The organism is Aquipseudomonas alcaligenes NBRC 14159, from assembly GCF_000467105.1.
In the GTDB taxonomy this organism is placed as follows: domain Bacteria; phylum Pseudomonadota; class Gammaproteobacteria; order Pseudomonadales; family Pseudomonadaceae; genus Aquipseudomonas; species Aquipseudomonas alcaligenes.
Genome location: NZ_BATI01000028.1, coordinates 1 through 56,087 on the forward strand (window position 1 = coordinate 1; position 56,087 = coordinate 56,087).

Below are 56,087 nucleotides of genomic sequence, written 5' to 3' on the forward strand. Positions count from 1 at the left end.
TTTCCTTAATGGCTCGATATGTTGCCTGGCAGAGCAGGGCATTGCTCCGTACTTTTATCTGTGTGACGACAGCAGCTTCGTGCGTAATCGCCCAAAACTTCTACTGCAGGCCGTCAGCTTGGCGCAGAATCTGGCGCTGAGCCCGCGGGTGATCGAGAGTCTTCTGGCGCAGGTACCCGGCGCTCTGGGTGGGCGCTCTGTATATCGTTTCGAGCGGGTTAATCGCCCTCCTGTAGATGGGAAGGCAATGAGTGATCGTCAGTTCGCTCGCATGGCTCGCCGGGATGCTGACTTAGAGTGTGATTTTTCCTGGTTTCGCCAAAAGCCCAATCGCATAGGCTTTAGTCGCAATCTTGAAAAAGGTTATTTCAGCAGCCGAACTATTCCCTACGCAGGCATCCAGCTGGCTTATCACTTGGGGTTCAATCAGGTCTTTCTGGTTGGTGTGGACTTGGACTCAAGTCTTGGCCGTTTCTATGAGCAGGGTAGTGAGGCGGTAAAGAGTCGCCTTGATGGTGACTACGAGGACTATATCCTGCCCTGCTTCCAGCTAATGGCTGGGCGGGTGATCAATCCCGATTTCCGAGTCTTCAATCTGTCGGCAAAAAGCCGTTTACCAGCTCATGTGGTACCAAAGTTGGATCTGGATCAGCTGGACGCGCTGCTCGCCGCCTCGTAGTGGCTAATCAGCTCGCTCCAGGGGAAGCCCTGCACCTTGCGCCGCTCCAGATAGCGCTGTAGGTGGCGGAAGTTGCGGCGCACCAGCATGCGTCCCAGCGGCCGGCCCTTGAAGCGCAGGTCGAGGAAGTCGATCAGGCCGAAGTCGCCGTCCGGGGTCAGCAGGATGTTGCCCAGGTGCAGCGAGCGGAAGTAGATGCCCAAGCGGTGCAGCTTGAGGATGTAGGCGGCCAGTTGCGGCAGGCGCCGGTCGAATTCGTCCCGCTGGTCGCGGAACAGCTTGTCCAGCGGGAGGCCGGCCAGTGGCGCGTACAGGCAGGCGCTGACGGCGTCGTGGCGGTCGATCCAGGCGCATTCGCGGATATCCGGCGTGGCGATGCCGAGGGCCTGCAGGCGTTCGGCGCGTTCGGCGAAGCGCCGGGCATCCGGGCGCAGGCGCGCCAGCAGCGGGTTGCGCCGGCTGCGGAAGATCTTCAGTAGGCTGCCGTCGGGCAGGCGAACCACCTTGGGACCATGGCTGTCTTTTTCCAGCAGTTCACCCTGGCTCAACCAATCTTGTAATTCGTTCGCTGTTACAATCCGCATCTTGTCTCTCTAGCCAGTCGTACGAGGCCCGCCGAATGGCCAATTCTACCCAGCAATCCAGCCTGAAGGTTTATCTGCGGTTGCTGAAATACGTTGTCCCCTACTGGGGGCTGTTCGCCATCAGCATCTTCGGTTTCTTGATTTTCGCTTCGACCCAGCCGATGCTCGGTTACATGCTGAAATTCTTCGTCGACGGCCTGAACAACCCCAATGCCGGCCTGTTTTCCGAGGTGCCCTGGCTGCTCGAGCATGCGCCCTGGCTGGCCAGCCTGCCGTTGCTACAGGCCGTGCCGTTGCTGATCGTGGTGATCGCGTTGTGGCAGGGCATCGGCTCTTTCCTCGGCAACTACTACCTGGCGCAGGTGTCCATGGGGCTGGTGCAGGATCTGCGTACCGCGCTGTTCAACAACCTGCTGACCCTGCCCAATCGCTACTTCGACAACCACAACTCCGGGCACCTGATCTCGCGCATCACCTACAACGTAACCATGGTCACCGGTGCCGCCACCGATGCGATCAAGGTCGTGGTGCGCGAAGGCATGACGGTGCTGTTCCTGTTCGCCAGCCTGCTGTGGATGAACTGGAAGCTGACCCTGGTGATGCTCGCAATCCTGCCGGTCATCGGGGTCATGGTCAGCAGCGCCAGCAAGAAATTCCGCAAGCAGAGCAAGAAGATCCAGGTGGCCATGGGCGACGTCACCCATGTCGCCTCGGAAACTATTCAGGGTTACCGGGTGGTACGCAGCTTCGGTGGCGAGGACTACGAGCGCCAGCGTTTCTTCGAGGCCGCCGAGGACAACAAGAACAAGCAGCTGCGCATGGTCAAGACCAGCGCCGTGTATACCCCCAGCCTGCAGCTGGTGATCTACAGCGCCATGGCCGTGCTGATGTTCCTGGTCCTGCTGCTGCGCGGCGATGCCTCCACGGGTGACCTGGTGGCCTACATCACCCTGGCCGGTCTGCTGCCCAAGCCGATTCGCCAGCTCTCCGAAGTCAGCTCCACCATCCAGAAGGGCGTGGCCGGTGCCGAGAGCATTTTCGAGCAGCTGGACGAGGCGCCCGAGGTCGATCACGGCACCCAGGAGCGCGAGCGCGTCAGCGGCCGCCTGGAAGTGCGCAACCTGAGCTTCCAGTATCCCGGCACCGAGAAATCGGTGCTCAACGACATCTCCTTCGTCGCCGAGCCGGGGCAGATGGTGGCGCTGGTCGGCCGCTCGGGCAGCGGCAAGTCGACCCTGGCCAGCCTGATTCCACGCTTCTACCACCACGAGCAGGGACAGATCCTGATCGATGGTCTGGATGTCGAGGAATACAGTCTGCGCAACCTGCGTCAGCACATCGCCCTGGTCACCCAGCATGTCACCCTGTTCAACGACAGCGTGACCAACAACATCGCCTACGGCGACCTCGCCGGCGCGCCGATCGAGCAGGTGCGCCAGGCGGCCGAGGCAGCCTACGCGGCCGAGTTCATCGACAAGCTGCCGCAGGGCTTCGACACCCTGGTCGGCGAGAACGGCGTGCTGCTCTCGGGCGGCCAGCGCCAGCGCCTGGCCATTGCCCGCGCGCTGCTGAAGAACGCGCCACTGCTGATCCTCGACGAGGCCACCTCGGCGCTGGATACCGAGTCCGAGCGGCATATCCAGGCCGCTCTCGACGAAGTGATGAAGGGCCGCACCACCCTGGTGATCGCCCACCGCCTGAGCACCATCGAGAAGGCCGACCTGATCCTGGTGATGGACCAGGGGCAGATCGTCGAGCGCGGCAACCATGCCGAACTGCTGGCGCAGAACGGCTACTACGCACGCCTGCATGCCAAGCAGTTCGAAGAGGGCGACGAGCAGCCGCAGGTGCTGGAGCAGGACGCCTGATGCTCAGTCACCTGCGCTTCTGGCGCGAACGCGGCTGGACCCCCATCGATGCGGCCGACTACGCCGATGCCTGGGCCAATTTCGGCGGCAGCGTCGCCACCCACCCCGAGGTGGTGGCACGCCTGGCCGATCTTGCCGGCATCCCGGTGCGCTATCTGGGCTGGGTGGCCGATGGTCAGTTGCAGGGCGCCATGCCGACCTGGGGCCGGCATATCGCGCTGTCCAAGGATGTGCTGAAGAAACAGGGCAAACGCGGCCTGTTCGATCTGGGCAACGCCGAGATCATCCTGCCCCTGGCGCATGGCATACGGCTGCCGGTACAGCATCGCATGCGCTATGTCTCGCCGCTGAATGCCGAGCAGATCAGTACCCTGCGCGAGCAGCCCGAGGGCCTGGCCCTGGCCCGCGAGCCCGAGGAGTACAGCAAGAAGTTTCGCTACAACCAGCGCCGCGAGCAGCGCCTGCTGGAAGAAGCGGGTGGTGCCATCCGGCCGATGCTGGAGCTGGACGCTGCCGAGCAGGCGCGCATCTATGCCGAGCTGTTCCAGCGCCGCTGGGGCTTCGCCGCCACCGGCGCGGCGCATCTGGCCGAGGTGTTCGAGCGCCTGCGCGAGTTCATGACCGGTTCGCTGATCTACCTGAACGACGAGCCGGTAGCCATCCAGGTGCTGTACCGGGTCGAGGCGCCGCGCTGGGTCAGCCTGGAGTACATCAATGGCGGGGTCGACCCGCAGCAGCGCGAGTTCAGCCCCGGCAGCGTGCTCAGCTTCGTCAATACGCAGAATGCCTGGGCCGAGGCACGCGCCATCGGCAAGCCGCTACGCTATTCCTTCGGCCGTGCGGACCGCGAGTACAAGGACCGCTGGTGCAACCGGATTCCCGTCTACCAGGTGTGACTATGCAGGCTCGCAAGCAGCAACTGCTCAAACGTCATCGACGCAACAAGCGCATCGCCCTGCTGCTGACGCTGCTGGTATTGCTCGCGCTGGGCATCTTCGTCGCCTGGTGGTGGGTGCCTTTGCTCCTGGTGCTGGGCTGGATCGGCCACGAGGCCTGGTTCGCCGACCACCTGTTCTACTCGCCGAGTGACGACTACCGCTACGACTTTCCCAAGGGCACGCCGTGCCTGCCCACCAGCCTGGTCGATGGTCAGCTGCGCTGCGAGGGGGATCCGGGCGCGGCCGATACCCTGATTCTCGAGTGGGACGTCTCGGCCACCTGGCTGGGGCGCTTTCTCGATCCGCACATCTACCTGGGCGATGACCGCCAGGACATGGAGCGTCGGGTCGACGGCCGGCGCTACTTCAACCTGTCCGGGCAGGGCGAGGCTCTGCGTGCCGGAACCCTGCGCATCCGCGGGCGTTTCTGCCGCCTGGTCGGCGCCGGGCGCCTGTTCGCTTTGAGCAACCCCGATTATGCCGAGCGCCGGCTAATGGTCATCGCGCCGCATGCCGATGACGCCGAGCTGGCGGCCTTCGGCCTGTACAGCCGCTGCTCCGAGGCCAGCATCGTCACCCTGACCCAGGGCGAGATCGAGGCCGAGCATTACCAGCGCCTGGGCCTCAGCCTGCCCGAAGCGGCGCGCCTCAAGGGCCGTCTGCGCACCTGGGACAGCCTGGCCGTGCCGCTCTGGGGCGGCGTGCCGCAGGAGCGTTGCGTGCAGCTCGGCTACTACTGCCTGCAGCTGCCCGCCATGGCCGAGGCGCCGGACCAGCCGTTCGCCTCGCGCGAGTCGGGCGACTGCGACGTGCGCGCTGCGCGCCGGTTCAACCGGGTGGCGTTGCCGGCCGATACCGATGGCGTGCCGAACTGGCACAACCTGGTCGCCGACCTCGCCGCGCTGCTCGAACATTTCCGCCCCGAGGTGCTGGTCACTCCGCATCCCGAGCTGGACCCGCACAGCGATCACGTCGCCGCCACCCGTGCGCTGCTCGAGGCCGTTCAGCAGAGCGCCTGGCAGCCGCAGACCCTGCTGCTCTACGCCAACCACCTGCACGACAACGACCGCTGGCCGATGGGCCCGGCGGACTGCGGCATCGCCCTGCCGCCGGCCATGGTGGCACTGCCGGCCGATGGCCTGTGGAGCCCGTCGCTGCCTGCCGGAACGCGGCTCGACAAGGCCATGGCGCTGGCCATGCAGCACGATCTGCAGGCGCCGCTGCCGACCAAGAAGCGTCTGCGCCGGCTGCTCCAGCACCTGCTCGCCGGACGCCGCTGGCCGGCCAGTGGCGAGGACGAGTTCTTCCGCAAGGCCGTGCGCCGCCACGAACTGTTCTGGGTGCGTGCGCTGGGCGAGTAAGGCCCGCGACCCCCGCCATGCTATGATCCGCCCCGATTTTGCTGCCCTGGAGCACCCATGAAGCTGTCCATGCCCCGTTACGATCAAGCCCCCGTTCTGGTGGTGGGCGATGTCATGCTCGACCGTTACTGGCATGGCGGCACCTCGCGCATCTCGCCCGAGGCTCCGGTGCCGGTGGTCAAGGTCGAGCAGATCGAGGATCGCCCGGGTGGTGCCGCCAACGTCGCGCTGAACATCGCCGCGCTCGGCGCGCCGGCCCTGCTGGTCGGTGTGACCGGTCGTGACGAGGCGGCCCACAGCCTGGCCGACAGCCTGCACGCGGCCGGGGTGCAGGCGCACTTCCAGCGCATCGACGAGCAGCCGACCATCGTCAAGCTGCGCGTGATGAGCCGCCATCAGCAACTGCTGCGCATGGACTTCGAGGAGCCGTTCAACACCGACGCCGAGGCCTTGGCCGAAGACGTCGACGGCCTGCTCGCCGGGGTCAAGGTGCTGGTGCTGTCCGACTACGGCAAGGGCGCCCTGAAGAACCATCAGGCGCTGATCCAGCTGGCCAGGGCCCGCGGCATTCCGGTGCTGGCCGACCCCAAGGGCAAGGACTTCTCCATCTACCGTGGCGCCAGCCTGATCACCCCCAACCTCAGTGAATTCGAGGCCATCGTCGGGCATTGCCAGGACGAGGCCGAACTGGTGGCCAAAGGCGCCCGGCTGATGAACGAGCTGGAGCTGGGCGCGCTGCTGGTGACCCGTGGCGAGCATGGCATGACCCTGCTGCGCCCCGACCACCCGGCACTGCACCTGCCGGCCCGCGCCCGTGAAGTGTTCGACGTGACCGGCGCCGGCGACACGGTGATCTCCACCCTGGCCGCCTCTATCGCCGCCGGCGAGGAGTTGCCACAGGCCGTGGCGCTGGCCAACCTGGCGGCCGGCATCGTGGTCGGCAAGCTCGGCACCGCTGCTATCAGCGCCCCCGAACTGCGCCGTGCGGTGCAGCGCGAAGAGGGTTCCGAGCGTGGCGTGGTCAGCGTCGAGCAGTTGCTCCTGGCGCTGGAAGATGCCCGCGCCCATGGCGAGAAGATCGTCTTCACCAACGGCTGCTTCGACATCCTCCACGCCGGCCACGTGACCTACCTGGAGCAGGCCCGTGCCCAGGGCGATCGCCTGGTGCTGGCGGTCAACGATGACGCTTCGGTGACGCGCCTCAAGGGCCCGGGGCGACCGATCAACGCGGTGGACCGACGCATGGCAGTGCTCGCCGGCCTCGGTGCGGTGGACTGGGTGGTGAGCTTCGCCGAAGACACCCCGGAGAACCTGCTGCGCCAGGTCAAGCCGGACGTGCTGGTCAAGGGTGGCGACTACGGCATCGACCAGGTGGTCGGCGCCGAGATCGTCCGTGCCTATGGCGGCGAGGTGCGCGTGCTGGGCCTGGTGGAGAACAGCTCGACCACCGCCATCGTCGAGAAGATCCGCAGCAAGTGATGCCTGGCGGCCGCCTGCCGGCGGCCGCTGTTCTTCAGCCGGCCAGGCGGCCCGGCTCTCTCTCGGCGCGGCTCAGCTGCGCCAGCCAGTCGCGCCAGCGGATGCGTTCGTCACGCACCAGCCAGCCATCCTGTGCGGCGAAGCCTTCCGACAGCCACAGGCCGCGGGTGCTGGCTGCTACAAGCTCGCCCCGGCGCAGGGTGCACAGTTCGCCCGTGGGCAGGCCGTTGTTCAGTGGCAGCAGGTAGATGTCTGGGCGGCGGCGCTCCAGGCGCGCCACCAGTTCACCGTCTTCCAGGCGTTCGTCGACATGGAACAGGCTGGGTTGGCGGCAGTCCTTCGGCAGCTCCAGGCGCAGGTCGTAGACCAGCTGCAGCGAGGCGGTGGGCAGGTGCACATAGGCGCGCGGACGCTCCATCAGCATCAGGTTGCCGCACTGCACCGGCCGCGCCGCGCCGGACAGCGGGCTGAGGCGGAAGTGGCTGTCCTCGTGGTAGCGCAGCGGATAGGGGGTCGGCAGCCAGGTGTCGGCATAGCGCCCGCCCAGCCAGCTGCCGCCGTTCTCGATCAGGCATTCTTCGGCGACTTCCTGGATCGCAGTGAGCAGGGGCAGGTTCAGTTCATGGGCCGGTACGTAGCCGGAAATCAGCTTGAGCACGGTGTCGCCGCGATCCGGGCGCTGCTGGCGCACCAGCAGCCAGTGGTCGCGGCCCTGCCAGGCCATGGTCAGACGCACCGATACGCCCAGGTTGGCCAGCTCCAGGGCAAAGCGCTGGCTGTCGGCGGCCTCTACCGGGCGGCGTCGCTCGAGCATCTGCGCGAAGTTCAGCGGCAGGCCTAGGCCACGGTAGTTCAGCCCGTCCGCCGTGGCTTCCACGTACAGCGGCAGGGTCTTGAAGGTGCCTGGGGTCTTGCGGGCCAGCAGTCTCGACATAGCGGCTCCTCAGTCGGCAGCGGTGGGGCTGCATCAGATGGACAGGGTGCGGCGACGTTCAGCCGGCGCCCGGAGCCCTGCAGTTTAGCCGCGGATCACTGCCGCCGCGGTGGCCGCGTTTGCCGCCAGATGTTGCGGGTTGATGGTGCCGACGATGGCGGCGGTGACGCCGGGATGGCCGAATACCAGCTCGAAGCTGGCGCGCACCGGATCTTCGCCAGCCAGCACCGCGTGTCCGCTGGCCAGGGCTTTCTTGATCAGAATGCCCTTGCCGTGGGTTGCGGCATGGTCGAGCACCGCCTGCTCGCCACGTTCGGCCAGGTTGTAGGTGACCATCGCGCAGTCGCCGCGCTCCAGCGCCAGCAGACCGCCCTCGACGGTCTTGCCGGACAGGCCGAAGGCGCGGAGCTTGCCCTCGCGTTTGAGCTCGGCCAGGGTCTCGTAGACGCCGCTGTCGCGCAGGATGGCGACATCGTTGCCGTCCGAGTGCACCAGGACCAGGTCGATGCGGTCGGTTTCCAGGCGCTGCAGGCTGCGCTCGACCGATAGGCGCGTGTGCGCCGGCGAGAAATCGAAGCGCGACTGGCCGCTGTCGAACTCTTCGCCGACCTTGCTGACGATCACCCAGTCCTCGCGCTGGCCGCGCAGCAGCGGGCCCAGGCGCTGCTCGCTGACGCCATAGGCCGGCGCCGTGTCGATCAGGTTGATGCCGAGTGCGCGGGCCTGGTCGAGCAGGGCGCGGGCGGCGGCATCATCGGGGATGATGAAGCCGTTGGGGTACTTCACGCCCTGATCGCGGCCCAGCTTGACGGTGCCCAGGCCCAGCGGCGAGACGATCAGGCCGGTGTTGCCCAGCGGGCGGTGCAGGTCGTGCAGGCTCATGGCAGCAGTTCCTCCCACACCGGCTGCGCCTGTGGCGGGCGTGGCAGCTCGGGCAGGTGCGCGTGCGTGCCTGGCTGGATGCCATCGCGCTCGAGGGCGGCGATAACCCGGTCGGCGAAGTCCGGCGACAGCGCCAGCTTGGTCGGCCAGCCGACCAGCAGGCTGCCCTGCTCGGCCAGGAAGGCGTTGTCCGGGCGCACCAGGCCGGACTGCGCCGGCTCGGCGCGGTCCACGCGCAGGGTGGCCCAGCGTGCATCGGAGAGGTCGATCCAGGGCAGCAGCTGCTGTACTTCCTTCTGTGCCGCGGCAATCTGCGCCGCCTCGCTGCGCGCCACGCCGTCGGCCTCGGCGATGTCGCCGCCGAGGTACCAGACCCACTGGCCGTCGGCCGCCGGGTGGCTGGTTACGGTGATGCGCGGCTTGGGCCCGCCGCCCAGGCAGTGGGCGTAGAGCGGTTTGAGGCCGCGGCCCTTGACCAGCACCATGTGCAGCGGTCGCAGCTGCTGGCGCGGTTGCTCGACGCCGAGATCGGCCAGCAGGTCGGCGTTGCCGCGGCCGGCGCTGAGCACCACGCGCCTGGCGCGAATATCGCGACCGTCGACGCACAGGCCGACCAGTTCGCCATCCTCGCGCAGTGGCGTGATCGTCTGGCCGGCCAGCAGGCTGTCACCGGCCAGCGTGGTCAGGCGGCTGATCAGGCTGGGCACATCGAGTACCAGTTCCGCCAGGCGGTAGACCTTGCCCTTGAACTTCGGGTGTTGCAGGGCCGGCGGCAATTGTTCGCCCTTGACCTGGTCGACCCGGCCGCGCACCGCCTTGCTGGCGAAGAAGCTGGTGAGGTTGCCGGCCAGGCTGCCCGGCGACCACAGGTAGTGGGCCTCGGACAACAGGCGCACGCCCGACAGGTCCAGCTCGCCACTGCCCTCGATCGCCTCGCGCCAGCGCCGCGGCATGTCGGCGATGGCCTCCGAGGCGCCGGTCAGCGCGCCATGCAGGGCGTACTTGGCGCCGCCGTGGATGATGCCCTGGGACTTCAGGCTCTGCCCGCCGCCGAGGCTGGCGTTTTCCACCAGCAGGGTGGCATAGCCGAGCCGACGCAGGCGGGCATTGAGCCAGAGGCCGGCGATACCGCCGCCGACGATCAGGATATCGGTGCTGAGGGAGTGGGACATGCCGGGGCTCGCAATGGATCAGGCGCGCAGTATAACCCCGCTTGCCCTCCGGTCAGTGCCCGCTGCTGCCGGAGAACAGTTGAATCACCAGGACCCCGGCGATGATCAGGCCGATGCCGAGCAGGGCCGCCAGGTCGAGCTTCTGGTCGTACAGCAGCAGGCTGGCAATGCTGATCAGCACGATGCCCAGGCCCGACCAGATGGCGTAGGTGACGCCCACCGGGATGCTCTTCATCACCAGGCTGAGCATCCAGAAGGCGATGCCGTAGCCGATGACCACCAGGGTCAGCGGCAGTGGCTTGCTAAAGCCGTCCACGGCCTTCAGGGCGGTGGTGGCGATCACTTCGGCGACGATGGCGATGGCCAGATACAGATAACCGCTCATGCGCGTGCTCCGTAAAGGTGGGTGCGCATTGTCGCATGGGGGCGGCGTAGGTAGATCGGCAGCGTCCTGCTAAGCTGCGCGCCCATGAATAGAACCCTCTATACCCTTATTCTGCACCTGGCCCTGCCGATCATTTTCCTGCGTCTGCTGTGGCGTGCCTGGCGCGCGCCGGCTTACGGGCGGCGCATCGGCGAGCGCTTCGCGGTCGGCCTGCCGGCCTTTCGCCAGGGCGGGATCTGGATCCACGCGGTGTCGCTGGGCGAGAGCATCGCCGCGGCGCCACTGATCCGCGAGCTGCTGGAGCGTCATCCCGAGTTGCCGATTACCGTCACCTGCATGACGCCGACCGGCTCCGAGCGCATCCAGGCGCTGTTTGGTGCGCGCATTCAGCACTGCTATCTGCCCTACGACCTGCCCTGGGCCTGCGCGCGCTTCCTTGATCGGCTGCAGCCGAAGCTGGCGGTGATCATGGAAACCGAGCTGTGGCCCAACCACATTCATGCCTGCCACCGACGCGGTATTCCCGTGGCGCTGGCCAACGCGCGCCTGTCCGAGCGCTCGGCGCGCGGTTATGCGCGCTTCGCCAAGTTGACCGCGCCGATGCTGGGTGAGCTGGATCTGATCGCCGCACAGACCGAGGTCGAGGCCGAACGCTTCCGCCAGCTGGGCGCCCGACAGACGTGCGTCGAGGTGACCGGCTCGATCAAGTTCGATCTCAGCATCGATGCCGAGTTGCCGCAGCGTGCCGCCGAGTTGCGTGCCGCCTGGGACGCGCAGGAGCGGCCGGTGTGGATCGCCGCCAGTACCCATGCTGGTGAGGACGAGGTGATGCTGGCGGTCCACCGCCAGCTGCTGGCCGAGCGGCCTGATGCGCTGCTGATCCTGGTGCCTCGCCATCCGGAGCGTTTCACCCAGGTCTTCGAGCTGTGCCGGCGCGAAGGGTTTGCCTGCGTGCGCCGCTCCACGGGCGAGACGGTCGACGAGGCGGTGCAGGTGCTGGTCGGGGATACGCTGGGCGAGCTGCTGTTCCTCTACGCCCTGGCCGATCTGGCCCTGGTCGGTGGCAGCCTGGTGGCCAATGGCGGGCACAACCTGCTGGAGCCGGCGGCGCTGGGCAAACCGTTGCTGGCGGGACCGCACCTGTTCAACTTCCTGGAAATCGCCGCCCAGCTGCGCGAGGCCGGTGACCTGCTGGAAGTGGTGGATGCCGGCCAGCTGCATGCGGCTCTTAGTCTGCTGTTCGCCGACCCTGCCGAGGCGCGGCGCCGGGCCGAGGCCGGGCTGGGCGTGCTGCGCGCCAATCAGGGCGCGCTGGCGCGCCTGCTCGCCGGTCTGCAGGAGCTGCTCAAGCGGGCATAGAGCGCGCGCAGGGTGATGCCGGTCAGGGCCAGGCCCAGACAGGGCAGCCACACCCAGCGCGCTTCCGAGGCCAGCACGTCGAGGCCGCGCTGGCTGAAGAAGTTGTGCACGAAGGGTGAGACCTCGATCGGCCGCCAGGGCAGGAAGAAACGCTGCTCGCTCCAGGGCCACAACCAGGCGACGCCCAGGCCGCCGTCGGTGGCGGCGTCCAGCAGGCTGTGCGAGGCGCACGCCAGGGCGATCCAGGCAAAGGCCTTGAACGGGCCACACTTGAGCAGGCGGCAGCACAGCGCGCCCAATACTCCGCTCAGGCCGGCAAACAGCAGCGAATGACTGAAGCCGCGGTGGCCGAAGGCGTCGGCATAGGCGATGCCGAACTTGAAGGCCAGCACGTCGGCATCGGGCAACAGGCTGAACAGCAGGCCGGCCAGCAGCAGGCGCGGCGGGATCAGGCGCGGCCCGAGTGCCAACCCGAGAGCCAGGACCGGCAGCGGGTGGCTGATCAGTGTGGTCACGAGTGTTCGTGCATGCGCGCCAGCTGGCGCTCCAGCAGCGAGGGGTAGGGCTCCAGCAGACGCTCGACACAGCTGGCGCCTTCCGGGCTGGCGATAGCGCGGATGCGCGCGCGCTGGCGCAGCAGCGGGTCGTCGGCGACGCTGCGCTGCACCAGCAGCAGGTTGCGGCTGTGCTGGGCCAGGGCCAGGGCGTCCTGGGCCGCCTCGCTCAGCAGCAGTTCGGCCTGGCTCGGGCTGATCGCCTCGTCGCTGCGGGTCAGGCCTAGCTGCAGTTGCAGGGTAATACCGCTGTCGGCCACCTCGATCTGCAGGGCATGGCCGAGGGCGCGCATCAGTTCGCCGCAGCACAGGGCGTGAGTCAGGTAGTCGTCGCCGCTGTGCTCGCTGCTGAACAGCATCAGGCTGCTGCCGTCGCTGAGGGTGAACAGCTTGCCCTGGTACAGAGCGGCGGCTCGCTCCAGGCAATCGCGGTAGCGCTGCAACAGTTCCATCAGACGCGCGCGCGGCAGGTGGCGCAGCTGCTCCTGGGCGCCGAGCTGGATTGCCAGCACTGCGCTGCTGGTGCGCTGTTCGGGCTGCGGCGGCGCATAGGCCGCCGGCGCGGGTGCCGGTTCGAAGTCGGGCTCGGCGGCCGCGGTCTGCTGCATGTCGCGCAGGTCGGCGAAGGGATCGTCCTCGTCATGTTGGGCGACGGTCGCAGGGCGCGGAGCGAGTTCTTCGTCGTAGTCGACGTCGGCGTGCAGGTCCGGCATGTCGAAGTCCTGTTCGCGCTCGGCCTGTTCGTCGCCGAAGTGCTCTTCGTCATCCAGCTCGGTGTAGTCGTGCGGCTCGGGTTCCGGCTTTTCCGGTACCAGGCGCGCCTGCAGCTGACGGGCGAGATCGCCGATCTCGTCCTGGCGACCGGCGCCGGGGGCGGGATCGTCCGGGTCACGCAGCCATACACGCAGCTGCAGCAACGGCGTGGAGATGTGGCGGCCCAGGCGCAGGCTGAGCGACAGGGCCAGGGCCAGCAGGATCAGGCTGAGCAGGCCCATGCTCTGCAGGCTGATGGTCATCGGCTGCTGGAACTGCCGCATGTCCAGGCTGATGCGCAGCTGCCCGGCGATCACCTCCTGAAAGGTGATGGGCGTGGAGTAGAGGCCTTCGGTCTCGCCAAGAATGCTTTGGGTCGGGCGCGAACCGGCCTCGGCGAGGATGCGGTTGTCCACGCTGTAGATGGCGGCATGGGCCACCAGCGGGTTCTTCGCCAGGTTGCTGAGCAGCACGTTGAGGCTGAGGATGTCGTTGGACACCAGCAGTTCGGTGGCCGAGGCGGCGGTCTGCACGGTCAGGCTCTGGCCCAGGGCATCGGCCTGCTGCTGCATGGCCTGCTTGAACTGCATGCCCATCACCCAGGCGTAGATCACCAGTGCCAGGGCGACCAGCAGCAGGCTGTGGCTGGCGATGCGCAGGGCGAGCGGCACGCGGCGCTGGCGCAGGGCATTGAACAGCAACAGGAAGAAATTGTCGGGTTTGACCTGAACGGGCCGGTTCACAGAGCGCGGCTCTTCTCGAATGAAATTGCCGCGCAGTATAACCACCACCCCCAGGCGGGCAAAGCGCCGCCCGTGCCCTGCGCCAGGCAAACCGGGTTAGAATGTGCGCCTTTTCGCTGACCTCTTTGCAAGCTGGAGTGTGCGCCTTGCGCGAAATCGTCCTGATCAATATCACCGGGGAAGATCGCCCCGGTCTGACCGCGGCCATCACCGGCGTGCTGGCACAGGGCGGGGTGAATATCCTCGATATCGGCCAGGCGGTGATCCACGACACCCTGTCGTTCGGCATTCTGGTCGAGATCCCGGATACCGAGCAGGCCTCGTCGGTGCTCAAGGACGTGCTGTTCACCGCCTACAAGCTGGACCAGCAGGTGCGTTTCACCCCCGTGTCGGAAGATGACTACCAGCAGTGGGTCGGTGGTCAGGGCAAGCCGCGCTACATCGTCACCCTGCTGACGCGCAAGGTCACGGCCGAACAGCTGCAGCGGGTCAGCTCGATTACCGCCAAGTACGGGCTCAATATCGATCACATCGACCGCCTGTCTGGGCGCATGCCGCTGGACATGCCGGCCGATCAGGGCAAGGGCTGCATCGAGTTTTCCGTGCGCGGCGAGCCGGCCGATGCCGCCGCGCTGCGCGCCGAGTTCCTCAGTGTGGCGCAGGAGCTGAACGTCGACATCGCCTTCCAGCGCGACTCGGTGTTCCGTCGCAATCGGCGTCTGGCGGTGTTCGACATGGACTCCACGCTGATCGAGGCCGAGGTCATCGACGAACTGGCCAAGGCTCACGGTGTCGGCGACCAGGTGTCCGAGATTACCGAGCGCGCCATGCGTGGCGAGCTGGACTTCCGCGCCAGCTTCAAGGAGCGCCTGGCGCTGCTGCAGGGGCTGTCCGAGGATGTGCTGGAGGAAATCGGCGCCTCGCTGCGCCTGACCGAAGGCGCCGAGGTGCTGTTCGCCGAACTCAAGCGCCTGGGTTACAAGACCGCCATCCTGTCCGGCGGCTTCACCTACTTCGCCAAGCAGCTGCAGGCCAAGCTGGGCATCGACTACGTGTTCGCCAACGAGCTGCAGGTCGTCGAGGGCAAGGTTACCGGCGTGGCCGTCGAGCCGATCGTCGACGCCCAGCGCAAGGCCGACCTGCTGCGTGAGCTGGCGGCCAAGGAAGGGCTGCGCCTGGAGCAGACCATCGCCGTGGGCGATGGTGCCAACGACCTGCCGATGCTCGGCCTGGCCGGTCTCGGCGTGGCTTTCCGCGCCAAGCCGCTGGTCAAGCAGTCGGCCAAGCAGGCGATTTCCACCCTGGGCCTGGACGGCATTCTCTACCTGCTCGGCTTCCGCGACCGCGACGGCCAGGATTAACTGCTGGCGCAATGAAAAAGCCCCGCATGCGCGGGGCTTTTTTGTGCAGCACTGTCACTCGTCGCCGGCAGAGAAGTCGTAGTCCATCGACTGGCTGGGGCCCTGCAGGTAGTGGCCCTGGATGTAGTTGACCCCGGCCTGCCAGAGGGTGGCCAGCACGCTGGCGCTCTCGACGAAGGGCACGATGGTCAGCTTGGCCTGGGCGTGCAGGCTGGCCAGCAGGGTTTTCAGCGCCTCCTGGTTCTCCGCATTGGTCAGGTCTTGGGAGAAGGAGCCGTCGACTTTCACGAAGTCCACATTGAGGTGCTTGAGCGTGTTGAAGGGGTTCAGCGCGCAGCCGAACTGGCTCAGGGCAACCTTGCAGTGCAGCTCCGCCAGGCCTTGGGTCAGGGCCTTGGCCTGCTTGAGGTAGGTCACGGCGTCGGTCTCGCCGATCTGGAACACCAGCGAGTCGGATGGCAGGCGCGCGGCCTTGAGGGCAACGCTGAGCCACGGCAGCAGGGTCTGGTCCTGCAGGCTGTTGGCCGACAGGTGCACGAACAGGCGAGTGTTGTGGCCCTTGCTGCGGTGTTCGGCGAGCAGCTTGATCGAGTTGAGGATCACCCAGCGATCGATCTTCTCGGCCAGTCCGGCGTTCTTGGCTGCGCCGAGGAAGTCGCCCGGCGGTACTTCCTCGCCTTGCTGATTGAGCAGGCGCAGTAGCACTTCGTAGTGCTCGTCGCTGTCGCCGCGCAAGCTGATGATCGGCTGGAACAGCAGGCGGAAGCTGTTGTTTTCCAGCGCGTGCTGGACCATAGCTACCAGATTGCCGCGGTTGGCAGCGGCGGCCAGTTCGTCGGCCGGGTTGTAGACCTTGATCGCGTTGCCTTCCAGCTCATCAGCGCAGCGATGGGCGCGGTCGATGACTTCCTGGGCCTTGCTGGTCTGCTCGCTGAGCCCGGCGATGCCCACCGACAGGGTAGTCTGCACGGTGCGTCCGGCGACATCGAACAGGTGGCCTTCGATCTTTTTCAGCAGCGGCTTGAGTTGTTCCTGCAACTGCTGGGGCGTGACATCCGCGAGCAGGGCGGTGAACACGTCGTCACCGAAGCGCGCCAGTTGCGCCGTCTCGCCGAAGTGGGCGCGCAGCAGGTTGGCCAGGTCGGTGAGCAGGATATCGATGCCGGCCAGGCCGACTTCGCCGATGGCCTCGCTGTAGCGATCGATGCAGATGTAGGCCAGGCTCGAAACCTGACCATCGTTGATCGCGCGCTGGGCGGCGCCGTCCATCAGTTCGATGAAGTGCGAGCGGTTGAATAGGCCGGTGACCAGGTCCTGGCTGCTGATTTCGCGCAGCTTTTCTTCCAGCTCGGCGTTGTCCGTTTCCGCGCGGATCACCACCTGGATGCACGGCTCGCCGTCGTAGGTGGCCGGCGAGAAGCTCATGCGCGACTGGAAGCGCTGGCCGTCGGCGCGGATCCCGCCGCACGCCAGTTCGGCATTGCCTTCGGCGCTGGAGTAGTTCTTCAGGAAGTCCTTGAAGGCGGCCTGATCCTCGCTGGCGATCAGGTCGATCATCGGCATACCTTCCAGCTCGTCGCCGTCCTCGTAGTCGAACAGCTTGAGGTAGGCGCGGTTGGCATAGATGTGCATGCCGTCGTGGACGTAGGTGATGGCGTCCACCGAGCTGTCGAGCAGCAGCTGGCAGCGCTTCTCCGCCTCGCGCAGCGCCACTTCGGCGGCGCGGTGGGCACGGCGTTCCTCGAGGTTGGCCAGTTCGCGGTTGGCCACCAGGATCAGGCGCTCGTCCTCGCCTTGCGGCAGGGCATCCTGGGCGCCGAGCATCAGGGCTTCGGTGATGGCGTCGGATTCGTTGCCGGCGACCAGCTGGATGACCGGGATGTCCTTGGCCTGGCGGCGAATGGCGGTGATCGCTTCGCTGGGCTCGAGGTGCTCGCTGGAGGGGGCGCTGATCAGCAGGTCCCAGCTTTGCTGCAGGGCCTCGGCCAGGTTGTCGCTGGAAGTGATGCGGTGAACGCGCGTGGCGCGGCCAGCATTACGGAACAGGCTGACCAGACGCTCGGCCTCGTTCTGCGAATCCTCGAGGATCAGCAGCCGTATGGTTTTTTTTTCGATGGCCATGGGGTTTTGCTTGGAAGGCGCCGAAGAACGGGCGCAAAAAGGCGACGGATGGTCTGTTCGGGCAATCTACAGCGACTTCCAGAGTGAGTCAAAGTCTTCGTCCCCACTCTTGCCAGGGTCTTTCGCGGCTGTGACGGAGGTCCCGCTGGACGTGTTAGCTTCACCCAGGACACGGTATTCGAACTGGCTGAAGCTGGCGGTGCTGGTCTGCTTGCGACTGAGTATGGCACGAGTCTCGTCACCGCTCAGGTTGATCACCACCTTGTGGCTTTCCTGGAACGGCAGGCGCGGCGTGATCAGGGTCGCCGGGCGGGAAATCACGCGGATTTCCGGCAGCAGCAGGGCGCGCAGGTACTGGCTGTTCTGCTCGCTCTTGCGCACCAGCTGCACGCCACAGGGCTGGGCATGCGGCGCGATCAGTTCGATGCCCATCTGCGTGCCGCCGCCGCGGACCTGGCGAATCCAGCGCACCACGGCGACGCTCCAGCCCTGCCCGGGGGTGTCCTGGACGCCCAGCAGCTCGCCGGCCTGCAGCTGGCTGGGAACTTCGCGCGGCCAGTTCAGGCAGTAGCCTCCCGGACTGTGGTTGATGATCGGCAGTTCATAGCTGGGGTAGCTCTCGCCAGCCTCCTCGGCCGCCTGACTGGCGCCTTTGGCCGGTTTGAACTGGATCTCCTCCATCTGCAGCCCCAGCTCCCAATGGCTTTCGCGCTGGGCGTCGAAGGCGCTGGCCCAGACGTCGGGGCCGCCGCTGCCGACGTTGCTGGTCTTGAACTGGGCGCTGCGTGGAGCCGCCTCGTGCTTGAGCAGGTCGGTGAAACTGCGCTGCCCGGCGAGATTGAAATGCAGGGCCGACATGCCGATGCACAGTGTCAGGCTGCCGCGACCGGGGTTGCGCTGGAAGGTGCGTTCGGCGATGTCGCCCCAGGCCGAGGCCAGGTGCTGCAGCAGTTCGCCGGGCATGCCTTCGGGAACCGACAGGCGCGAGGCTTCCGCGCTGTCGGGAGGCAGCAGCAGGTGCTCCTTGATTGCGTCGACCAGCGCGTGCGGATCGAGGCCGAGCAGGTTGTTCAGTTCGGTGGCGCCGAACAACGACTTGTAGCGCGGAGGACCATCCAGTTGCGGGGCAATGGCGAACAGGCTGGTCGGTGCGTCGGCGCGTTGCAGCGAAGCCAGCTGGCTCCAGCTTTCCAGCGCCTCGGCCAGGCGCGCGATACCGCTCTGGCGCATCTGGTTGCAGCGGGCGCAGCCCAGCAGCAGGGCGGCGAGATAGATCTGCTCGATGCTCTGGCTGGTGCCGTTGTGGGCCAGGCTGTCGCGCACCTGGGCGCGCTGCAGGCCGTGCTGGCGGGCGATGCGGTGCAGCTGGTGGAGTTCCAGCCAAAGCCCCTCTGGCACCGGGCAGTACAGCTGGGTAGCGCGCACCAGCGGGCCGTACAGGCAATGGCTGGCGCGCTGCAGGGCCACGGCGAGCAATTGCGCCCGTTCCTTGGCGAAGCGCGGCAGCTCTTCGGTGACGATCAGCTTGTAGCCCATGGCCAGGTGGTTCTGCAGGGCCTGGCAGAGGTTGGCGACCTTGCGCGGGCGCTCGTCGAGCACGATGGACTGGTTGAGGAAGTGTCGCGCCAGGTGGCTGCACACGAAATGCACTTCCGGGCGCAGCAGTTCGAGCAGCTGCAGGCGATTGTCGCAAGGGGTGATCAGCTGGTTCAGCTCGGTCAGGCACTGGTAGAGCTGGCGGGCCGTTTCGCCGATGTTGGCCTTGGGCAGGGCCGCGAGCCAGCGCTTCATCTCCCTGGGATTCGCGTCGCAGAGAGACAGCCCCTGTCGATCGGGGGTGGGCACGCGCAGAAGCAGGTGAGGGCTCTGTTTATCCATTCCGGGAGAGGTCCGTGACAGCTGGGCGGCGTCCATTCCGCCGGTTTTTTCGGAACTCTAGCAGCATCACGGCGCAGTCGCAGCTCGCTGCCCGGTAGATGCGGAGTCGTATGCGTTCTGACTGCGCACCTGGCCGGATGTTCCTCGTGCTCAGGTTCGCGGCGTGGCGAGGGCCTGGCCCATGCGTACCGGGCTGCCGGCGGCGAGGTTCTCGGCCCACTGTACCTGCTGCGGTCCGAACAGGACGATGGCGGTAGAGCCCAGCTTGAAACGGCCCAGCTCGCCGCCTTTGCTCAGCTCGATGGCGGCGCGCGCGGCCTCGTCATAGCGGGTGGTCTTCAGCTCGCGCTTGGGCGGCGTGACCAGGCCGGCCCAGACCGTTTCCACGCTGGCCACGATCATGGCGCCGACCAGCACCACGGCCATCGGCCCGCGCTCGGTGTCGAACAGGCAGACCACGCGCTCGTTGCGGGCGAACAGCTCGGGGACGTTCTCTGCGGTGGTCTGGTTGACCGAGAACAGCCGGCCCGGCACGTAGACCATTTCCTTCAGGGTGCCGGCCAGCGGCATATGCACGCGGTGATAGTCCTTGGGCGACAGGTAGATGGTGGCAAAGTCGCCGCCCATGAAGGGCTTGGCGCGTTCGGCGTCACCGCCGAGCAGCTCCAGCACGCTGAAGCTGTGGCCCTTGGCCTGGAAGCAGCGGCCCTGCTCAATCGGGCCGAGCTGGCTGACCGCGCCGTCGGCCGGGCAGAGAATGGCGCCGGGAGTTTCGTCCAGGGGGCGCGCGCCGTCTTTCAGGGCGCGAGTGAAGAAGGCGTTGAAGTGCTCGTAGGCGCTCAGGTCCTCGACCTGAGCCTCGCTCATATCGACCTGATACTGCTTGGCGAACCAGCCGATCAGGCGGTCCTTGAACCAGGCGGCGCGGCACTCGGCGGCGCAGCCGATCAGGCGCGACAGCAGGTGATGCGGCAGCAGGTACTGGCTGAGAATAAACAGGCGCTGTTTCATCGGTATTCCTTGATATCAGTGTTCGATCGGCGTGTCGGGCAGGTTGCCCCATTCGGACCAGGAGCCGGCGTAGGCCCTGACCCGCGGATAGCCCAGCGCCTTGGCCACCAGGTAGGTGAAGCCGGAGCGGCGATGGGTCTGGCAGTGGGTGATCACTTCCTTGTCCTTGGTGATGCCGAGGCGCTCCAGAACCTGGGCCATGTCTTCACGAATGCGCAGTCCGCGCTGCGGGTCCATGCCGGCGGTCCACTCGAAGTTGACCGCGCCCGGCACGTGCCCGCCGCGGGCGGCCAGCAGCTTCTCACCGCTGAATTCGGCCGGGGAGCGGGCGTCCCATATCGCCAGGTCGGCGGCGCCCAGGCGGCCCTCCAGGTAGTTGCGGCTAGCCGTAGGCTCGTCGTGAATGCTCAGGCTGACGCTACCGTCAGCGGCTGCGGGTGTCTCCCGGCTCAATTCGCGCCCTTCGGCCATCCAGGCCTGCAGCCCGCCATTGAGGAAGTGGTAGCGGCCGTGGCCGATCACATCGAGCAGCCAGATGAAACGCCCGGCCCAGCCACCGCCTTCGTCGTCATAGACCACGTAGACGGCGTCCTCGCGGTGCCCCAGTTCGCCGAACAGTGCTTCCAGCTGGGGCTTCTCCGGCAACAGGCCGGGTGCTGGCGCCTGGGCTCGCTGGGTGCGCTTGCTGTCGACCCAGCGGGCGCCGGGAAGATGGCCTTGGGCGTAGCGGGCGGCCGGGCTGAGGTCGACCAGGATCAGCTCGGGGGCCTGTAGGCGGGTGGCCAGGTCGGCCGGTTCGATTACCAGCGGCAGGCCGGAGAAGGCGGACATGCGAAGACTCCGGATGGACGGTTGAGGGCGGATTGTAGCGAAAAGCCTGCGCGCGGGCCGGCTGAAATCGTTGCCGGCATCAGGCGCCGCGACGGGCGAAGGTGGCCAGGCCACGCTCGATGCACTGCACCGTCTTGGCAAAGGCCTGCAGCGGCACGGCTCCGATCTCGCCGCCGCCCTGGTCGACCACCAGCAGCATCACCACCCGGCCGTTGCTGGCCAGTGAGCGCAGCAGCAGGTGCTCGCCATTGAACAGGGCTTTCAGGCTACCCGGCAGCAGGGCAGACACCTGGGCGAGGTTGGCCGGGCTCAGGCGCAACTGCCCGGGCTCGGCCAGCAGGCGGCGCAGCACCTGACTCTGCGCCGGATCGAGGCGCAACTGCGCGGCGGCGCCAGGCAAGCCGGCCACCTGCTGGGCCAGCAGGCGACTGTGGCTGCGGTCGGCCAGCAGCACCATGATCCGCTGCATGCCGCAGGCCTGCAGGGCCTGGCAGGCGCTGTCGGTCAGCTGCAGGACATTGGCGAAAGGCGAGGGCTGGGCCAGCAGCCTGCCGCAATGTTGCTTCCACAGCTCCAGCTGTGGGTTGCTGGCCGGCGCGGGTGGCGGCCGCAGGGCTTTCAGGCGGCAGGCGTCCCAGGGCCACAGCAGCGCCTCGGCCGGATGCCAGAGGTCCGCTTGCGCGTGCTGGCGGGCGCTCTGGGCGGCCTGCTGGTGCACCAGTTGCTGCAACTCCGGCAGCGCGACCTGCAGGTACAGGCCGGTCAGGCGTTGCCAGCGCAGGTGGTGCTGGCAGCTCCAGTTGTGGTGGCTGGACAGCGCCAGGCCGCTGGCCAGCAGAATGCTGTTGGCCGGCTGGGTCAGCCAGCGCCGCAGGTGCGGGTCGGCGTCGAGAAGCTGCTGCTGATGCAGCGGGTGTTCGTTGTCGCGGGCGATATGCAGGGCCTTGACCAGCAGGCGACGGTCTTCCACCAGCAGGCGGTAGCCCTGGATGATCCACTCCGGCATACGCCAGTGCGTTGCCAGGGCCAGGCACAGTGACAGCAGGGGAACGCCGAGCAGTTCGCGCTCGACCCTGGCCGCCGGCTCGCCGCGGCCGAGTACGCGCCGCTCCCAGGCCTCGAACAGCTGCGGATGCAGTGCCACCAGCGGCCACAGTGGGGCGAGGAACAGCAGGCTGCCCCAGTGGATCTCCTGCCACAGCCGCGCCAGGCGCCCGGCGAACAGGCCGCTGGCCTGTTGTGAGGCATGTAGGCCGATCAGTTGCAGTTGGCGCAGGGGCAGGGGGATCTGCTGTTGTTCCTGCACCGGCATCTGTGCGAGCAGCGTTTCCGCGCGTTTCAGCCCCAGGCGGTTGAGCGCCATCTCCAGGCTTTCTGCCGGCTCGCTGAAACTGCTGGCGCTGCGATTGGCCTCACGCAGCATGGCCAGCGCGATGGCCGGGCTCTCCTGCATCTGCTCGGCGATCTCGCGCAGGGAGCGGCGGCTGTCCAGCAGGACCCGGCGCACCGCCTCATGGTGGTGGCTGGCGATGGGCAGACGCACGTCGTCCAGCTGTTTCAGCCAGGCATCGATGCTGCGCGGTAGGTGCTTTTCAGTGGGCATGCAGGTTGAGCCAAACTGGCTTTTCGCCTTTACTGCCTATAGTCTGGCGCAATACTTCCGATAATTAGAAGGGTTGTTTTACAGAACCCTTATCGACTGACTCTTCAAGCTCACTCTCATGATCAAGATCGTAGGCATCCTGGTAGTCTTCGGCTGCGTTTTTGGTGGCTTTGTCCTCTCCGGCGGCAAGCTCATGGCGCTGGTCCACCCGTTCGAAGTGATGATCATCGGCGGCGCGGCACTCGGTGCCTTCCTCCAGGCCAACCCCGGCAGCGCCTTCATGACGGTGTTCAAGAAGTCGCTGAAGATGTTCAGCAGCCGCTTCACCCACGCCTTCTACCTGGAAGTGCTGAAGCTGCTCTACGAAATCCTCAACAAGAGCCGCCGCGAAGGCATGATGGCCATCGAGGCCGACGTCGAGGACCCCAACGCTAGCCCGATCTTCAGCAAGTACCCCGGCATCCTCAAGGATGCGCAGATGACCGCTTTCATCTGTGACTACCTGCGCATCATGTCCAGCGGCAACATGGCGCCGCACGAGCTGGAGAACCTCTTCGACATGGAGATTTCCAGCCTCAAGGAAGAACTGGAGCACCCGGCCCACGCGGTCGCCAAGGTGGCCGACGGCATGCCGGCGATGGGTATCGTGGCGGCGGTGCTGGGTATCGTGATCACCATGTCTATCCTTGCGACGGCGGACAACGCGCAGATCGGCGAGAAGGTCGGTACGGCATTGGTCGGTACCTTCCTCGGTATTCTGGCGTCCTATGGCTTCTTCGGCCCGCTGGCCGGGGCGCTGGAGCACGATGCCAAGGAAGAGGTCAACCTGTACGAGGCGATCAAGGCCACGCTGGTGGCGTCCGCTTCCGGCATGCCGCCGACGTTGGCCGTCGAGTTCGGGCGCAAGGTGCTGTTCCCGGCGCATCGGCCGAGCTTCAGCGAGCTCGAACAGGCCATGCGTGGCAACTGAGGCGGGCTGCTGAGCGATGGAGAACAACCAGCCGATACTGGTCAAGCGGGTCAAGAAGGTTGCCGGCGGCCACCACGGTGGTGCCTGGAAGATCGCCTTCGCCGACTTTGCCACGGCGATGATGGCCTTCTTCCTGGTGATGTGGCTGATGTCCTCGGCCACGCCCGAGCAGAAGAAGGCGATTTCCGGCTACTTCCAGGACCCCATCGGCTTCACCGAGAGCGCCAGCCCCTACGTCATCGACCTGGGCGGCACACCCACGCCTGCGCCGGATCGCACGCTCAACCCCGAACTCAAGGATGCCCCGGATTCCCAGGAAGCCGCCGTCGACGCCCAGCAGGACCAGGCCGAGATCGATGCCAGCCAGGCCGAGACGCTGGCCGAGCAGGTCGAGCGGGAGCGCCTGGAAATGCTGCTGCAGGAGCTGCAGACCAAGGTCGAGGAGAATCCCGAGCTGCAGAAGTTCAAGGATCAGATCCTCTTCGAAATCACCCAGGACGGCCTGCGCATCCAGATCATGGATGCTGAGAACCGCCCGATGTTCGACCTCGGCAGTGCCCGCCTGCAGCCCTATTTCGAGGACATCCTGCTGATCCTCGCCGACACCATCAAGGCGGTACCGAACAAGATCAGCGTCAGCGGTCACACCGATGCCAAGCCGTTCGCCGGCGCGGGCGATTTTGGTAACTGGGAGTTGTCGGCCAACCGTGCCAACGCGGCGCGGCGTGCCCTGGTGGCTGGCGGCTACCCGGATGAAAGCGTCGCGCGCGTGGTGGGTTATGCCTCCTCGGCGCTGTTCGATCGCAAGGATCCGTTCAATCCGGTGAACCGTCGTATCGACATCATCGTGCTGACCAAGAAGGCTCAGCGCGCCATCGAGGGTGAGCAGGACAGCGGCGGTGACGCGGTGCCTACCGAGGCCACGGCGCCCGGGCAGACGCCTCCCGCGGCGGACGAGCCGGCCCAGCCCGACGAGCTGCGCCAGCGCCTGAACATCTTCGAGGATGGCGCCCTGCAGTTCGACCAGCCGCAGGAATGAAAGAGGCCGCGATCATCGCGGCCTCTTCGTTTCAGCGCACCATCAATATTCGGGTTCGGGCAGGCTGGCCAGGATGTGCCGGTAGCTGGCCATGCGCTGCGGCTGGATGCGTCCGTCCTCCAGGGCCTTGAGCAGTGCGCAGCCCGGTTCGCGGTCGTGCTTGCAGTCGCGGAAGCGGCAGGTGCCGAGCAGGTCGCGGAACTCGATAAAGCCAGCCTCGACATCGTCCCTGCTGACATGCACCAGGCCGAACTCGCGGATGCCGGGCGAGTCGATCAGCTCGCCGCCGCCCGGGAAGTGGAACAGACGTGCCGTGGTGGTGGTGTGGGTGCCCTTGCCGGTGACTTCCGAGAGGTCGCCGACGCGGGTGTCGACGCCCGGCAGCAGGCTGTTGACCAGCGATGACTTGCCCACCCCGGACTGGCCGACGAACACGCTGACGTGACCGTCCAGGCGCTGTTGCAGCTGTTCCATGCCACCGCCGCCATGGGCCGAGACTTCCAGCAGCTCGTAGCCGAGCTGGCGGTAGGTGGTCAGCAGGTTGTCCACGTGCCCGCTGTTTTCCTCGTCGAGCAGGTCGGCCTTGTTCAGCAGCAGCAGCGGGCGGATGCCGGCATGCTCAGCGGCCACCAGGTAGCGGTCGATCAGGTTGGCATGTGGGTGCGGCAGCGGGGCGAAGACGATGACGATCAGGTCGACGTTGGCGGCCACCGGCTTGAGCAGGCCGCGCATGTCCGGGCGGCACAGCTCGGAGTGGCGCGGCAGCTGCGCGACGATCACGCCGTGGCCCTGGTTGCCCGAGCGCCAGACCACGCGATCACCGGTGACCAGGGGCGGCAGGTTGGCGCGCAGGTGGCAGCGCTGGACCTGGCCGGTCAGCTCGCCTTCCAGTGCCTCGACCTCGACCTGCACACCGAAGTGGGCGATCACCAGGCCGGTCTGTTCCGCGCCCAGGTCGCCGCCTTCCAGTTCATCGAGCAGGCGCGATTCGCGCTTGGCCGCGCGGGCGGCACGCTCCTCCTGGACTTTCTCGATGCGCCAGCTCTGCCGGCGGGTCAGTTGGCGTTTGGCCATGAGGGTTCCGCTGAATAAGAAAACGGCGGCGAGTTTAGCACGGGGGGCGACTGGCCCTGGCGTCGGCCTGCTGGTACAACAGCGGCATGCTCGACATTCTGCGCTCCCGATACCCGGCCCTGCTCGCCCTGCTGGCCCAGTTACTGGCCCTGACGGTGATCGCCTGCCTGTTGCTGCTGTTCGTGCGTCTCGTCGACTGGCGCCCAAGCCTGTGGCAGGCGGCGCTCGCTCAGGGCGCGCTGGCGGCGGCGCTGGGGCAGTGGCTGGGGCTGCGCCGCTGGTGGCTGGCGCTGAACCTGGCTTTCGTCCCCGGCCTGCTGGCGCTGCAGAGTCGCGAGTGGCCAGCCTGGTGGTTCCTGGTCGCTTTCGGCCTGCTGCTGCTGATCAACTGGAACAGCTTTCGCGAGCGCGTGCCGCTGTACCTCAGCGGGGCGCGCACCCGCCGACAGCTGAGCCAGCGCCTGGCCGCGCTGCCACCCGACTTTCGCTTCGTCGACCTGGGGTGCGGCCTGGGCAGCGCGCTGGTGCAGCTGGCCCGCGACTACCCGCAGGCGCGCCTGGTCGGCGTGGAAACGGCGCCGCTGGTGTTCCTGCTGGCCTGGTTGCGCTGCCTGCCGTATCGCCACGTGCGGGTGCACTACCGCAGCCTGTGGCGCGAGCCGCTGGGCGACTATGACGTGGTCTACTGCTTCCTTTCACCGGCACCGATGGCCGAGCTGTGGGCCAAGGCCCGGCGCGAGATGCGCCCCGGCAGCCTGCTGGTCAGCAACAGCTTTGAGGTGCCGGGGGTTCCCGCTGGCGAAGTCATCGCGCTGCACGACTGGCGCGACTCACGGCTACTGCTCTGGCACTTCTGAGCGGCTAAACTGGCGCCTGTCTAGAAGGAGCCGAGCCCATGCCGCAGAACCCCAACAACCTGATCTGGATCGACCTGGAAATGACCGGGTTGGATCCGGAGCGCGACGTCATCATCGAGATGGCCACCATCGTCACCGACAGCGACCTCAACATCCTCGCCGAGGGGCCGGTGATCGCCGTGCACCAGAGCGATGCGCTGCTGGCCGGGATGGACGAGTGGAATACCCGTACCCACGGTGAAAGCGGCCTGACCCAGCGCGTGCGCGAGAGCACCATCGGCCCGGCCGAAGCCGAGGCGCAGACCATCGCCTTCCTCGAGCAGTGGGTGCCGAAGGGTAAGTCGCCGATCTGCGGCAACAGCATCGGCCAGGATCGACGCTTCCTCTACAAGTACATGCAGAACCTGGAAGCCTACTTCCACTATCGCTATCTGGATGTTTCGACCCTGAAGATCCTCGCCGGCATGTGGGCGCCGCAGGTCAAGGACTCGTTCCAGAAGCAGGGTACCCATCAGGCGCTGGACGATATCCGCGAGTCCATCGCCGAGCTGCGCCATTACCGCCAGCACTTCCTGAAAGTGTGAGTGCCCCAGGGCCTGCCTAGTGCGGGCCTTTTTCATGGTGGCGCGCCAGCGCCCAGGCGACGTGCTCGCGCACCAGTTCCGACGGGTGCTCGCGCCGCGCGCGCAGCGCTTCCAGCACCGGGATGGTCGAGGGCGCATTGCCCAGCCCCACGGCCAGGTTGCGCAGCCAGCGTTCGTAGCCGGCGCGGCGCAATGGCGAGCCCTCGGTACGGCTGAGGAACTCTGCTTCCGTCCACAGGAACAGCTCGACCAGGCCGCCGCTGTCCAGGCCGTGGCGCGGCTGGAAGTCAGCCTGTTCGGTGGGGCGGGCGAAACGGTTCCATGGGCAGACGATCTGACAGTCGTCGCAGCCGAACACGCGGTTGCCGATGGGCGCGCGCAGCTCCTCGGGGATCGATCCCTTGAGCTCGATGGTGAGGTACGAGATGCAGCGCCGCGCGTCCAGCACATAGGGGCCGGCGAAGGCGGCGGTCGGGCAGATGTCCATGCAGGCCGTGCAGCGCCCGCAATGCTCGCTGGCGTGGGGCGCGTCGATTGGCAGCGCGATGTCGACGAACAGCTCGCCGAGGAAGAACCAGCTGCCGGCCTTGCGGTTGAGCACCAGGGTGTTCTTGCCGATCCAGCCGAGGCCGGCCTTTTCGGCGATGGCCTTTTCCAGCACCGGCGCACTGTCGACGAAGGCGCGATGGCCAAACGGGCCGATGACCGCCTGGATGCGCTCGGCCAGCTGCTGCAGGCGCTTGCGCACCAGCTTGTGGTAGTCGCGGCCCAGCGCGTAGCGCGACACATAGGCCTGCTCGGGTTGCGCCAGGCGCTCGGCCATCCGGGTGTCGCCGGGCAGGTAGTCGATGCGCAGCGACACCACGCGCAGGGTGCCGGGTACCAGCTCATCCGGGTGCGAGCGCTTGCTGCCGTGCGCGGCCATGTAGTCCATCTCGCCTTGGTAGCCGGCATCCAGCCAGCGCTGCAGGTGCGCCTCGTGCTCGCCGAGGTCGACGTCGGTGATGCCGACCTGCTGGAAGCCCAGCTCGCGCCCCCAGTCCTTGATGGACTGCGCCAGTTGCGCAAGATCGGGAGGGGAGTCGGACATGGCGGGCGGCGAGGCAGGGGAGATGGGTATAATTCTGCCAGACCTCGCCCGAATAGCCGAACATGCGCAACGATCACGACTGGCCTCTTCCTTTATACAGCGCCGCCCAGGTGCGTGAGCTGGACGCCCGGCTGATTGCCGCCGGCACCCCCGGATTCGAGCTGATGCAGCGCGCCGCGCATGCCGCCTGGCGCGCCCTGCGCCAACGCTGGCCGCAGGCAGGTGCCGTCACCGTGCTGGCCGGGGCCGGTAACAATGCCGGCGACGGCTACCTGATCGCCGAACTGGCGCAGCGCGCCGGCTGGGACGTGCGCGTGCTGGCGGTCGGCGAACCTGAGCGGCTGCAGGGCGACGCCGCCCTAGCCCGCGGTGCCGCGCAGGCGGCCGGCGTGGCCATCGAAGCGTGGCATTCGGGTGCCGAGTTGCGCGGCGTGCTGGTCGATGCGCTGCTCGGTACCGGTTTTGCCGGCGAGCTGCGGCCCCACTACGCGCAGGCCGTCGAGACGATCAACGGCGCCGGCCTGCCGGTACTGGCGGTGGATATCCCCACCGGGCTGCATGCCGACACCGGCTGCGTGGCGGAGCAGGCGGTGCGCGCCGATCTCACCGTGACCTTCATCGGCCTGAAGATCGGCCTGTTCACCGGTGATGCGCCGGACTGGGTCGGCGAGCTGGTGTTCGACGACCTGCAGGCCGAGCCTGAGCTGGTTGCCCAGCAGTCCTCTGTTGCCCGTCGCCTGGCCGGCAGCGCGGTGCCGCCACTGGCGCCGCGTGCGCGCACCGCGCACAAGGGCAGCTTCGGCCATGTGCTGGTGATCGGCGGCGATCGTGGTTTCGGTGGCGCCGCCCTGCTCAGTGCCGAGAGCGCCCTGCGGGCCGGTGCCGGCCTGGTCTCCCTGGCCACGCGTCCCGAGCATTTGGTTGCCAGCCTGGCCCGCCTGCCGGAGGTGATGTGCCAGCCCACCGAGTCCACCTACCAGCTGCCCGAGCTGTGCGCGCGTGCCGATGTGCTGGTGGTGGGGCCCGGCCTCGGCCAGCAGGCCTGGGGGCGCAGCCTGCTCAGCGCGGCGGCGGCCAGCGCGCGGCCGCAGGTGTGGGATGCCGATGCACTCAACCTGCTGGCGGCAGGTAGCGTCGAGTTGCCGGCCGACAGCCTGATGACCCCGCATCCCGGCGAGGCGGCACGCCTGCTGGGGATTGCCACGGCCGAAGTGCAGGCGGATCGCCCCGCCGCGGCCCTGGCCCTGGCGCGCCGCTACCAGGCGGTAGTGGTGCTCAAGGGCGCCGGCAGCCTGGTGGCCGCGCCGGACGGTCGCCTGCTGCTGTGTGATCGTGGTCATCCGGCCATGGCGGGCGCCGGCCTCGGTGATGTCCTGGCCGGGCTGCTCGGAGCCCTGCGCGCACAGGGGCTGGAGGCTTTCGAGGCGGCGGCCCTGGGCGTGTGGCTGCATGCCGGCGCCGGTATGCGCCAGGGCGAGCTGGGGCGTGGATTGGCGGCCAGCGATCTGATTCCGACCATTCGTCAGCTACTGGAGGAGCATGCACCTTGCCTGAAATGACTCTCTATGCCGAAGGCGAAGACGCCATGTACGAGCTGGGTGCGCGCATCGCACGGGCGACCGGCGGTCGCGGTGTGATCTATCTGCACGGCGACCTGGGCGCCGGCAAGACCACATTATCGCGCGGCATCCTCCGTGGCCTGGGGCACAGTGGCGCGGTGAAAAGCCCGACCTTCACCCTGGTCGAGCCCTACGAGCTGGGTGAGGTGCGGGTGTTCCACTTCGACCTGTACCGCCTGGCCGATCCGGAAGAGCTGGAGTTCCTTGGCATTCGCGACTATTTCGAGGGCGATGCGCTGTGTCTGATCGAGTGGCCCGAGCGCGGCGCCGGCGTTTTGCCAAAGGCGGACCTGGACATTACCATTAGCCCGCATGGAGTCGGCCGCGCGCTGCAGTTGCAGGCACATGGTGCGCGGGCCGAGGCGTGGTGTGCTGCCTTATAAGAGTTTAAGAAAGATGGGGAAGGCTATGCGCATGCGTGCGCTGTTCGGCGGTATCGGAGTCATGCTGGCGGCGCTGGCCGTCGACGTGCTGGCCGCCACGGAAATCCGCAGCGTGCGCTTGTGGCGCGCGCCGGATAACACCCGCCTGGTCTTCGATCTTTCCGGTCCGGTGCAGCACAGCGTGTTCACCCTGGCCGCACCCAACCGCATCGTCATCGACGTCAACGGCGCCCAGCTGGCCACCCGGCTGGACCAGCTGTCCCTGAGCAATACGCCGATCACCGGCGTGCGCTCCGCACAGCGTTCGCCCACCGACCTGCGCCTGGTCCTCGACCTTTCCGCCGGCGTTACGCCGAAGAGCTTCACCCTGGCGCCGAACCAGCAGTACGGCCACCGTCTGGTGGTTGATCTGTTCGATCAGGATACCGCTGCCGCAGCTGGCGCGCCCAAGGCACCGCAGGTGCCGCAGCAGCCGGTCAACAGCACACCGCCGCCGGTCGCCAGTGCGCCCGGTTCGGCCCCGGCCAAGCTGCCGCCAGTGCCGGGCGGCAAGCGCGATATCGTCATCGCCATCGATGCCGGCCACGGTGGCGAGGACCCTGGCGCCCTCGGCCCGGGCAAGAAGCTCTATGAAAAGAATGTAACCCTGGCCATTTCCAGGGAGCTGCAGCGGCAGATCAACGCCGAGCGCGGCTTCCGTGGCGAGCTGGTGCGCACCGGCGACTACTTCATTCCGCTGCGCAAGCGCACCGAGATCGCGCGCAAGAAAGGCGCCGACCTGTTCGTCTCCATCCACGCGGACGCCGCGCCCAGCAGCCGCGCCTTCGGTGCTTCGGTCTATGCCCTGTCGGACCGTGGTGCGACCTCTGAAACCGCGCGCTGGCTGGCCGACAGCGAGAACCAGTCCGACCTTATCGGCGGCGCCGGCAGCGTCAGCCTGGACGACAAGGACCGCGTGCTGGCCGGCGTGCTGCTCGACCTGTCGATGACCGCCTCGCTGTCGTCCAGCCTCAATGTCGGGCAGCAGGTGCTGAGCAAGATGGGTTACATCACGCCGCTGCACAAACGCCGGGTCGAACAGGCCGGCTTCATGGTGCTGAAGTCTCCGGACATCCCGTCGATCCTGGTCGAGACCGGTTTCATCTCCAACCCCAACGAGGCCAGCAAGCTGTCCACCGTCGGCCATCAACAGGCCCTGGCGCGTTCGATCACGGCAGGCGTGCGGCAGTTCTTCCAGCAGAATCCGCCGCCCGGCACCTATATCGCCTGGCTGCGCGACAACGGCAAGATCGCGCCCGGCCCGCGCGTGCACGTGGTTTCCTCCGGTGAGAGTCTGGCCCTGATCGCGCAGCGCTATCAGGTCAGCCTGGCCTCGTTGCGCAGCGCCAACCAGCTGCGCAACGACACCATCAAGGTCGGTCAGACCCTCAATATCCCCGCGACCGCCCTGGCGGCCCAGCCATGATCGAGTCGCGGCGCATCCAGCTGCTCAGTCCGCGGCTGGCCAACCAGATTGCCGCCGGCGAGGTGGTCGAGCGTCCGGCTTCGGTGGCCAAGGAGCTGCTGGAGAACAGTCTGGACGCTGGTGCTCGGCGGGTCGACGTCGAGGTCGAGCAGGGTGGCATCAAGCTGCTGCGCATCCGTGATGACGGTTGCGGCATTCCGCCGGACGACCTGCCCCTGGCCCTGGCGCGCCATGCCACCAGCAAGATTCGCGAGCTGGAAGATCTGGAAGCAGTTTCCAGCCTGGGTTTCCGTGGCGAGGCGCTGGCCTCGATCAGCTCGGTGGCGCGTCTGACCATGACCTCGCGCACCGCCGAGGCCGAGCAGGCCTGGCAGGTGGAGACTGAAGGACGTGACATGGAGGCGCGGGTGCAGCCCGCGGCCCATCCGGTCGGCACTTCGGTGGAGGTGCGCGACCTGTTCTTCAACACCCCGGCGCGGCGCAAATTCCTGCGCGCCGAGAAGACTGAGTTCGACCATCTGCAGGAAGTCATCAAGCGTCTGGCTCTGGCCCGCTTCGATGTGGCCTTCCACCTGCGCCACAACGGCAAGACGGTGTTCGCCCTGCACGAGGCGCCGGACGAGATCAGTCGCGCGCGCCGGGTGGCCAGCGTCTGCGGCCCGGCCTTCCTCGAACAGGCCCTGCCGATCGAGGTGGAGCGCAGCGGCCTGCGCCTGTGGGGCTGGGTCGGCCTGCCGACCTTCTCGCGCAGCCAGGCAGACCTGCAGTATTTCTACGTCAACGGCCGCATGGTGCGCGACAAGCTGGTCGCTCATGCCGTACGCCAGGCCTACCGCGACGTGCTGTTCAACGGTCGCCACCCGACCTTCGTGCTGTTCCTCGAGATCGATCCGGGCGTGGTCGACGTAAACGTGCACCCGACCAAGCACGAGGTGCGTTTCCGCGACAGTCGCATGGTCCACGACTTCCTCTACGGCACCCTGCACCGGGCGCTCGGCGAGGTGCGTCCGGAAGACCAACTGGCGGCGCCGGCGGCGGTGCAGCAGATCGTCCGGCCGAGCGGCATTGCCGCCGGCGAGTTCGGGCCCCAGGGCGAGATCGGTCTGGCCGCCAGCATTCTGCAGCAGCCCGCTGCGGAGCCGTCGGTCTGGCGCTCGGCGGGTGCCGGCTATCAGGCGCCGCGGCCACAGGCCGGGATACCGCAGGCCGAGGCCCAGGGCGCCTACCGCGAGTACTTCGCGCCACTGCCCGAGCAGCCCGCCGCGCTGCCGACGGCGCAGGGCGACATACCGCCGCTGGGCTATGCCCTGGCCCAGCTCAAGGGGGTCTACATCCTCGCCGAGAATGCCCAGGGCATGGTGCTGGTGGACATGCATGCGGCCCACGAGCGCATCACCTATGAGCGGTTGAAGACCGCCATGGCCTGCGAAGGCCTGCGCGGCCAGCCGCTGCTGGTGCCGGAAAGCATCGCCTTGAGCCAGCGTGAGGCCGATTGTGCCGAGGAACATGCGCAGTGGTTCCAGCGCCTGGGCTTCGAGCTTCAGCGCCTGGGCGAGGAAAGCCTGGCGATTCGGCAGATTCCGGCCCTGCTCAAGCAGGCCGAAGCCACTCAGTTGGTGCGCGACGTGCTCGCCGATCTGCTGGAGTACGGCACCAGCGACCGCATTCAGGCGCATCTCAACGAGCTGCTGGCGACCATGGCTTGCCATGGCGCGGTGCGCGCCAATCGCCGCCTGACCCTGCCGGAAATGAATGCCCTGCTGCGCGATATGGAGCAGACCGAGCGCAGTGGCCAGTGCAACCACGGCCGGCCGACCTGGACTCAGCTGGGCATGGATGATCTGGACAAGCTGTTCCTGCGCGGTCGCTGACGGCGAGCGGTGCTGAAAATCGCTTCGGAAAGCGCATGCGCAGCGAGTAGACTGCGCTTCTTGCCAATCCGGCTCCCTTCCTAGACGCCTCTCCGAGCTGCACGCGTGCGCTTGGCGAGTGATTGCAGAGTTATGACCGAGCGCCTGCCTCCCGCCATCTTCCTGATGGGTCCCACCGCTTCCGGCAAGACCGACTTGGCCCTGGCCCTGGCGGATGCGCTGCCTTGCGAGCTGATCAGCGTCGATTCGGCGCTGATCTATCGGGGCATGGACATCGGCACGGCGAAGGCGGACAAGGCCACGCTGGCGCGTTATCCGCATCGCCTGGTGGATATCCGTGATCCGGCCGAGAGTTACTCGGCCGCCGAGTTTCGCGCCGACGCCCTGGCCGCGATGGCCGAGATCACCGCGCGCGGGCGCATTCCGCTGCTGGTAGGCGGCACCATGCTCTATTACAAGGCCTTGCTGGAAGGCTTGGCCGATATGCCCGGTGCCGATCCCGTGGTACGCGCCGAGCTGGAGGCCTGGGCGGCCGTCGAGGGCTGGGAGGCGCTGCACCGCGAGCTGGCGCGCGTCGACCCGGAGTCGGCAGCACGCATCCATCCTAACGATCCGCAGCGCCTGGTGCGGGCGCTGGAGGTGTATCGCGTCAGCGGATTGAGCATGACCGCGCATCGGCAGCGGCAAATGGCTCAAAATGGCGGTCTACAGGCGCCTGGCGTGGGGCAATTGCCTTATACTGTCGCGCAATTCGCCATCGCTCCCGAGCAGCGCCAGGTGCTGCACGAGCGGATCGCCCGCCGATTTCACCTGATGCTGGAACAGGGCTTTGTCGAAGAGGTCGAAGCGCTGCGCCTGCGGGAGGATCTGCATGCGGGGTTGCCATCGATTCGTGCGGTCGGTTATCGTCAGGTATGGGATTACCTGGACGGTCGCCTGAACCGCGAAGAGATGGCGGAGCGGGGCATCATCGCCACGCGTCAGCTGGCCAAGCGCCAGTTTACCTGGCTGCGCGGCTGGGAAAGCCTGTACTGGCTGGACAGCCTGGCCAGTGACAATCTGACTCGTGCCTTGAAATACCTGAGGGCGGTCTCCATATTGTGATGAGACCCGCCTGTTCGCCGTCTATCCTTGGCTTTTGAGGCTGATACGGCATAAGCCATTTTTGCTTTACTACAATTTGAACCTTAAGGAGTGCGGCACATGTCAAAAGGGCATTCGCTACAAGACCCTTACCTGAATACCCTGCGTAAGGAACGCGTACCGGTTTCCATCTATCTGGTTAACGGCATCAAGCTGCAAGGCCAGATCGAATCCTTCGACCAGTTCGTGATTTTGCTGAAGAACACTGTCAGCCAGATGGTCTACAAACACGCCATCTCCACCGTGGTGCCGAGCCGCCCGGTGCGCCTGCCCAGTGCGACCGAAGGCGAGCAGGTCGAGCCGGGCAACGCCTGATAGGAGCCTGACTTGTTCTTCGAGCGTCACGGCGGCGGTGAGCGGGCCATTCTCGTTCACCTGGAAGGCAGTAACCCCGAGGCGGCCGAAGATCCGCAGGAGTTCCAGGACCTGGCTCTGTCGGCCGGTGCGGACATGGTGGCGTTGGTCACCGTGTCGCGCCACATGCCGACCGCAAAATTCCTCATCGGCAGTGGCAAGGTCGAGGAGTTGCGCGATCTGGTCCGGGAGTCCGAGGCCGAGCTGGTCATCTTCAATCACACCCTCACGCCCAGCCAGGAACGCAACCTCGAGCGCGTCTTCGAGTGCCGCGTACTGGATCGCACCGGGCTGATCCTCGATATTTTCGCCCAGCGCGCCCGTACCCACGAGGGCAAGCTGCAGGTCGAGCTGGCTCAGCTGGATCACATGAGCACGCGCCTGGTGCGGGGCTGGACCCACCTGGAGCGGCAGAAGGGCGGTATCGGCCTGCGCGGCCCGGGTGAAACCCAGCTGGAAACCGACCGTCGTCTGCTGCGTGTGCGCATTCGCCAGATCAAGCAGAAGCTGGAGAAGGTGCGCAGCCAGCGCGAGCAGGCTCGTCGCGGCCGCCGCCGTGCGGATATTCCCTCGGTGTCGCTGGTGGGCTACACCAACGCCGGCAAGTCCACGTTGTTCAACGCGCTGACCACTTCCGAGGTCTATGCGGCCGATCAGCTGTTCGCCACCCTCGACCCGACCCTGCGTCGCCTCGAGCTGGATGATCTGGGGCCGGTGGTGCTGGCCGATACCGTGGGCTTCATCCGCCACCTGCCGCACAAGTTGGTCGAGGCGTTTCGCGCCACCCTGGAAGAATCGAGCAATTCCGACCTGCTGCTGCACGTGATCGACTCGCATGAGCCGGAGCGTGACCAGCAGATCGAGCAGGTCATGGCTGTGCTGGGTGAGATCGGTGCCAACGAGCTGCCGATTCTCGAGGTGTACAACAAGATCGATCTGGTCGACGGCGTTGAACCGCAGATTCAACGCGATGGCGATGGCAAACCGGAGCGCGTATGGCTTTCCGCGCGCGACGGCAAAGGCCTCGAGCTGCTGCGTCAGGCGGTGGCCGAGCTGCTCGGCGAGGATCTGTTCGTTGGCACGCTGCGCCTGCCGCAGCGCCTGGGGCGTTTGCGTGCGCAATTCTTCGAGTTGAATGCGGTGCAGAGCGAGTCGCACGACGAGGCGGGTGATACGCTGCTGGCCATCCGTCTGCCGCGCGCCGAGCTGAATCGCCTGGTCAGCCGTGAAGGGCTGAAGCCGCAGGATTTCCTCGAGCAACACACTTTGCAATAAAGCCTGGGCCGTCGCTTTTGCGGCGGCTCGGGTGCTTCGGTAGCATGGGTCGGCGCGCCGCGGGCGCGTCTTTGCTTTATCAGATGGAGAGCGCTATGGCTTGGAATGAGCCGGGTGGCAACTCGAACAATCAGGATCCCTGGGGTGGCCGCAAAGGCGGTGGACGCCAGGGGCCGCCGGACCTCGACGAGGCCTTCCGCAAGCTGCAGGAGAGCCTCAACGGCATCTTCGGCGGCGGCAAGAAACGCGATGGCGAAGGCCAGGGCGGTGGCTGGGGCATGCTCGGCATCGGTGCCGCTCTGCTCGGCGCGGTCTGGCTGTGGAACGCCGTGTACATCGTCGATGCTCAGGAGCAGGCAGTTGTTCTGCGCCTGGGTGAGTACAACCGGACCGTCGAACAGGGCCTGAATATCTACTTCCCGCCCTTCGAGAAGAAGTTCCAGGAAAACGTCACGCGCGAACGTTCCTTCACGTTGCAGGGGCAGATGCTCACCGAGGACGAGAACATCGTCGAGGTGCCGCTGACCGTGCAGTACAAGATCAGCAACCTGCAGTACTTCGTGCTCAACGTCGATGCGCCCGAGGTGAGCCTGCAGCACGCCACCGAAAGCGCTCTGCGCCATGTCGCCGGCTCCACCTCCATGGATGAGGTGATTACCCTCGGCCGTGAGCAGATGGGCCAGGAAGTCAGCCAGCGCCTGCAGAAGTTCCTCAACGACTACGGCACCGGCATCACCGTCACCCAGGTCAACATCCAGCGCGCCACGGCTCCGGCCGAGGTCAAGGATGCCTTTGACGACGTGATTCGTGCCCGTGAGGACGAGCAGCGCGAGAAGAACCAGGCCGAGACCTACGCCAATGGCGTGGTGCCCGAAGCGCGTGGTCAGGCTCAGCGCCTTCTTGAGGAGGCTAACGGCTACCGCGACGAGGTGGTCGCGCGTGCCCAGGGTGAGGCCGATCGCTTCAGCAAGCTGCTGGCCGAGTACCGCAAGGCGCCCGAAGTGACGCGTCAGCGTCTGTATCTGGACACCATGCAGCAGGTCTACGGCAGCACCAGCAAGGTGCTGGTGACTGGCAAGGACGGGCAGAACAACCTGCTCTACCTGCCGCTCGACAAGATGATCGACTCCCGCCCGACTGCGCCGGCCGGTGCCGCTGGCCAGGCGGGTGCGGCTTCGAGCGAGGGCGCGACGCGCATCATCAACGACCTGCAGCAGCGTGAGCTGCGCACGAGGGAGAGCCGCTGATGAGCAATAAATCCCTGTTTGCCCTGATCGGGGGCGTGCTCCTCGCCATCGTGGCGTGGAACAGCATCTATATCGTCTACCAGACCGAGAAGGCCGTGCTGCTGCAGTTCGGTAAGATCCAGAATCCGGACGTCAAGCCGGGGCTGCACTTCAAGGTGCCGCTGATGAACCAGGTGCGCAAGTTCGACGGCCGCCTGCTCACCCTGGAATCGCCGATCCAGCGCATCCTGACCAAGGAAAAGAAGGCGGTGATGGTCGATGCCTATGCCAAGTGGCGAGTGGCTGATGCCGAGCACTTCTATACCGCGACCTCGGGTATTCGCCAGATCGCCGATGACCGCCTGTCGCAGCGTCTGATCACCGCGCTGGCCAACCAGTTCGGTACCCGCACCCTGCATGAGGTGGTTTCCGGTGAGCGTGACCTGCTGATGGCGGACATCACCAAGTCGCTCAACGGCATGGCGCAGAAGGAGCTGGGTATCGAGGTGGTCGATGTGCGCGTCAAGGCCATCGACCTGCCGAAAGAGGTGTACCGCAGCGTGTTCGATCGGATGAGCTCGGAGCGTGAGCGCGAAGCCCGCGAGCACCGCGCCAAGGGCCGCGAGCTGGCCGAGGGTATTCGTGCCGATGCCGACCGGCAGAAACGCGTGATCCTGGCCGATGCCTACCGTGAGGCGGAAGAGGTTCGCGGTGATGGTGACGCCAAGGCGGCTGCCATCTATGCCGCGGCCTACAACCAGGATGCCGAGTTCTACGCCTTCTACCGCAGCCTGGGCGCCTATCGCGAAAGCTTCTCGAGCAAGAGCGATGTGCTGGTGCTGGACCCAAGTAGCGATTTCTTCCGCTACCTGCAGCAGCCCAAGCCCTGATCCGGTGTGCCCTGGCGTGGCCGTTCGGCCACGTCGGGGTGACCTCCGGGGAAAACGTGTTATCATGGGTCAGCCGGGAAAATGCCCGGCTTTTTTGCGTCTGCGGGAATCATGTGGCAGGAACTGGGCATCGCTTTTTGTCTAATGCTGGTGCTGGAAGGCATCCTGCCCTTCCTCTATCCGCGACGTTGGCGCGGCGCAATCGCGCAACTGGTGCAGCTGCCGGATCGTCAGCTGCGCCTCATGGGGCTGGCCAGCATGCTGCTGGGGACTGCCCTCCTGTATCTGCTTCACTGAAGGCTGCCGCCCGTACCGAGAGGGGAATGGCGAAATGGCAACGGTAGACCGCTGGCTCCTGCCAGATGGCATCGAAGAAGTACTGCCGCCGGAAGCGGCACTGATCGAGGCGGCACGCCGCCAGGTGCTGGATCTGTTCCAGCGTTGGGGCTACGAGTTCGTCGTCACCCCGCACATCGAATACCTCGAGTCCCTGCTCACCGGTGCCGGTCAGGACCTGGATCTGCGCACCTTCAAGGTGACCGATCCGCTGTCCGGGCGGCAGATGGGCTTCCGGGCCGACATCACCCCGCAGGTGGCGCGGATGGATGCGCACACCCTGCGTCGCGAGGGCCCGAGCCGCCTGTGCTATGCCGGCAGCGTGCTGCACGCCAAGCCGCGGGCGCTCGCCACTTCGCGCAGCCCGATCCAGCTGGGTGCCGAGCTGTACGGCGACGCCAGTCCGGCCAGCGATGTCGAAGTCATCAGCCTGATGCTCGATACCCTGGCCCTGGCGCGCGTGCCGGATGTGCACATGGACCTCGGTCATGTCGGCATCTACCGCGGCCTGGCCCGCGCTGCCGGGCTCTCCGGCGAGGCCGAGCAGCAGCTGTTCGACGCCCTGCAGCGCAAGGCTATCGACGAGGTCGATGCGCTCACCGAATCCCTGCAGCCGCACCTGGCCAGCATGCTGCGTGCATTGGTCGAGCTGTGTGGCGGCCGCGAAGTGCTGGACCTGGCCCAGGCCTGCCTAGTCGAGGCGCCGGACGAGGTGCATGCCGCACTGGATCAGCTGGTGGCGATCGCCGACCAGCTGGAACTGCGTTATCCCGAACTGCCGTTGTATTTCGACCTTGGTGAGCTGCGTGGCTACCACTACCACACCGGCGTGGTGTTCGCCGCGTTCGTGCCGGGTGTTGGCCAGTCCATCGCCCAGGGCGGTCGCTACGATGACGTCGGCGGTAACTTCGGCCGGGCGCGCCCGGCCACCGGCTTCTCCACCGACCTGAAGACCCTGGTGACCCTGGGCGACATGCAGGTCGATGCGCAGGATGCCGGCGTGTGGGCTCCGGATCATCATGACCTGTACCTGTGGCAGGCCGTGCAGCGCCTGCGCAGTGAGGGCGTGCGCGTGGTCCAGGCATTGCCCGGACAGGATGTAAGCGCGGCGCACGAGGCGGGTTGTGATCGCCAGCTGCAGCTGCGCGACGGACGTTGGCAAGTGGCGCCGCTGGCGTCCTGACGAGTTTTCCGCCGGCCGTGGCCGGCATCGAGCTTCCGAAAGAGGACAAGTGTTATGGGTAAGAATGTCGTGGTCCTGGGCACCCAGTGGGGTGATGAGGGCAAGGGCAAGATCGTCGATCTGCTGACCGAGCAGGCCGCCGCCGTGGTGCGCTATCAGGGCGGTCACAACGCTGGCCACACCCTGGTCATCGACGGCGAGAAGACCGTGCTGCACCTGATCCCGTCCGGCATCCTGCGCGAAGGCGTACGCTGCCTGATCGGTAACGGTGTGGTGGTCGCCCCCGACGCCCTGATGCGCGAGATCACCAAGCTGGAAGAGAAGGGTGTGCCGGTGCGCGAGCGCCTGCGCATCAGCCCGTCCTGCCCGCTGATCCTGTCCTACCACGTGGCCCTCGACCAGGCTCGCGAGAAGGCCCGCGGTGACGCCAAGATCGGCACCACCGGTCGCGGTATCGGCCCGGCCTACGAAGACAAGGTGGCCCGTCGCGGCCTGCGCGTTGGCGACCTGTTCCACCGCGAGCGCTTCGCCTCCAAGCTGGGCGAGCTGCTCGACTACCACAACTTCGTGCTGGTCAATTACTACAAGGAGCCGGCCATCGACTTCCAGGCCACCCTGGACGAGTGCATGGCCTATGCCGAACAGCTGCGCCCGATGATGACCGACGTCACCGCCGAGCTGCACGAGCTGCGCCGCGCCGACAAGGACATCATGTTCGAAGGCGCCCAGGGCTCGCTGCTGGACATCGACCACGGCACCTACCCGTACGTCACCAGCTCCAACACCACCGCCGGCGGTACCGCCACCGGTTCCGGTTTCGGCCCGCTGTACCTGGACTACATCCTCGGCATCACCAAGGCCTACACCACCCGCGTCGGCTCCGGCCCGTTCCCCACCGAGCTGTTCGACGAGACCGGCGCCTACCTGGCCAAGAAAGGCCACGAGTTCGGCTCCACCACCGGTCGTGCCCGTCGCTGCGGCTGGTTCGATGCTGTGATTCTGCGTCGTGCCATCGAGATCAACAGCATCTCCGGCCTGTGCCTGACCAAGCTGGACGTGCTCGACGGCCTGGAGACCATCCGCATCTGCACCGGCTACAAGGATGCCCAGGGCAACCTGCTGGTCGACGCACCGACCGACGCCGACAGCTACATCGGCCTGCAGCCGGTGTACGAGGAGATGCCGGGCTGGAGCGACACCACCGTCGGCGCCAAGAGCCTGGAAGAGCTGCCGGCCGCCGCTCGTGCCTACATCAAGCGCGTGGAAGAGCTGGTCGGCGCGCCGATCGACATCATCTCCACCGGCCCGGACCGCAACGAGACCATCGTCCTGCGCCATCCGTTCGCCTGATCGTTTGATCGATAAAAAGGCCGCGCAAGCGGCCTTTTTTGTGGGCGATGAAAAATCGCAGGCAATAAAAAGGCCGGCTTGTGGCCGGCCTTCAGGGGGTGGTACTGGCTTATTTTTGGTAAGCCGCTACCGCCTTCAGAATGGCTTGGCGGGCTTCGTCAGCGTTGCCCCAACCTTCGACCTTGACCCACTTGCCCTTCTCGAGATCCTTGTAGTTCTCGAAGAAGTGCTTGATCTGCTCCAGCAGCAGGGCCGGCAGGTCGGTGTATTCCTGTACGTCCTTGTAGATCACGGACAGCTTGTCGTGCGGGACGGCGATCAGCTTGGCGTCACCGCCGGCTTCGTCGGTCATGTTCAGCACGCCGACCGGACGGCAGCGGATGACCGAGCCCGGAGCAACCGGATACGGGGTCACGACCAGCACGTCGAGGGGGTCACCGTCATCGGCCAGGGTGTGCGGGATGAAACCGTAGTTGGCCGGGTAGAACATCGGGGTGGCCATGAAGCGATCGACGAACAGGCAATCGGTGTCGTGATCGATTTCGTATTTGATCGGCGCATGGTTGGCCGGGATTTCGATGGCGACGTAGATGTCGTTCGGCACGTCTTTGCCGGCCGGGACTTTGCTGTAGCTCATGGGCGACTCCCCAGGGGTGGGCCAAAAAAGTGGGCGGATTATAGGCACATTCCCCCGGCGTTACTACGTCCAGACGATTATCCGTTGGTCGTGTCGCGGTAAGCCGGGTGGTTTTGCTGCAGACCCTGCAGGCGCGCCAGTGGGTCCTGACGGTAGAAGGCCGCGAGCTGGGCGTAAACGGCCGGAAAAGCCTGCTGCAGCAGGTCGGGGGCGGTGAAGAAGTATTCACTGGTGACGGCGAAGAACTCGGCGGGGTTCTCGGCCGCATAAGGGTCGATGGCCGTCTGCGCCTCGGGATCGGCATCGAGCTCGGCATTCATCTGGTCGTAGGCCTGCTGCATGGCCTGTGCCCAGGCGTCGATGCGCATGTCGCGATGCAGCGGGGGCAGGCCGTTGGCGTCGCCGTTGAGCATGTCCAGCTTATGTGCCAGCTCGTGGATCACCAGGTTGTAGGCATCCCAGCCGCCACTGCTTTGCACGCCGGGCCAGGCGAGGATCACCGGGCCCTGGTGCCAGGCTTCACCGCTGCGCGCGTCGTCCCACTCGTGCTCGACGCCGGCGGCGTCGCGGTGACGCTGCGGGCTGACGAAGTCGTCCGGGTACAGGACGATCTCGTGGAAGCCCTGGTACCAGTCCAGGTCGGCCAGGTGCAGCAGCGGCAGCTCGGCCTGCGCGGCCAGGGTCAGACGATCGGTGTCATCCAGTACGACGCCGGGCAGGGCGGTCAGGTGCTTGTGATGCAGGAACAGGACGGCGCGTTGGAACAGCCGCTGCTCCTCGGCTTCGCTGAGGCCGTCGAGGATCGGCAGGCGTGCGCGCACGCTGTGCCAGTGCTGGGTGGTGTGGGGCGAGCGAGCGAGGATGCGCCGGCGACGCCAGGCGCGGAACGACCACATGCGAGTGTCTCGGGAGGCGGCGGACGGCGTTCAGCCGGTCCGCCGGGGCCATCAGTCGCCCAGCTCCAGGGTGTAGTTCTTGAAGCGGGTGTCTTCGCGGAAGCCGATCGATTCGTAGGTCTTCTGCGCCACTTCGTTGCTCACGCTGGTGGCTACACGCATGCGCACGGCGTTGGTGTCCTTGGCCATCTGCTTGGCGGTCTGCAGCAGGCGGTCGGCGACCAGCATGCGGCGGGCATCCTCGGCGACGAAGATGTCGTTGAGAATCCACACGCGCTTGAGCGACAGCGAGGAGTAGCTGGGGAACAGCTGGCAGTAGCCGAGCAGCTTGTCCTCGTCATCGGCCAGGGCCAGGTAGATCACCGACTCCTTGCGCTTGAGGCGGGTCTCGAGGAACTTGCGCGAGGAGTCCGGGAAGGGCAGCTCGCCATAGAATTCACGGTACTTGATGAACAGCGGGGTCAGCAGGTCCAGGTGCTCCAGGGTAGCTTGGACAATGCGCATGGCGGGCCTCGGCGTTGGTGGAGTGGTGAAATTGGCTCAGTGTCAATCTTCAGTCCGATGCTGCCTAAAGCGGATGGAAAGCGCAATCCAAGCAAGCGTTTGATTTTCGGCGTGGCAATGATCGCAAAACCGCCAGGGCGTCTGGACTGTTCTCCACCTCGGCGAGTGACCGCTGCGGATGGCGTGAAGCCTAGTCGTTTTTCGCCGCGCAGGGCTGGTGCTGGGGGTGGGCAGGAGAAGACGCCGCCTGGGAGCGGCGTCTGCGTGCGGCTGACTCAGAAGAAGCCGAGCGGGTTGATGTCGTAGCTGACCAGCAGGTTCTTGGTCTGCTGATAGTGGTCGAGCATCATCTTGTGGGTTTCGCGGCCGACCCCCGATTTCTTGTAGCCACCGAAAGCGGCGTGTGCCGGGTACAGGTGGTAGCAGTTGGTCCACACCCGTCCGGCCTTGATGGCGCGGCCCATGCGGTAGGCGCGGTTAATGTCGCGGGTCCACAGGCCGGCGCCGAGGCCGAACTCGGTGTCGTTGGCGATCGCCAGGGCTTCGGCCTCGTCCTTGAAGGTGGTGACGCCCACCACCGGGCCGAAGATTTCCTCCTGGAACACGCGCATCTTGTTGTGGCCCTTGAGCAGGGTCGGCTGGATGTAATAGCCGCTGGCCAGATCGCCCGCCAGCTGTTCCACGCCGCCGCCGGTGAGTACCTCGGCGCCCTCCTGCTGGGCGATCTGCAGGTAGCTGAGGATCTTGTCGAACTGCTGCTCGGAGGCCTGGGCGCCGACCATGGTTTCGGTGTCCAGCGGGTTGCCGCGCTTGATCGCCGCGACCTTCTTCATCACCTCAGCCATGAACGCCGGGTAGATGGATTCCTGCACCAGTGCCCGCGACGGGCAGGTGCACACCTCGCCCTGGTTGAAGAAGGCCAGGACCAGGCCTTCCGCGGCTTTCTCGATGAAGGCCGGCTCGGCCTGCATGATGTCCCCGAAGTAGATGTTCGGGCTCTTGCCGCCCAGCTCCACGGTCGACGGGATGATGTTCTCGGCGGCGCACTTGAGGATGTGCGAGCCGACCGGGGTGGAACCGGTGAAGGCGATCTTGGCGATGCGCTTGCTGGTGGCCAGCGCCTCGCCTGCCTCTTTGCCGTAGCCGTGCACCACGTTGAGCACGCCGGCTGGCAGCAGGTCGCCGATCAGTTCCATCAGCACGCTGATGCCCAGTGGCGTCTGCTCGGCCGGCTTGAGCACGATGCAGTTGCCGGCGGCCAAGGCCGGAGCGAGTTTCCAGGCGGCCATCAGCAGCGGGAAGTTCCATGGGATGATCTGTCCGACCACGCCCAGTGGCTCATGGATGTGGTAGGCCACGGTATTGGCGTCGATCTCGGCGGCGCCGCCTTCCTGGGCGCGAATGCAGCCGGCGAAGTAGCGGAAGTGGTCGGCCGCCAGCGGGATGTCGGCATTCAGCGTTTCACGTACTGCCTTGCCGTTGTCCCAGGTCTCGGTGACGGCCAGCAGCTCCAGGTTGGCTTCGATGCGGTCGGCGATCTTCAGCAGGATGTGGGAGCGTTCCTGCACGCTGGTGCGGCCCCAGGCGTCGGCGGCGGCATGCGCGGCATCCAGCGCCTTATCGATGTCGGCGGCGTCGGAGCGGGGGAATTCGGCGATGGGCTGGCCGTTGACCGGCGAGGTGTTGGTGAAATGGCGGCCGCCTGCCGGGGCGACGAACTCGCCGCCGATGAAGTTGCCGTAGCGCGCCTTGAAGGAAACGATGGCGCCGGGGGTGCCGGGTTGGGCGTAGATCATGGGCAGTGCTCCTGGTTCTTGTGTTTGTTCGGGAGGACGTCGAGACGACCATTTAGCCAGAGCAAGCGCCGGGCCAGACAACGCAAAGCCTCGCCGTGCGTGGCTCGCGTGGCATCGGCGCGGTCTGCCACAGTGACAGCGTTGCACCCGCGTGACGGAGCGCCGTGACACTTTGTCCCGTCGGCGGGACAGTAGCGGACTCGCCGGTCACTTTGCCGTTGCATTGGCCGTGGGCCTGGTGGATGCTGATCCGAAGCGGGGGTGATTCCCTGCGGCGGAGAACAAGAACAATGCGCACTCAACAGAGCCGCCATGCCCAGCAGGTGCTGGACGTGGCGCAGGGCGGGGCGGTGTTGGCCGGCCCCGCGACAGATCCGGCGGTAGCCCGTTCCTGGCTGCGCTGCCTGCAGCAGCATCACCTGGACCCGGCGCAGAGCATGGCGCCTGTGGTGCTGGAGCACGCGCGCATGCTCGAGTGCCGCGAGCGCGCGCGTCAGGTGCTGGAGATCGCCAGCGGCGAGATGAACAGCCTGCACCGCCAGTTGGCTGCGTCCGGCAACGCCGTGCTGCTTACCGACGCGCGCGGAGTCATCCTCAACTGTGTCACCGGCCAGGCCGAGCAACCGGCCTTCGAGCGCGCTGGCCTTTGGCTGGGGGCTGACTGGAGCGAGGCCTGCGAGGGCACCAACGGCATCGGTACCTGTCTGGTCGAGCGCCAGCCGCTGACGATTCATCAGGACGAGCATTTCCGCTCGCGCCACACCGGACTGACCTGTTCCGCCAGCCCGGTATTCGACCCCCATGGCCAGCTGCTGGCAGTGCTCGATGTGTCATCGGCGCAGCGCGAGGTGTCGCGGCAGAGTCAGTTTCACACCATGGCCCTGGTCAACCTGTCGGCCAAGGCCATCGAGGGCTGCTACTTCATGCGCAGTTACGAGCAGGAGTGGCTGCTGCGCTTCCATGCCCAGGCCGAGTACATCGGCCTGTTCAGTGAGGGGCTGCTGGCCTTCGATGGCGATGGCCGGGTGCGCGCGGCCAATCAGAGCGCCCTGAATCTACTCGGTATGGCGCGTATCGAACTGCTGGGGCGCTCGCTGGAGACGCTGTTTGACGTGCCGCTGGACGAGCTGTTCGCCCGCGCCACCGCGCAGCCTGCCGCGGCATGGCCGCTGCGTACCCACGAGGGGCAGGTGCTGCATGCCATGCTGCGTGGCAAGCGCCGCGAGCGTGCTGCGGCGCTGCCCGCACGCCCTGCGCCGGCCAAGGCCCAGCCGTCGGGGGCGTGCCTGCAGGACCCGCAGTTGGCCGAGCTGTTCCGCCGCGGCCTGAAGGTCTACGAGCGCGACGTGCCGCTGCTGCTCAGTGGCGAGACCGGCTCGGGCAAGGAAGTGCTGGCGCGTGCCCTGCACCAGGCCAGCTCGCGCGGGAGCAGGGCCTTTGTTGCGATCAACTGCGCGGCCATCCCCGAAGCCCTGATCGAGAGCGAGCTGTTCGGCTACCGCGGCGGCAGCTTTACCGGCGCGCGCAAGGAAGGCATGCGCGGCAAGCTGCAACAGGCAGATGGTGGCACCCTGTTCCTCGACGAGATCGGCGACATGCCGTTGCTGATGCAGACGCGCCTGCTGCGCGTGCTGGAGGAGCGCGCGGCGCTGCCCGTGGGGGCTGTGGAGGCGCAGCCGGTGGATCTGCGCCTGATCAGTGCCAGCCACCGCGATCTCGGCGAACTGGTGGCTGCCGGGCAGTTTCGCGAGGACCTGTACTACCGCCTCAATGGCCTGAAGCTGCACCTGCCGGCTCTGCGCGAGCGCCAGGACCGTGCGGCGCTGCTCGACCAGTTGCTGAGCGAAGAGGCCCGGGGCGCGGCGGTAGCTCTGGCGCCGGCGGCCCGTCAGGCCCTGCTGGATTACGCCTGGCCGGGCAACGTGCGGCAGATGCGCACCGTGCTGCGCACCCTGCTGGCGTTGTGCGAGGACGACTGGATCGACCTGGAGGATTTGCCCGACGAGGTGCGTGGCGCACCGCAGGTACTGGCATCGGTCGAGCGGGTCGATGACCCCCTGGCCCGGGCCGAGCGCGACACGCTGCTGCGTCTGCTGGAGGCGCAGTGCTGGCATGTCAGTCGGGTGGCGGCCGAGCTCGGTATCAGCCGCAACACCCTGTATCGCAAGCTGCAGCGCCACGGCATTCGCCGTACGCGGTTATCCCCGGCTGGGGTGGATGAAGCTGTGGATAAGCTGTCGGCAGCTGGCGCCAGCCCGGATCACCCCTGAGTCTCCGGCTTCTGGTTGAATTTCGAGCTAATTCAGTGACTTGGCGATCAGGTTAAGCACAGTTGCTGTGCGTCAGCCTGTGGGTAAGCTGTGTGCACCCGCAGGCGCGCGAGCGCTGCCGCGGCGTGCCGCCGGTTGTCTGTTTTCCAGCCAGTGTGTGGCGCATCCGCGGCGCCCCGAGCTTGTCCACAGCTGCCTTGGGTAACGCTGTGGACAAGCTGTTCGGCCATCGCCCGGAGCGGCGTCGGGCCTGTGTTACGGCGCGCGGGTGGTTTTTCGTCCAGCGCTCAGAGGCGCCCGTGCAGGGCATCGCTGAACAGCTGGCTGACGCTGGCCTCGCTCAACGGCAGCGGGTTGCCGCCGGCCGAGGGGTCGACCACCGCCATCTGGGCGATCAGCGCGGTCTTGCCATCATCCACACCCAGCTCGGCCAGGCTGTGCGGCACGCCGGTGTCGCTGCGCAGGCGCATGACCAGGTCGAGGAAACTGTCGAAGCCGGGATTGGCCAGGCCCAGGTAGGCGGCCAGGCGGGTGATGCGCTCCTCGATGGCGCTGCGGTTGAACTTCAGCACATAGGGCATCAGCGTGGCGTTGGTCATGCCGTGGTGGGTGTCGTACAGCGCGCCGATCGGGTGCGCCAGGGCGTGCATGCCGCCCAGGCCCTTCTGGAAGGCGGTGGCGCCCATGGCGGCGGCGGCCAGCATATCGGCGCGCGCGTCGAGATCATCGGGCTGGCGCACGGCGCGGACCAGCGACTGCTGCACCAGGCGCATGCCTTCCACCGCGATGCCATCGGCCAGCGGGTGGAAGCCCGGCGCGCAGTAGGCTTCCAGGCAGTGCGAGAAGGCGTCCATGCCGGTGCCGGCGGTGACCCAGGCGGGCATGCCGACGGTCAGCTCGGGATCGCTGATGACGATCTTCGGCATCATCTGCGGGTGGAAGATGATGCGCTTGGTATGGGTGCGCTCGTCGGTGAGGATGCCGGCGCGGCCGACTTCCGAACCGGTGCCGGCGGTAGTGGGCACGGCGATGATCGGCGCGATGCCCCTGGGGTCGGCGCGGGTCCACCAGTCGCCGACGTCTTCATAGTCCCAGACCGGGCGTGCCTGGCCGCTCATGAAGGCGATCAGCTTGCCCATGTCCAGGCCGCTGCCGCCGCCGAAGGCGACCACCCCGTCGTGCTTGCCGGCGTGGTAGGCAGCCAGGCCGGCGTCGAGGTTGGCGCCCACCGGATTGGGCTTGAGGTCGCTGAAGATTGCCGCGCCAAGGCCGGCATCCTGCAGCAGGGCGAGGGTGGCGGTGGTGATCGGTGCCGTACCCAGGCCGCGATCGGTGACTAGCAGCGGGCGCTGCATGCCGAGGCTCTGGCACAGCGCCGGCAGCTCCTTGATACGCCCGGCGCCGAAGCGTACCGAGGTGGGGTAGTTCCAGTTGGCGGTCTTGCTCATGGCACGGGCCTCTTCGAGACGGTGATGGTGAGACGAACACGCCCTCTCCCGTTTACGGGAGAGGGGAGTTACAAGGCATGACGCAGATGGAACGACTTGGGCCGGGTCAGGTGCTCGTAGCCCAGGCGCGACAGGGTGGCGCCGCGCCCGGTGTGCTTGACCCCGGTCCAGGCCAGCGCCGGGTCGAGGTAGTCGCAGCGGTTCATGAACACGGTGCCGGTTTCCAGCTGCTCGCCGAGCCGCTCGGCGGCGTCCAGATCGCTGGTCCAGATCGCCGCGCTGAGGCCATAGGGGCTGTCGTTCATCAGGGCGATGGCTTCGGCGTCGCCGGCCACCGGCATGATGCCGACCACCGGGCCGAAACTTTCCTCGCGCATCACCGCCATCTCGTGGTCGACCTGCACCAGCACCTGCGGTGCCAGGTAGGGCGTGCCGGGGGCGTCGGCGGCGAAGCTGCTGGCGTCGATCAGTGCCTTGGCGCCGCGGGCGGTAGCCTGGGCGATCTGCCCGCGGACGAACTCGGCGGCCTGGGCGCGCACCAGCGGGCCGAGGGTGGTGGCCTGGTCCAGCGGGTTGCCCAGCACGTACTGGCGGGTCAGCTCGACGAAGCCATCGACGAAGGCCGGATAGAGCTTGTGGTCGACGTAGATGCGCTCGATGCCGCAGCAGCTCTGCCCGGAGTTGAAGAAGCTGCCGTCGACCAGGTTCTCCACCGCGTGGGCCAGGTCGGCGTCGCCGCGCACGTAGGCCGGGTCCTTGCCGCCCAGCTCCAGGCCGACGCCGATGAAATGGCCGGCGGCGGCGCTTTCCATCATCCGTCCACCTTCCACCGAGCCGGTGAAGTTGACCTGCTGCACCTGTCCGGAGGCGATCAGTGCGCCGGTCTGGCCGTGGTCCAGCACCAGGTTGTGGAACAGCCCGTCCGGCAGGCCGGCGCGGGCGAAGGCCTGGGCGAAGCGCTCGCCGACCAGCAGGGTCTGGCTGGCGTGCTTGAGCAGCACGGCGTTACCGGCCATCAGCGCCGGAATGATGGCGTTCACCGCCGTCAGGTAGGGATAGTTCCACGGCGCCACCACCAGCACGGTGCCCAGCGGCTCGCGGCGAATGAAGCGGCGGAAGCCTTCCTTCGGCTCGGGCACCACGTCGGCCAGGGCGCTGGCGGCGATGCCGATCATGTAGCGTGCGCGCTCCTCGAAGCCGCGCAGTTCGCCGGCACCGAAGCGCACCGGGCGGCCCATCTGCCAGGCCAGTTCGGGGACTATCTCGTCCTTCATTGCCAGCATGGCGTCCACCGCCTTCAGGCAGTAGCCGGCGCGCTGTTCGAGAGTCAGTTGGCGCCAGGTGCGCTGGGCCTCCTGGGCCTGTTGCAGGACCTGTTCCAGCTGGTGGCTGCCGATAAGCGGGCGCTCGGCATAGAGGCTGCCGTCGACCGGCGAAATCAGGCGGATATGGTTCATGCTCGATAGAACTCCCTGTGATCATCCCCCTCTCCCGTTTGCGGGAGAGGGATAGGAAAGGGCGTGGTCCGTCCCTCTCCCCCGGCCCCTCTCCCACGAGTGGGAGAGGGGAGTGAGGTCAATAGCGCTCGAAGCCGCGGCGCAGTTCCCAGTCGGTCACTCGGCGGTCGTACTCCTGCTGCTCCCAGCGCGCGGTGTGCAGGTAGTGCTCGACCACCTCGTCGCCGAAGGCCGCACGCAACATGCGCGACTGCTCCAGGGCGCTGGTGGCGCCGCGCAGGGTCTTGGCCACCTCGGGCAGTTCGTCGTGCTCGTAGGCATCGCCGGAGAACGGCGCTGGCAGCTCCAGCTGTTCGTCGATGCCGGCCAGGCCAGCGGCGATCAGGGCGGCGAAGGCCAGGTAGGGGTTGAGGTCGGCACCGCCGATACGGCACTCGATGCGGATACCCTTGCCGCCCTCGCCGCACAGACGAAAGCCCGCGGTGCGGTTGTCGTTGCTCCACACCGCGCGGGTGGGGGCGAAGGTGCCGGCCTGGAAGCGCTTGTAGGAGTTGATGTAGGGGGCGAGGAAGTAGGTGATGTCGCCGGCGTACTTGAGCTGGCCAGCGACCCACTGGCGCATCAGCTTGGACATGCCGAACTCGGCCTTGGCGTCGAAGAACAGCGGCTTGTTGCCCTTCAGGCTCCACAGCGAGTTGTGGATATGGCTGCTGGAGCCGGCCAGGTTGTAGTTCCACTTGGCCATGAAGGTGATGGCCTTGCCCTGCAGCAGGGCGATCTCCTTGCAGGCGTGCTTGATGATGCTGTGGCTGTCGGCCATGGTCAGCGCATCGGCGTAGCGCACGTTGATCTCTTCCTGGCCCGGACCCCATTCGCCCTTGGAGTTTTCCACGGCGATGCCGGCCGCCTGCAGGTGCTTGCGGATGGCGCGCAACACCGGCTCGTCGCGGATGGTCTGCAGGATGCCGTAGTCCTCGATGTGGTAGTTGGCCGTGCGCGGCTCGCGGTAGTGCTGGGCGTGGATGCTCTCGTAGCTCTGGTCGAACAGGTAGAACTCCAGCTCGGAGGCGAACATGCCCTTGTAGCCGCGCTCGGTGAGGCGGGCGATCTGCCGCTTGAGGATGCCGCGCGGGCTGTGCGGCAGGTCCTGGTGGTGGTGGTCCTGCACGTCGCACAGCACCAGGGCGGTGCCCTCCAGCCAGGGCACCAGGCGCATGGTGGAGAGGTCGGGCTTGAACACGAAGTCGCCGTAGCCGCGCTTCCAGCTGGCGGCGGCGTAGCCGGGTACCGGCTCCATGTCGATGTCGTCGGCCAGCAGGTAGTCGCAGCCGTGGGTTTCCTCGTGGGCGCTGTCGAGGAAGAACTCGACCTGGAAGCGCTTGCCGATCAGGCGGCCTTGCATGTCGACCATGCAGGCCAGGACGGTGTCGACGCTGCCGGCTTCGGCCAGCTGGCGCAGTCGGGCAAGGGTGAGCGGGGCGGTCATCCGTAGTACTCCCTGGCGGGGCGTCTTGCCCCTTGGTTCTTGTTGTCGGGAAACGGGCCGGCCGGGCCGGCTGCCATTGACTCTAGACGAAAATTCGCCGGCGTCCGGAACCGCCGGGGCGGGGCCTCAGTCCGATTGCGCTGTGCTAACCTGCGGCCAATTTCGCCCCGGCCTGCGGGCCGGTATCCAGAGGTCATCCATGCATATCCACATCCTCGGCATCTGCGGCACCTTCATGGGGTCGCTGGCCGTGCTGGCCAAGGAGCTTGGCCACCGCGTCACCGGCTCCGACGCCAACGTCTACCCGCCCATGAGCACCCAGCTCGAAGCCCAGGGCATCGAACTGATGCAGGGCTACGACCCGGCCCACCTGCAGCCGGCGCCGGACCTGGTGGTGGTCGGCAATGCGCTGAGCCGCGGCAACCCTGCGGTCGAGTACGTGCTGAACCAGGGCCTGCCCTATGTGTCCGGCCCGCAGTGGCTGGCCGACCATGTGCTGCAGGGTCGCTGGGTGCTGGCCGCTGCCGGTACGCACGGCAAGACCACCACCAGCAGCATGCTGGCCTGGGTGCTGGAGCATGCTGGCATGAGCCCGGGCTTCCTCATTGGCGGCGTGCCGCAGAACTTTGGGGTGTCGGCGCGCCTGGGCGGCACGCCGTTCTTCGTGGTCGAGGCCGACGAGTACGACAGCGCCTTCTTCGACAAGCGCAGTAAGTTCGTCCACTACCGCCCACGCACGGCCATCCTCAACAACCTGGAGTTCGACCACGCGGACATCTTCCCGGACCTGGCGGCCATCGAGCGGCAGTTCCATCACCTGGTGCGTACCGTCCCTGGTGAGGGCCTGATCATCCATCCGCAGGCCGAAGAGGCTCTGGCCCGTGTGATCAAGATGGGCTGCTGGACCCCGGTGCAGACCACCGGCGACGGCGGCCAGTGGCAGGCGCGCCTGCTCAGCGAAGACGGCTCGCGCTTCGAGGTGGTGTTCGACGGCAAGGTCGAGGGCGTGGTCGAGTGGGAGCTGACCGGCCAGCACAACGTGGCCAACGCCCTGGCCTGCCTGGCGGCGGCGCGGCATGTCGGCGTGGTGCCGGAGCTGGGCATCGCCGGGCTGTCGAGCTTCAAGAGCGTCAAGCGGCGCATGGAAAAGGTCGCGGAAGTGCAGGGAGTGACCCTCTACGACGACTTCGCCCACCACCCGACGGCCATTGCCACCACCCTCGATGGCCTGCGCAAGCGTGTCGGCGCCGCCCAGGTGATCGCGGTGATCGAGCCGCGTTCCAACTCGATGAAACTGGGTGCCCACCGCGACGGCCTGGCCGACTCCGTGGTGCAGGCCGACCGGGTGTTCTGGTACGCGCCGGCCAATCTGGGCTGGGACCTGGCGGCCAGCGTAGCCGGCTCGACGGTGCCGACCGAGGTCTGCGACTCGCTGGAAGCCATCATCGCGGGCGTCAAGGCCGTGGCCGCGCCCGGCACCCAGGTGGTGATCATGAGCAACGGCGGTTTCGGCGGCTTGCACGGTAAGCTGGCTAGCGCCTTGGCCAAGTAGACAGTAACCCCCTCTCCCGCCGGGAGAGGGCAGGGGTGAGGGGGCTATGGGCAGCTCGGAGTTGCTCGGGACGCCCTCATCCGACGCGGCCCGCCCCGGCCCCTCGCCCAATGGGAGAGGGGAACAAACACTGCGAGGAGTTTCCCATGAACGGCCCCGAACGCATCACCCTGGCCATGACCGGCGCCTCCGGCGCCCAGTACGGCCTGCGCCTGCTCGACTGCCTGGTGCAGGAAGACCGCGAGGTGCACTTCCTGATCTCCAAGGCCGCGCAGCTGGTGATGGCCACCGAGACCGATGTCAGCCTGCCGGCCAAGCCGCAGGCTATGCAGCAGTTCCTCAGCGAGTACACCGGCGCCGCGCCTGGGCAGATCCGCGTGTACGGCAAGGAAGACTGGATGGCCCCGCCGGCCTCCGGCTCCGGCGCGCCCAGCGCCATGGTGGTGGTGCCGTGTTCGACCGGCACCCTCTCGGCGATTGCCACCGGGGCCTGCAACAATCTGATCGAGCGCGCCGCCGACGTGGTGCTCAAGGAGCGCCGCCAGCTGATCCTGGTACCGCGCGAGGCGCCGTATTCGAGCATCCACCTGGAGAACATGCTCAAGCTGTCCAACCTCGGCGTGACCATCCTGCCGGCGTCTCCGGGCTTCTATCACCAGCCGCAGACCCTGGACGATCTGGTCGACTTCGTCGTCGCACGCATCCTCAACTGTCTCGGTGTGCCGCAGGACATGCTGCCGCGCTGGGGCGAACACCATCTGGCCAGCGATGAATAGGGGCCTGCTCCTGCTGCTGGCCTGCGCGCTGCTGCCCGGCTGCGCCAGCGTGCGCACCCTGGATGCGGCCAAGCCTGGCGCGCCGATCATCTACTCCGGTACGCGCCTGGACTGGTACACGCTGCAGGGCGGCTGTTGTCCGGTGGATCGTTTCGGCGCCGAGGCGCCGCGCTATCCCGGCCTCGACCTGCCGTTCGCCGCCGTGCTGGAGACCCTGCTGCTGCCGTTTGCGGTGGCTGCCGAACTGGGCGTCGGCCTCAGCGTTTCCGGCGGCATCTGAGGCGCTCCTTGCGCTAGAGCCTTTGCGCTCGACTGGGCGGTCTGTTTCTGCGCGACCTGGGTTGGCATCGGCCAATCCTCGTCTAGGCTGACGAAAAAATGTCGGCGTCGCAGGCAAGGACATGCATCAGGCAATCCGAGCGTATGTGCGTGTTGTAGACCGCGTGAACAGGTTTGTGGGGCGCTGCGCCATGTACCTGATCTTCGTCATGCTGGGGGTTCTGCTCTACTCATCGCTGAGCAAGGCCGTCTTCACCCCGGCGATCTGGACGCTGGAGACCGCGCAGTTTCTGATGGTCGCCTACTTCCTGCTGGGTGGCGCCTACGCCATGCAGCTTGGCGACCATGTGCGCATGGACCTGCTCTACGGGCGCTGGCAGCCGCGCACGCGCGCCTGGGTGGATGCCGTCACCATCCTCTTCCTGCTGTTCTACCTGGTGGTGCTGCTGTACGGCGGCCTGTCCTCGACCCACTACGCCTTCGAATACGACGAAACCAGCTATTCGGCCTGGTCGCCGCGCATGGCACCGATCAAGGTGCTGATGGTGGTCGGCATCGCCCTGATGCTGCTGCAGGCGCTGGCGCAGCTGTTCAAGGATATTGCCGCCGTACGCGGGGAGACGCTGTGATGGATCATGGTCTGATTGCCCTGCTGATGTTCAGCTCGATGATGCTGCTGTTGCTCACCGGCAAGCGCGTGTTCGGCGCCATCGGTTTCGTCGCGGCGGCCGCGGCGTTGCTGCTGTGGGGCGATGGCGGCGCCGAGTTGCCGTTCAGCGCGGCGATGAAGCTGATGAAGTGGTACCCGCTGCTGACCCTGCCGATGTTCGTGTTCATGGGCTACATGCTCTCCGAGTCGGGCGTTGCGGACGACCTGTACCGCATGTTCCACGTGTGGATGGGGCCGCTGCACGGCGGTCTGGCCATCGGCACCATCGGCCTGATGGTGCTGATCTCGGCGATGAACGGGCTGAGCGTGGCCGGCATGGCCATCGGCGCGACCATCGCCTTGCCCGAGCTGCTGCGGCGTGGCTACGACAAGATCATGGTCACCGGCGTGATCCAGGCCGGCAGCTCGCTGGGCATCCTTATTCCGCCCAGCGTGGTGCTGGTGCTGTACGGCATGATCGCCCGCCAGCCGGTCGGCCAGCTGTGGCTGGCCGGGGTGCTGCCAGGCCTGCTGATGGCCAGCCTGTTCGTGCTCTATATCGCCGTGCGCTGCCGCCTGCAGCCGCACATGGGGCCGCCACTGACCCTGGAAGAGCGTGCCGAGATCAGCCTGGGCGAGAAGCTGCGCCTGCTGCGTGCCGGCCTGCTACCGCTGTTCATCTTCGTGTCCATGACCGGGCTGTTCATGCTCGGCATCACCAGCCTGGTGGAAAGCTCGGCGGTCGGCGCCCTGGCCGCCACCCTGGCGGCGCTGGTGCAGGGGCGGCTGACGCGCAAGGTGATGGAGGAGACCCTGCGCAAGACGCTCGGCATCAGCTGCATGTTCATGTGGATCATCCTCGCCGCGCTGTGCTTCGGCGCGGTGTTCGACGGCCTCGGCGCGGTCAAGGCGATCGAGGGCTTCTTCGTCGGAGACCTGGGGCTGGGGCCCTGGGAAATCCTCATCCTGATGCAGCTGTCGTTCATCATCATGGGCATGTTCCTCGACGACACCGCCATGCTGGTGATCGTCGCGCCGCTCTACGTGCCGCTGGTGGGCAGCCTGGGCTTCGACCTGGTGTGGTACGGAGTGCTCTACACCATCACCTGCCAGATGGCCTACATGACCCCGC

50 protein-coding genes (1 of these 50 running past the window's edge) are annotated in these 56,087 nt (G+C 66.7%); 29 read left to right on the plus strand and 21 right to left on the minus strand.

The window, feature by feature from the left end; translation table 11 throughout:
- A partial coding sequence (locus PA6_RS23745; protein WP_021701772.1) for a hypothetical protein occupies positions 1-679 on the plus strand: 679 nt, incomplete at its 5' end.
- Here PA6_RS23745 and PA6_RS14950 read toward each other — a convergent pair.
- Positions 649-1,227, minus strand: coding sequence for a lipopolysaccharide kinase InaA family protein (locus PA6_RS14950; RefSeq protein WP_021701773.1), 579 nt, complete (start codon positions 1,225-1,227; stop codon positions 649-651). The genes PA6_RS23745 and PA6_RS14950 overlap by 31 nt on opposite strands.
- A 71-nt stretch (positions 1,228-1,298) precedes the next feature.
- Between PA6_RS14950 and msbA the strand changes: the two genes are divergently transcribed.
- From msbA to hldE, 4 genes are read left to right on the plus strand one after another with little or no spacing between them, the layout of a single operon-like run.
- Positions 1,299-3,131: a lipid A export permease/ATP-binding protein MsbA gene (gene msbA, locus PA6_RS14955; protein ID WP_021701774.1), complete on the plus strand. Its 1,833-nt coding sequence runs from the start codon at positions 1,299-1,301 to the stop codon at positions 3,129-3,131.
- Positions 3,131-4,027 (plus strand): GNAT family N-acetyltransferase, encoded by an 897-nt coding sequence (locus tag PA6_RS14960; RefSeq protein WP_021701775.1) that lies wholly within the window; start codon positions 3,131-3,133, stop codon positions 4,025-4,027. Before msbA ends, PA6_RS14960 begins: the two co-directional genes overlap by 1 nt.
- A gap of 2 nt (positions 4,028-4,029) precedes the next feature.
- A complete protein-coding gene (locus PA6_RS14965) occupies positions 4,030-5,430 on the plus strand; it encodes a PIG-L deacetylase family protein (RefSeq protein ID WP_021701776.1) in 1,401 nt (466 codons plus the stop codon).
- 57 nt (positions 5,431-5,487) lie between these two features.
- A complete protein-coding gene (hldE, locus tag PA6_RS14970) occupies positions 5,488-6,909 on the plus strand; it encodes a bifunctional D-glycero-beta-D-manno-heptose-7-phosphate kinase/D-glycero-beta-D-manno-heptose 1-phosphate adenylyltransferase HldE (RefSeq protein ID WP_021701777.1) in 1,422 nt (473 codons plus the stop codon).
- Between the two features lie 34 nt (positions 6,910-6,943).
- On the opposite strand, the gene PA6_RS14975 is transcribed toward hldE, so the two are convergent.
- The 4 genes from PA6_RS14975 to PA6_RS14990 all read right to left on the minus strand — a co-directional run bounded on the left by PA6_RS14975 (position 6,944) and on the right by PA6_RS14990 (position 10,282).
- Positions 6,944-7,843: a hypothetical protein gene (locus tag PA6_RS14975; RefSeq protein ID WP_021701778.1), complete on the minus strand. Its 900-nt coding sequence runs from the start codon at positions 7,841-7,843 to the stop codon at positions 6,944-6,946.
- Between the two features lie 84 nt (positions 7,844-7,927).
- A complete protein-coding gene (locus PA6_RS14980; RefSeq protein ID WP_021701779.1) occupies positions 7,928-8,725 on the minus strand; it encodes an aldo/keto reductase in 798 nt (265 codons plus the stop codon).
- On the minus strand, positions 8,722-9,897 hold the full coding sequence (locus PA6_RS14985) for an NAD(P)/FAD-dependent oxidoreductase (protein ID WP_021701780.1): 1,176 nt from the start codon (positions 9,895-9,897) through the stop codon (positions 8,722-8,724). Before PA6_RS14985 ends, PA6_RS14980 begins: the two co-directional genes overlap by 4 nt.
- Before the next feature lie 52 nt (positions 9,898-9,949).
- Positions 9,950-10,282: a DMT family transporter gene (locus PA6_RS14990; protein ID WP_021701781.1), complete on the minus strand. Its 333-nt coding sequence runs from the start codon at positions 10,280-10,282 to the stop codon at positions 9,950-9,952.
- Between the two features lie 84 nt (positions 10,283-10,366).
- Here PA6_RS14990 and waaA point away from each other — a divergent pair, with 84 nt between their 5' ends.
- Positions 10,367-11,641 carry a lipid IV(A) 3-deoxy-D-manno-octulosonic acid transferase gene (waaA, locus tag PA6_RS14995; protein ID WP_021701782.1) on the plus strand — a complete coding sequence of 425 codons (1,275 nt, stop codon included), beginning with the start codon at positions 10,367-10,369 and terminating at the stop codon, positions 11,639-11,641.
- Here the strand turns inward: waaA and PA6_RS15000 are convergent.
- Both PA6_RS15000 and PA6_RS15005 read right to left on the minus strand, forming a co-directional pair.
- Positions 11,584-12,156 (minus strand): metal-dependent hydrolase, encoded by a 573-nt coding sequence (locus PA6_RS15000; RefSeq protein WP_021701783.1) that lies wholly within the window; start codon positions 12,154-12,156, stop codon positions 11,584-11,586. The genes waaA and PA6_RS15000 overlap by 58 nt on opposite strands.
- A complete protein-coding gene (locus tag PA6_RS15005) occupies positions 12,153-13,691 on the minus strand; it encodes a hypothetical protein (RefSeq protein ID WP_021701784.1) in 1,539 nt (512 codons plus the stop codon). The genes PA6_RS15000 and PA6_RS15005 overlap by 4 nt, the downstream gene beginning before the upstream one ends.
- A 146-nt stretch (positions 13,692-13,837) precedes the next feature.
- On the opposite strand from PA6_RS15005, the gene serB reads away from it, so the two are divergent.
- Positions 13,838-15,052: a phosphoserine phosphatase SerB gene (serB, locus tag PA6_RS15010; RefSeq protein WP_021701785.1), complete on the plus strand. Its 1,215-nt coding sequence runs from the start codon at positions 13,838-13,840 to the stop codon at positions 15,050-15,052.
- A 54-nt stretch (positions 15,053-15,106) separates the two neighbouring features.
- On the opposite strand, the gene PA6_RS15015 is transcribed toward serB, so the two are convergent.
- The 5 genes from PA6_RS15015 to PA6_RS15035 form a co-directional block, all read right to left on the minus strand.
- On the minus strand, positions 15,107-17,173 hold the full coding sequence (locus PA6_RS15015; protein WP_021701786.1) for an EAL domain-containing response regulator: 2,067 nt from the start codon (positions 17,171-17,173) through the stop codon (positions 15,107-15,109).
- A 66-nt stretch (positions 17,174-17,239) separates the two neighbouring features.
- Positions 17,240-19,051, minus strand: a complete 1,812-nt coding sequence (locus tag PA6_RS15020; RefSeq protein WP_043216755.1) for a hypothetical protein — start codon at positions 19,049-19,051, stop codon at positions 17,240-17,242.
- A gap of 150 nt (positions 19,052-19,201) precedes the next feature.
- Positions 19,202-20,062, minus strand: coding sequence for an archaetidylserine decarboxylase (gene asd / locus PA6_RS15025; RefSeq protein WP_021701788.1), 861 nt, complete (start codon positions 20,060-20,062; stop codon positions 19,202-19,204).
- A 15-nt stretch (positions 20,063-20,077) separates the two neighbouring features.
- Positions 20,078-20,893: a rhodanese-like domain-containing protein gene (locus PA6_RS15030; RefSeq protein WP_021701789.1), complete on the minus strand. Its 816-nt coding sequence runs from the start codon at positions 20,891-20,893 to the stop codon at positions 20,078-20,080.
- 79 nt (positions 20,894-20,972) lie between these two features.
- Entirely contained in the window at positions 20,973-22,496 is a 1,524-nt protein-coding gene (locus PA6_RS15035) for an HDOD domain-containing protein (RefSeq protein WP_021701790.1), read from the minus strand.
- A 118-nt stretch (positions 22,497-22,614) separates the two neighbouring features.
- Here PA6_RS15035 and motA point away from each other — a divergent pair, with 118 nt between their 5' ends.
- On the plus strand, positions 22,615-23,466 hold the full coding sequence (motA, locus tag PA6_RS15040; protein ID WP_021701791.1) for a flagellar motor stator protein MotA: 852 nt from the start codon (positions 22,615-22,617) through the stop codon (positions 23,464-23,466).
- 16 nt (positions 23,467-23,482) lie between these two features.
- Positions 23,483-24,505, plus strand: coding sequence for a flagellar motor protein MotB (gene motB, locus PA6_RS15045; RefSeq protein WP_021701792.1), 1,023 nt, complete (start codon positions 23,483-23,485; stop codon positions 24,503-24,505).
- A 42-nt stretch (positions 24,506-24,547) separates the two neighbouring features.
- Here motB and rsgA read toward each other — a convergent pair whose 3' ends face one another.
- Entirely contained in the window at positions 24,548-25,579 is a 1,032-nt protein-coding gene (gene rsgA, locus PA6_RS15050) for a small ribosomal subunit biogenesis GTPase RsgA (protein WP_021701793.1), read from the minus strand.
- Positions 25,580-25,665: 86 nt separating this feature from the next.
- Here rsgA and PA6_RS15055 point away from each other — a divergent pair, with 86 nt between their 5' ends.
- Together PA6_RS15055 and orn are read left to right on the plus strand one after the other, a co-directional pair.
- Positions 25,666-26,436, plus strand: coding sequence for a class I SAM-dependent methyltransferase (locus PA6_RS15055; RefSeq protein WP_021701794.1), 771 nt, complete (start codon positions 25,666-25,668; stop codon positions 26,434-26,436).
- Between the two features lie 38 nt (positions 26,437-26,474).
- Positions 26,475-27,020 carry an oligoribonuclease gene (gene orn / locus PA6_RS15060; RefSeq protein WP_021701795.1) on the plus strand — a complete coding sequence of 182 codons (546 nt, stop codon included), beginning with the start codon at positions 26,475-26,477 and terminating at the stop codon, positions 27,018-27,020.
- Between the two features lie 16 nt (positions 27,021-27,036).
- Here orn and queG read toward each other — a convergent pair whose 3' ends face one another.
- Entirely contained in the window at positions 27,037-28,110 is a 1,074-nt protein-coding gene (gene queG, locus PA6_RS15065; protein ID WP_021701796.1) for a tRNA epoxyqueuosine(34) reductase QueG, read from the minus strand.
- 62 nt (positions 28,111-28,172) lie between these two features.
- Between queG and PA6_RS15070 the strand changes: the two genes are divergently transcribed.
- From PA6_RS15070 to PA6_RS15125, 12 genes are all read left to right on the plus strand, one after another.
- Complete coding sequence (locus tag PA6_RS15070) at positions 28,173-29,669, plus strand: bifunctional ADP-dependent NAD(P)H-hydrate dehydratase/NAD(P)H-hydrate epimerase (RefSeq protein ID WP_021701797.1); 1,497 nt, start codon at positions 28,173-28,175, stop codon at positions 29,667-29,669.
- Complete coding sequence (gene tsaE, locus PA6_RS15075; protein WP_370453127.1) at positions 29,666-30,112, plus strand: tRNA (adenosine(37)-N6)-threonylcarbamoyltransferase complex ATPase subunit type 1 TsaE; 447 nt, start codon at positions 29,666-29,668, stop codon at positions 30,110-30,112. Before PA6_RS15070 ends, tsaE begins: the two co-directional genes overlap by 4 nt.
- Positions 30,113-30,125: 13 nt before the next feature.
- Complete coding sequence (locus PA6_RS15080; protein WP_021701799.1) at positions 30,126-31,577, plus strand: N-acetylmuramoyl-L-alanine amidase; 1,452 nt, start codon at positions 30,126-30,128, stop codon at positions 31,575-31,577.
- Complete coding sequence (gene mutL / locus PA6_RS15085) at positions 31,574-33,448, plus strand: DNA mismatch repair endonuclease MutL (protein WP_021701800.1); 1,875 nt, start codon at positions 31,574-31,576, stop codon at positions 33,446-33,448. Before PA6_RS15080 ends, mutL begins: the two co-directional genes overlap by 4 nt.
- Before the next feature lie 132 nt (positions 33,449-33,580).
- Positions 33,581-34,552: a tRNA (adenosine(37)-N6)-dimethylallyltransferase MiaA gene (gene miaA, locus PA6_RS15090; protein WP_021701801.1), complete on the plus strand. Its 972-nt coding sequence runs from the start codon at positions 33,581-33,583 to the stop codon at positions 34,550-34,552.
- Positions 34,553-34,651: 99 nt separating this feature from the next.
- Positions 34,652-34,906, plus strand: a complete 255-nt coding sequence (gene hfq, locus PA6_RS15095) for an RNA chaperone Hfq (RefSeq protein ID WP_021701802.1) — start codon at positions 34,652-34,654, stop codon at positions 34,904-34,906.
- 12 nt (positions 34,907-34,918) lie between these two features.
- Entirely contained in the window at positions 34,919-36,220 is a 1,302-nt protein-coding gene (hflX, locus tag PA6_RS15100; protein WP_021701803.1) for a ribosome rescue GTPase HflX, read from the plus strand.
- Between the two features lie 95 nt (positions 36,221-36,315).
- On the plus strand, positions 36,316-37,467 hold the full coding sequence (gene hflK, locus PA6_RS15105) for an FtsH protease activity modulator HflK (RefSeq protein ID WP_021701804.1): 1,152 nt from the start codon (positions 36,316-36,318) through the stop codon (positions 37,465-37,467).
- Positions 37,467-38,336, plus strand: a complete 870-nt coding sequence (hflC, locus tag PA6_RS15110; RefSeq protein WP_021701805.1) for a protease modulator HflC — start codon at positions 37,467-37,469, stop codon at positions 38,334-38,336. Before hflK ends, hflC begins: the two co-directional genes overlap by 1 nt.
- A gap of 111 nt (positions 38,337-38,447) precedes the next feature.
- Positions 38,448-38,633: a DUF2065 domain-containing protein gene (locus tag PA6_RS15115; RefSeq protein ID WP_043216759.1), complete on the plus strand. Its 186-nt coding sequence runs from the start codon at positions 38,448-38,450 to the stop codon at positions 38,631-38,633.
- Between the two features lie 34 nt (positions 38,634-38,667).
- Positions 38,668-39,855: an ATP phosphoribosyltransferase regulatory subunit gene (locus tag PA6_RS15120; protein ID WP_021701807.1), complete on the plus strand. Its 1,188-nt coding sequence runs from the start codon at positions 38,668-38,670 to the stop codon at positions 39,853-39,855.
- A 54-nt stretch (positions 39,856-39,909) separates the two neighbouring features.
- Complete coding sequence (locus tag PA6_RS15125) at positions 39,910-41,205, plus strand: adenylosuccinate synthase (RefSeq protein ID WP_021701808.1); 1,296 nt, start codon at positions 39,910-39,912, stop codon at positions 41,203-41,205.
- A gap of 109 nt (positions 41,206-41,314) precedes the next feature.
- On the opposite strand, the gene ppa is transcribed toward PA6_RS15125, so the two are convergent.
- The 4 genes from ppa to exaC all read right to left on the minus strand — a co-directional run bounded on the left by ppa (position 41,315) and on the right by exaC (position 45,038).
- A complete protein-coding gene (gene ppa, locus PA6_RS15130) occupies positions 41,315-41,842 on the minus strand; it encodes an inorganic diphosphatase (RefSeq protein WP_021701809.1) in 528 nt (175 codons plus the stop codon).
- Between the two features lie 77 nt (positions 41,843-41,919).
- The gene (locus tag PA6_RS15135) at positions 41,920-42,738 is read right to left on the minus strand and encodes a M90 family metallopeptidase (RefSeq protein WP_021701810.1); all 819 of its coding nucleotides are present in this window, start codon (positions 42,736-42,738) and stop codon (positions 41,920-41,922) included.
- Between the two features lie 51 nt (positions 42,739-42,789).
- Positions 42,790-43,242, minus strand: a complete 453-nt coding sequence (locus tag PA6_RS15140) for a GNAT family N-acetyltransferase (protein WP_021701811.1) — start codon at positions 43,240-43,242, stop codon at positions 42,790-42,792.
- Between the two features lie 275 nt (positions 43,243-43,517).
- Positions 43,518-45,038, minus strand: coding sequence for an acetaldehyde dehydrogenase ExaC (exaC, locus tag PA6_RS15145; protein WP_021701812.1), 1,521 nt, complete (start codon positions 45,036-45,038; stop codon positions 43,518-43,520).
- A 290-nt stretch (positions 45,039-45,328) separates the two neighbouring features.
- Between exaC and PA6_RS15150 the strand changes: the two genes are divergently transcribed.
- Complete coding sequence (locus PA6_RS15150; protein ID WP_021701813.1) at positions 45,329-47,308, plus strand: sigma-54-dependent Fis family transcriptional regulator; 1,980 nt, start codon at positions 45,329-45,331, stop codon at positions 47,306-47,308.
- A 287-nt stretch (positions 47,309-47,595) separates the two neighbouring features.
- Here PA6_RS15150 and PA6_RS15155 read toward each other — a convergent pair whose 3' ends face one another.
- The 3 genes from PA6_RS15155 to PA6_RS15165 form a co-directional block, all read right to left on the minus strand.
- On the minus strand, positions 47,596-48,756 hold the full coding sequence (locus tag PA6_RS15155) for an iron-containing alcohol dehydrogenase (RefSeq protein ID WP_021701814.1): 1,161 nt from the start codon (positions 48,754-48,756) through the stop codon (positions 47,596-47,598).
- Between the two features lie 68 nt (positions 48,757-48,824).
- Positions 48,825-50,213, minus strand: a complete 1,389-nt coding sequence (locus PA6_RS15160) for an aldehyde dehydrogenase family protein (protein WP_021701815.1) — start codon at positions 50,211-50,213, stop codon at positions 48,825-48,827.
- 118 nt (positions 50,214-50,331) lie between these two features.
- A complete protein-coding gene (locus PA6_RS15165) occupies positions 50,332-51,699 on the minus strand; it encodes a glutamine synthetase family protein (RefSeq protein ID WP_021701816.1) in 1,368 nt (455 codons plus the stop codon).
- A 199-nt stretch (positions 51,700-51,898) separates the two neighbouring features.
- Here PA6_RS15165 and mpl point away from each other — a divergent pair, with 199 nt between their 5' ends.
- From mpl to PA6_RS15190, 5 genes are all read left to right on the plus strand, one after another.
- Entirely contained in the window at positions 51,899-53,251 is a 1,353-nt protein-coding gene (gene mpl, locus PA6_RS15170; RefSeq protein WP_021701817.1) for a UDP-N-acetylmuramate:L-alanyl-gamma-D-glutamyl-meso-diaminopimelate ligase, read from the plus strand.
- Positions 53,252-53,397: 146 nt separating this feature from the next.
- Positions 53,398-54,027 (plus strand): flavin prenyltransferase UbiX, encoded by a 630-nt coding sequence (gene ubiX / locus PA6_RS15175; RefSeq protein WP_021701818.1) that lies wholly within the window; start codon positions 53,398-53,400, stop codon positions 54,025-54,027.
- Positions 54,020-54,307: a YceK/YidQ family lipoprotein gene (locus tag PA6_RS15180; RefSeq protein WP_021701819.1), complete on the plus strand. Its 288-nt coding sequence runs from the start codon at positions 54,020-54,022 to the stop codon at positions 54,305-54,307. Before ubiX ends, PA6_RS15180 begins: the two co-directional genes overlap by 8 nt.
- A gap of 121 nt (positions 54,308-54,428) precedes the next feature.
- Positions 54,429-54,935, plus strand: a complete 507-nt coding sequence (locus PA6_RS15185; protein ID WP_043216762.1) for a TRAP transporter small permease subunit — start codon at positions 54,429-54,431, stop codon at positions 54,933-54,935.
- A protein-coding gene (locus PA6_RS15190; RefSeq protein WP_021701821.1) for a TRAP transporter large permease crosses the window boundary here: on the plus strand, positions 54,935-56,087 show its 5' portion. 173 nt of this gene lie beyond the right edge of the window; the window shows 1,153 of its 1,326 coding nt (coding positions 1-1,153); its start codon is at positions 54,935-54,937; the stop codon falls past the right edge of the window. The genes PA6_RS15185 and PA6_RS15190 overlap by 1 nt, the downstream gene beginning before the upstream one ends.

Excerpts from the sequence above, each read along its gene's own strand:
- ppa (WP_021701809.1), bottom strand. The coding sequence starts at position 41,842 with ATGAGCTACAGCAAAGTCCCGGCCGGCAAAGACGTGCCGAACGACATC.
- PA6_RS15080 (WP_021701799.1), top strand. The coding sequence starts at position 30,126 with ATGGGGAAGGCTATGCGCATGCGTGCGCTGTTCGGCGGTATCGGAGTC.
- PA6_RS14975 (WP_021701778.1), bottom strand. The coding sequence starts at position 7,843 with ATGTCGAGACTGCTGGCCCGCAAGACCCCAGGCACCTTCAAGACCCTG.
- PA6_RS15155 (WP_021701814.1), bottom strand. The coding sequence starts at position 48,756 with ATGAGCAAGACCGCCAACTGGAACTACCCCACCTCGGTACGCTTCGGC.
- PA6_RS15035 (WP_021701790.1), bottom strand. The coding sequence starts at position 22,496 with ATGCCCACTGAAAAGCACCTACCGCGCAGCATCGATGCCTGGCTGAAA.
- exaC (WP_021701812.1), bottom strand. The coding sequence starts at position 45,038 with ATGATCTACGCCCAACCCGGCACCCCCGGCGCCATCGTTTCCTTCAAG.
- PA6_RS15180 (WP_021701819.1), top strand. The coding sequence starts at position 54,020 with ATGAATAGGGGCCTGCTCCTGCTGCTGGCCTGCGCGCTGCTGCCCGGC.
- PA6_RS15140 (WP_021701811.1), bottom strand. The coding sequence starts at position 43,242 with ATGCGCATTGTCCAAGCTACCCTGGAGCACCTGGACCTGCTGACCCCG.
- PA6_RS15150 (WP_021701813.1), top strand. The coding sequence starts at position 45,329 with ATGCGCACTCAACAGAGCCGCCATGCCCAGCAGGTGCTGGACGTGGCG.
- PA6_RS15115 (WP_043216759.1), top strand. The coding sequence starts at position 38,448 with ATGTGGCAGGAACTGGGCATCGCTTTTTGTCTAATGCTGGTGCTGGAA.
- waaA (WP_021701782.1), top strand. The coding sequence starts at position 10,367 with ATGAATAGAACCCTCTATACCCTTATTCTGCACCTGGCCCTGCCGATC.
- hfq (WP_021701802.1), top strand. The coding sequence starts at position 34,652 with ATGTCAAAAGGGCATTCGCTACAAGACCCTTACCTGAATACCCTGCGT.
- PA6_RS15015 (WP_021701786.1), bottom strand. The coding sequence starts at position 17,173 with ATGGCCATCGAAAAAAAAACCATACGGCTGCTGATCCTCGAGGATTCG.
- PA6_RS15135 (WP_021701810.1), bottom strand. The coding sequence starts at position 42,738 with ATGTGGTCGTTCCGCGCCTGGCGTCGCCGGCGCATCCTCGCTCGCTCG.
- tsaE (WP_370453127.1), top strand. The coding sequence starts at position 29,666 with ATGACTCTCTATGCCGAAGGCGAAGACGCCATGTACGAGCTGGGTGCG.
- miaA (WP_021701801.1), top strand. The coding sequence starts at position 33,581 with ATGACCGAGCGCCTGCCTCCCGCCATCTTCCTGATGGGTCCCACCGCT.
- PA6_RS15020 (WP_043216755.1), bottom strand. The coding sequence starts at position 19,051 with ATGGATAAACAGAGCCCTCACCTGCTTCTGCGCGTGCCCACCCCCGAT.
- PA6_RS15125 (WP_021701808.1), top strand. The coding sequence starts at position 39,910 with ATGGGTAAGAATGTCGTGGTCCTGGGCACCCAGTGGGGTGATGAGGGC.
- PA6_RS14960 (WP_021701775.1), top strand. The coding sequence starts at position 3,131 with ATGCTCAGTCACCTGCGCTTCTGGCGCGAACGCGGCTGGACCCCCATC.
- PA6_RS14965 (WP_021701776.1), top strand. The coding sequence starts at position 4,030 with ATGCAGGCTCGCAAGCAGCAACTGCTCAAACGTCATCGACGCAACAAG.
- rsgA (WP_021701793.1), bottom strand. The coding sequence starts at position 25,579 with ATGGCCAAACGCCAACTGACCCGCCGGCAGAGCTGGCGCATCGAGAAA.
- PA6_RS14990 (WP_021701781.1), bottom strand. The coding sequence starts at position 10,282 with ATGAGCGGTTATCTGTATCTGGCCATCGCCATCGTCGCCGAAGTGATC.
- ubiX (WP_021701818.1), top strand. The coding sequence starts at position 53,398 with ATGAACGGCCCCGAACGCATCACCCTGGCCATGACCGGCGCCTCCGGC.
- orn (WP_021701795.1), top strand. The coding sequence starts at position 26,475 with ATGCCGCAGAACCCCAACAACCTGATCTGGATCGACCTGGAAATGACC.
- queG (WP_021701796.1), bottom strand. The coding sequence starts at position 28,110 with ATGTCCGACTCCCCTCCCGATCTTGCGCAACTGGCGCAGTCCATCAAG.
- hflC (WP_021701805.1), top strand. The coding sequence starts at position 37,467 with ATGAGCAATAAATCCCTGTTTGCCCTGATCGGGGGCGTGCTCCTCGCC.
- PA6_RS15070 (WP_021701797.1), top strand. The coding sequence starts at position 28,173 with ATGCGCAACGATCACGACTGGCCTCTTCCTTTATACAGCGCCGCCCAG.
- mutL (WP_021701800.1), top strand. The coding sequence starts at position 31,574 with ATGATCGAGTCGCGGCGCATCCAGCTGCTCAGTCCGCGGCTGGCCAAC.
- PA6_RS15055 (WP_021701794.1), top strand. The coding sequence starts at position 25,666 with ATGCTCGACATTCTGCGCTCCCGATACCCGGCCCTGCTCGCCCTGCTG.
- PA6_RS14980 (WP_021701779.1), bottom strand. The coding sequence starts at position 8,725 with ATGAGCCTGCACGACCTGCACCGCCCGCTGGGCAACACCGGCCTGATC.
- hflK (WP_021701804.1), top strand. The coding sequence starts at position 36,316 with ATGGCTTGGAATGAGCCGGGTGGCAACTCGAACAATCAGGATCCCTGG.
- PA6_RS15030 (WP_021701789.1), bottom strand. The coding sequence starts at position 20,893 with ATGTCCGCCTTCTCCGGCCTGCCGCTGGTAATCGAACCGGCCGACCTG.
- msbA (WP_021701774.1), top strand. The coding sequence starts at position 1,299 with ATGGCCAATTCTACCCAGCAATCCAGCCTGAAGGTTTATCTGCGGTTG.
- PA6_RS15165 (WP_021701816.1), bottom strand. The coding sequence starts at position 51,699 with ATGACCGCCCCGCTCACCCTTGCCCGACTGCGCCAGCTGGCCGAAGCC.
- motA (WP_021701791.1), top strand. The coding sequence starts at position 22,615 with ATGATCAAGATCGTAGGCATCCTGGTAGTCTTCGGCTGCGTTTTTGGT.
- asd (WP_021701788.1), bottom strand. The coding sequence starts at position 20,062 with ATGAAACAGCGCCTGTTTATTCTCAGCCAGTACCTGCTGCCGCATCAC.
- PA6_RS15120 (WP_021701807.1), top strand. The coding sequence starts at position 38,668 with ATGGCAACGGTAGACCGCTGGCTCCTGCCAGATGGCATCGAAGAAGTA.
- PA6_RS15185 (WP_043216762.1), top strand. The coding sequence starts at position 54,429 with ATGCATCAGGCAATCCGAGCGTATGTGCGTGTTGTAGACCGCGTGAAC.
- PA6_RS14985 (WP_021701780.1), bottom strand. The coding sequence starts at position 9,897 with ATGTCCCACTCCCTCAGCACCGATATCCTGATCGTCGGCGGCGGTATC.
- hldE (WP_021701777.1), top strand. The coding sequence starts at position 5,488 with ATGAAGCTGTCCATGCCCCGTTACGATCAAGCCCCCGTTCTGGTGGTG.
- PA6_RS15160 (WP_021701815.1), bottom strand. The coding sequence starts at position 50,213 with ATGAACCATATCCGCCTGATTTCGCCGGTCGACGGCAGCCTCTATGCC.
- motB (WP_021701792.1), top strand. The coding sequence starts at position 23,483 with ATGGAGAACAACCAGCCGATACTGGTCAAGCGGGTCAAGAAGGTTGCC.
- mpl (WP_021701817.1), top strand. The coding sequence starts at position 51,899 with ATGCATATCCACATCCTCGGCATCTGCGGCACCTTCATGGGGTCGCTG.